General features: G+C 38.2%; 59 protein-coding genes, 2 tRNA genes, 1 rRNA gene and 1 other annotated feature (1 of these 63 running past the window's edge). Of the genes, 4 read left to right on the top strand and 58 right to left on the bottom strand.

What is annotated here, in order from left to right:
• The 34 genes from atpD to HCB45_RS06550 all read right to left on the bottom strand — a co-directional run.
• Window positions 1-915, bottom strand: the 5' portion of a protein-coding gene (atpD, locus tag HCB45_RS06715; protein ID WP_011703209.1) for a F0F1 ATP synthase subunit beta. Its footprint begins 507 nt before the window's first position; 915 of the gene's 1,422 nt are visible here — the first part of the coding sequence; its start codon is at window positions 913-915; its stop codon lies off the left edge, out of view.
• Window positions 916-975: 60 nt separating this feature from the next.
• Window positions 976-1,848 (bottom strand): F0F1 ATP synthase subunit gamma, encoded by an 873-nt coding sequence (locus HCB45_RS06710; protein WP_003729248.1) that lies wholly within the window; start codon window positions 1,846-1,848, stop codon window positions 976-978.
• Between the two features lie 37 nt (window positions 1,849-1,885).
• Window positions 1,886-3,400 carry a F0F1 ATP synthase subunit alpha gene (gene atpA / locus HCB45_RS06705; protein ID WP_003727892.1) on the bottom strand — a complete coding sequence of 505 codons (1,515 nt, stop codon included), beginning with the start codon at window positions 3,398-3,400 and terminating at the stop codon, window positions 1,886-1,888.
• 26 nt (window positions 3,401-3,426) lie between these two features.
• On the bottom strand, window positions 3,427-3,966 hold the full coding sequence (locus HCB45_RS06700) for a F0F1 ATP synthase subunit delta (protein ID WP_003772291.1): 540 nt from the start codon (window positions 3,964-3,966) through the stop codon (window positions 3,427-3,429).
• Window positions 3,963-4,475: a F0F1 ATP synthase subunit B gene (gene atpF, locus HCB45_RS06695; protein WP_003727890.1), complete on the bottom strand. Its 513-nt coding sequence runs from the start codon at window positions 4,473-4,475 to the stop codon at window positions 3,963-3,965. Before atpF ends, HCB45_RS06700 begins: the two co-directional genes overlap by 4 nt.
• 87 nt (window positions 4,476-4,562) lie before the next feature.
• Window positions 4,563-4,781 (bottom strand): F0F1 ATP synthase subunit C, encoded by a 219-nt coding sequence (gene atpE / locus HCB45_RS06690; protein WP_003723467.1) that lies wholly within the window; start codon window positions 4,779-4,781, stop codon window positions 4,563-4,565.
• Between the two features lie 71 nt (window positions 4,782-4,852).
• Window positions 4,853-5,569: a F0F1 ATP synthase subunit A gene (gene atpB, locus HCB45_RS06685; protein ID WP_003723468.1), complete on the bottom strand. Its 717-nt coding sequence runs from the start codon at window positions 5,567-5,569 to the stop codon at window positions 4,853-4,855.
• Window positions 5,570-5,575: 6 nt separating this feature from the next.
• A complete protein-coding gene (locus HCB45_RS06680) occupies window positions 5,576-5,974 on the bottom strand; it encodes an ATP synthase subunit I (protein WP_003729250.1) in 399 nt (132 codons plus the stop codon).
• A 193-nt stretch (window positions 5,975-6,167) separates the two neighbouring features.
• On the bottom strand, window positions 6,168-6,338 hold the full coding sequence (locus HCB45_RS06675) for a hypothetical protein (protein ID WP_185319922.1): 171 nt from the start codon (window positions 6,336-6,338) through the stop codon (window positions 6,168-6,170).
• 467 nt (window positions 6,339-6,805) lie between these two features.
• Entirely contained in the window at window positions 6,806-7,945 is a 1,140-nt protein-coding gene (wecB, locus tag HCB45_RS06670; protein ID WP_185319923.1) for a non-hydrolyzing UDP-N-acetylglucosamine 2-epimerase, read from the bottom strand.
• 117 nt (window positions 7,946-8,062) lie between these two features.
• Window positions 8,063-8,692 (bottom strand): uracil phosphoribosyltransferase, encoded by a 630-nt coding sequence (gene upp / locus HCB45_RS06665; RefSeq protein WP_185319924.1) that lies wholly within the window; start codon window positions 8,690-8,692, stop codon window positions 8,063-8,065.
• 137 nt (window positions 8,693-8,829) lie between these two features.
• Window positions 8,830-10,071: a serine hydroxymethyltransferase gene (gene glyA, locus HCB45_RS06660; protein WP_185619362.1), complete on the bottom strand. Its 1,242-nt coding sequence runs from the start codon at window positions 10,069-10,071 to the stop codon at window positions 8,830-8,832.
• Window positions 10,072-10,206: 135 nt separating this feature from the next.
• Window positions 10,207-10,614: a low molecular weight protein arginine phosphatase gene (locus HCB45_RS06655; RefSeq protein WP_185608113.1), complete on the bottom strand. Its 408-nt coding sequence runs from the start codon at window positions 10,612-10,614 to the stop codon at window positions 10,207-10,209.
• Window positions 10,611-11,648 carry an L-threonylcarbamoyladenylate synthase gene (locus tag HCB45_RS06650; RefSeq protein WP_185619360.1) on the bottom strand — a complete coding sequence of 346 codons (1,038 nt, stop codon included), beginning with the start codon at window positions 11,646-11,648 and terminating at the stop codon, window positions 10,611-10,613. The genes HCB45_RS06655 and HCB45_RS06650 overlap by 4 nt, the downstream gene beginning before the upstream one ends.
• A gap of 300 nt (window positions 11,649-11,948) precedes the next feature.
• A complete protein-coding gene (gene prmC / locus HCB45_RS06645) occupies window positions 11,949-12,800 on the bottom strand; it encodes a peptide chain release factor N(5)-glutamine methyltransferase (RefSeq protein ID WP_185619358.1) in 852 nt (283 codons plus the stop codon).
• On the bottom strand, window positions 12,787-13,863 hold the full coding sequence (gene prfA / locus HCB45_RS06640; RefSeq protein WP_185608110.1) for a peptide chain release factor 1: 1,077 nt from the start codon (window positions 13,861-13,863) through the stop codon (window positions 12,787-12,789). The genes prmC and prfA overlap by 14 nt, the downstream gene beginning before the upstream one ends.
• 22 nt (window positions 13,864-13,885) lie before the next feature.
• Window positions 13,886-14,461, bottom strand: a complete 576-nt coding sequence (locus HCB45_RS06635; RefSeq protein WP_185619357.1) for a thymidine kinase — start codon at window positions 14,459-14,461, stop codon at window positions 13,886-13,888.
• Window positions 14,462-14,571: 110 nt separating this feature from the next.
• Complete coding sequence (gene thrB, locus HCB45_RS06630) at window positions 14,572-15,438, bottom strand: homoserine kinase (protein ID WP_185619355.1); 867 nt, start codon at window positions 15,436-15,438, stop codon at window positions 14,572-14,574.
• The gene (gene thrC, locus HCB45_RS06625) at window positions 15,438-16,493 is read right to left on the bottom strand and encodes a threonine synthase (protein ID WP_185319932.1); all 1,056 of its coding nucleotides are present in this window, start codon (window positions 16,491-16,493) and stop codon (window positions 15,438-15,440) included. The genes thrB and thrC overlap by 1 nt, the downstream gene beginning before the upstream one ends.
• 2 nt (window positions 16,494-16,495) lie before the next feature.
• The gene (locus HCB45_RS06620) at window positions 16,496-17,782 is read right to left on the bottom strand and encodes a homoserine dehydrogenase (RefSeq protein ID WP_185319933.1); all 1,287 of its coding nucleotides are present in this window, start codon (window positions 17,780-17,782) and stop codon (window positions 16,496-16,498) included.
• Between the two features lie 222 nt (window positions 17,783-18,004).
• The gene (locus HCB45_RS06615; protein ID WP_003726356.1) at window positions 18,005-18,250 is read right to left on the bottom strand and encodes a type B 50S ribosomal protein L31; all 246 of its coding nucleotides are present in this window, start codon (window positions 18,248-18,250) and stop codon (window positions 18,005-18,007) included.
• 101 nt (window positions 18,251-18,351) lie between these two features.
• Entirely contained in the window at window positions 18,352-18,789 is a 438-nt protein-coding gene (gene gtcA / locus HCB45_RS06610; protein WP_003772268.1) for a cell wall teichoic acid glycosylation protein GtcA, read from the bottom strand.
• Window positions 18,790-18,821: 32 nt separating this feature from the next.
• A complete protein-coding gene (rho, locus tag HCB45_RS06605) occupies window positions 18,822-20,093 on the bottom strand; it encodes a transcription termination factor Rho (RefSeq protein WP_185319934.1) in 1,272 nt (423 codons plus the stop codon).
• A 110-nt stretch (window positions 20,094-20,203) separates the two neighbouring features.
• The gene (murA, locus tag HCB45_RS06600) at window positions 20,204-21,475 is read right to left on the bottom strand and encodes a UDP-N-acetylglucosamine 1-carboxyvinyltransferase (RefSeq protein ID WP_185319935.1); all 1,272 of its coding nucleotides are present in this window, start codon (window positions 21,473-21,475) and stop codon (window positions 20,204-20,206) included.
• Window positions 21,476-21,591: 116 nt separating this feature from the next.
• Window positions 21,592-22,665 carry a lysylphosphatidylglycerol synthase transmembrane domain-containing protein gene (locus tag HCB45_RS06595; protein WP_185319936.1) on the bottom strand — a complete coding sequence of 358 codons (1,074 nt, stop codon included), beginning with the start codon at window positions 22,663-22,665 and terminating at the stop codon, window positions 21,592-21,594.
• A 4-nt stretch (window positions 22,666-22,669) separates the two neighbouring features.
• Entirely contained in the window at window positions 22,670-23,695 is a 1,026-nt protein-coding gene (locus tag HCB45_RS06590) for a glycosyltransferase family 4 protein (RefSeq protein WP_185619353.1), read from the bottom strand.
• The gene (locus tag HCB45_RS06585; RefSeq protein ID WP_185319938.1) at window positions 23,688-24,971 is read right to left on the bottom strand and encodes a glycosyltransferase family 4 protein; all 1,284 of its coding nucleotides are present in this window, start codon (window positions 24,969-24,971) and stop codon (window positions 23,688-23,690) included. The genes HCB45_RS06590 and HCB45_RS06585 overlap by 8 nt, the downstream gene beginning before the upstream one ends.
• Before the next feature lie 321 nt (window positions 24,972-25,292).
• The gene (gene fba / locus HCB45_RS06580; RefSeq protein ID WP_003768394.1) at window positions 25,293-26,147 is read right to left on the bottom strand and encodes a class II fructose-1,6-bisphosphate aldolase; all 855 of its coding nucleotides are present in this window, start codon (window positions 26,145-26,147) and stop codon (window positions 25,293-25,295) included.
• A 168-nt stretch (window positions 26,148-26,315) separates the two neighbouring features.
• Window positions 26,316-27,236 (bottom strand): diacylglycerol kinase family lipid kinase, encoded by a 921-nt coding sequence (locus HCB45_RS06575; protein WP_185619351.1) that lies wholly within the window; start codon window positions 27,234-27,236, stop codon window positions 26,316-26,318.
• Between the two features lie 133 nt (window positions 27,237-27,369).
• On the bottom strand, window positions 27,370-28,968 hold the full coding sequence (gene pyrG / locus HCB45_RS06570; RefSeq protein ID WP_185319940.1) for a CTP synthase: 1,599 nt from the start codon (window positions 28,966-28,968) through the stop codon (window positions 27,370-27,372).
• 365 nt (window positions 28,969-29,333) lie between these two features.
• Window positions 29,334-29,867: a DNA-directed RNA polymerase subunit delta gene (gene rpoE / locus HCB45_RS06565; protein WP_185319941.1), complete on the bottom strand. Its 534-nt coding sequence runs from the start codon at window positions 29,865-29,867 to the stop codon at window positions 29,334-29,336.
• 365 nt (window positions 29,868-30,232) lie between these two features.
• Window positions 30,233-31,903: an arginine--tRNA ligase gene (argS, locus tag HCB45_RS06560; RefSeq protein ID WP_185319942.1), complete on the bottom strand. Its 1,671-nt coding sequence runs from the start codon at window positions 31,901-31,903 to the stop codon at window positions 30,233-30,235.
• Entirely contained in the window at window positions 31,900-32,349 is a 450-nt protein-coding gene (locus HCB45_RS06555; RefSeq protein ID WP_185619349.1) for a YwiB family protein, read from the bottom strand. The genes argS and HCB45_RS06555 overlap by 4 nt, the downstream gene beginning before the upstream one ends.
• A 77-nt stretch (window positions 32,350-32,426) precedes the next feature.
• Window positions 32,427-33,080, bottom strand: a complete 654-nt coding sequence (locus HCB45_RS06550) for a site-2 protease family protein (RefSeq protein ID WP_185319943.1) — start codon at window positions 33,078-33,080, stop codon at window positions 32,427-32,429.
• Window positions 33,081-33,153: 73 nt separating this feature from the next.
• Here HCB45_RS06550 and thmT point away from each other — a divergent pair, with 73 nt between their 5' ends.
• Window positions 33,154-33,339, top strand: a complete 186-nt coding sequence (gene thmT, locus HCB45_RS06545) for a 2-hydroxymuconate tautomerase (RefSeq protein ID WP_010991343.1) — start codon at window positions 33,154-33,156, stop codon at window positions 33,337-33,339.
• A gap of 37 nt (window positions 33,340-33,376) precedes the next feature.
• Here the strand turns inward: thmT and HCB45_RS06540 are convergent, their stop codons facing one another.
• The 12 genes from HCB45_RS06540 to HCB45_RS06485 all read right to left on the bottom strand — a co-directional run bounded on the left by HCB45_RS06540 (window position 33,377) and on the right by HCB45_RS06485 (window position 43,463).
• Window positions 33,377-34,699, bottom strand: coding sequence for an HD domain-containing protein (locus HCB45_RS06540; RefSeq protein ID WP_185619347.1), 1,323 nt, complete (start codon window positions 34,697-34,699; stop codon window positions 33,377-33,379).
• A gap of 23 nt (window positions 34,700-34,722) precedes the next feature.
• Window positions 34,723-35,559 (bottom strand): lipoyl-[GcvH]:protein N-lipoyltransferase, encoded by an 837-nt coding sequence (gene lipL, locus HCB45_RS06535; RefSeq protein WP_185608107.1) that lies wholly within the window; start codon window positions 35,557-35,559, stop codon window positions 34,723-34,725.
• Window positions 35,560-35,876: 317 nt separating this feature from the next.
• Window positions 35,877-36,080, bottom strand: coding sequence for a hypothetical protein (locus tag HCB45_RS06530; RefSeq protein WP_185319947.1), 204 nt, complete (start codon window positions 36,078-36,080; stop codon window positions 35,877-35,879).
• A 22-nt stretch (window positions 36,081-36,102) separates the two neighbouring features.
• Entirely contained in the window at window positions 36,103-36,426 is a 324-nt protein-coding gene (locus HCB45_RS06525; RefSeq protein WP_185619345.1) for a YxeA family protein, read from the bottom strand.
• Window positions 36,427-36,581: 155 nt separating this feature from the next.
• Complete coding sequence (locus tag HCB45_RS06520) at window positions 36,582-38,243, bottom strand: peptide ABC transporter substrate-binding protein (protein ID WP_185619343.1); 1,662 nt, start codon at window positions 38,241-38,243, stop codon at window positions 36,582-36,584.
• Between the two features lie 135 nt (window positions 38,244-38,378).
• Complete coding sequence (locus HCB45_RS06515; RefSeq protein WP_185319950.1) at window positions 38,379-38,993, bottom strand: DUF1648 domain-containing protein; 615 nt, start codon at window positions 38,991-38,993, stop codon at window positions 38,379-38,381.
• Window positions 38,994-39,016: 23 nt separating this feature from the next.
• Entirely contained in the window at window positions 39,017-39,649 is a 633-nt protein-coding gene (locus HCB45_RS06510; RefSeq protein ID WP_185619342.1) for a nicotinamidase, read from the bottom strand.
• Entirely contained in the window at window positions 39,650-40,174 is a 525-nt protein-coding gene (locus tag HCB45_RS06505) for a dihydrofolate reductase family protein (protein WP_185319952.1), read from the bottom strand.
• Between the two features lie 2 nt (window positions 40,175-40,176).
• Window positions 40,177-41,175 carry a zinc-binding alcohol dehydrogenase family protein gene (locus HCB45_RS06500; protein ID WP_185619340.1) on the bottom strand — a complete coding sequence of 333 codons (999 nt, stop codon included), beginning with the start codon at window positions 41,173-41,175 and terminating at the stop codon, window positions 40,177-40,179.
• A 96-nt stretch (window positions 41,176-41,271) separates the two neighbouring features.
• Window positions 41,272-41,544: a hypothetical protein gene (locus HCB45_RS06495; RefSeq protein ID WP_185319954.1), complete on the bottom strand. Its 273-nt coding sequence runs from the start codon at window positions 41,542-41,544 to the stop codon at window positions 41,272-41,274.
• Between the two features lie 48 nt (window positions 41,545-41,592).
• Complete coding sequence (locus HCB45_RS06490; RefSeq protein WP_185319955.1) at window positions 41,593-42,504, bottom strand: cation diffusion facilitator family transporter; 912 nt, start codon at window positions 42,502-42,504, stop codon at window positions 41,593-41,595.
• 131 nt (window positions 42,505-42,635) lie between these two features.
• Entirely contained in the window at window positions 42,636-43,463 is an 828-nt protein-coding gene (locus HCB45_RS06485) for a Cof-type HAD-IIB family hydrolase (RefSeq protein WP_185619338.1), read from the bottom strand.
• A 114-nt stretch (window positions 43,464-43,577) separates the two neighbouring features.
• Between HCB45_RS06485 and HCB45_RS06480 the strand changes: the two genes are divergently transcribed.
• Both HCB45_RS06480 and HCB45_RS06475 read left to right on the top strand, forming a co-directional pair.
• Window positions 43,578-44,453 (top strand): alpha/beta hydrolase, encoded by an 876-nt coding sequence (locus HCB45_RS06480; RefSeq protein WP_185319957.1) that lies wholly within the window; start codon window positions 43,578-43,580, stop codon window positions 44,451-44,453.
• Between the two features lie 11 nt (window positions 44,454-44,464).
• Complete coding sequence (locus HCB45_RS06475) at window positions 44,465-44,755, top strand: putative quinol monooxygenase (RefSeq protein ID WP_185619336.1); 291 nt, start codon at window positions 44,465-44,467, stop codon at window positions 44,753-44,755.
• A gap of 188 nt (window positions 44,756-44,943) precedes the next feature.
• On the opposite strand, the gene HCB45_RS06470 is transcribed toward HCB45_RS06475, so the two are convergent.
• The 7 genes from HCB45_RS06470 to fdhF all read right to left on the bottom strand — a co-directional run bounded on the left by HCB45_RS06470 (window position 44,944) and on the right by fdhF (window position 53,189).
• Window positions 44,944-45,612 carry an ABC transporter ATP-binding protein gene (locus HCB45_RS06470; RefSeq protein ID WP_185619334.1) on the bottom strand — a complete coding sequence of 223 codons (669 nt, stop codon included), beginning with the start codon at window positions 45,610-45,612 and terminating at the stop codon, window positions 44,944-44,946.
• Window positions 45,612-46,700, bottom strand: a complete 1,089-nt coding sequence (locus HCB45_RS06465) for an ABC transporter permease (protein WP_185619332.1) — start codon at window positions 46,698-46,700, stop codon at window positions 45,612-45,614. The genes HCB45_RS06470 and HCB45_RS06465 overlap by 1 nt, the downstream gene beginning before the upstream one ends.
• A 78-nt stretch (window positions 46,701-46,778) precedes the next feature.
• Window positions 46,779-48,158, bottom strand: coding sequence for a sensor histidine kinase (locus HCB45_RS06460; RefSeq protein ID WP_185319961.1), 1,380 nt, complete (start codon window positions 48,156-48,158; stop codon window positions 46,779-46,781).
• A complete protein-coding gene (locus HCB45_RS06455; protein ID WP_185319962.1) occupies window positions 48,155-48,832 on the bottom strand; it encodes a response regulator transcription factor in 678 nt (225 codons plus the stop codon). The genes HCB45_RS06460 and HCB45_RS06455 overlap by 4 nt, the downstream gene beginning before the upstream one ends.
• 46 nt (window positions 48,833-48,878) lie before the next feature.
• The gene (gene fdhD / locus HCB45_RS06450) at window positions 48,879-49,664 is read right to left on the bottom strand and encodes a formate dehydrogenase accessory sulfurtransferase FdhD (protein ID WP_185319963.1); all 786 of its coding nucleotides are present in this window, start codon (window positions 49,662-49,664) and stop codon (window positions 48,879-48,881) included.
• Window positions 49,665-49,725: 61 nt separating this feature from the next.
• Entirely contained in the window at window positions 49,726-50,202 is a 477-nt protein-coding gene (locus HCB45_RS06445) for a helical membrane plugin domain-containing protein (RefSeq protein WP_185319964.1), read from the bottom strand.
• Window positions 50,202-53,189 (bottom strand): formate dehydrogenase subunit alpha, encoded by a 2,988-nt coding sequence (gene fdhF / locus HCB45_RS06440; RefSeq protein ID WP_185619330.1) that lies wholly within the window; start codon window positions 53,187-53,189, stop codon window positions 50,202-50,204. Before fdhF ends, HCB45_RS06445 begins: the two co-directional genes overlap by 1 nt.
• Before the next feature lie 180 nt (window positions 53,190-53,369).
• Window positions 53,370-53,619, top strand: a binding site (T-box leader).
• A gap of 67 nt (window positions 53,620-53,686) precedes the next feature.
• On the opposite strand from fdhF, the gene HCB45_RS06435 reads away from it, so the two are divergent.
• Complete coding sequence (locus HCB45_RS06435; protein WP_185319966.1) at window positions 53,687-54,529, top strand: SAM hydrolase/SAM-dependent halogenase family protein; 843 nt, start codon at window positions 53,687-53,689, stop codon at window positions 54,527-54,529.
• 48 nt (window positions 54,530-54,577) lie between these two features.
• Here the strand turns inward: HCB45_RS06435 and mdrT are convergent, their stop codons facing one another.
• The 5 genes from mdrT to rrf all read right to left on the bottom strand — a co-directional run bounded on the left by mdrT (window position 54,578) and on the right by rrf (window position 57,536).
• Complete coding sequence (mdrT, locus tag HCB45_RS06430) at window positions 54,578-56,059, bottom strand: cholic acid efflux MFS transporter MdrT (RefSeq protein ID WP_185319967.1); 1,482 nt, start codon at window positions 56,057-56,059, stop codon at window positions 54,578-54,580.
• A gap of 99 nt (window positions 56,060-56,158) precedes the next feature.
• Entirely contained in the window at window positions 56,159-57,046 is an 888-nt protein-coding gene (brtA, locus tag HCB45_RS06425) for a bile-regulated transcriptional regulator BrtA (RefSeq protein ID WP_185319968.1), read from the bottom strand.
• A gap of 191 nt (window positions 57,047-57,237) precedes the next feature.
• A tRNA-Thr gene (locus tag HCB45_RS06420) sits at window positions 57,238-57,310 on the bottom strand.
• A gap of 24 nt (window positions 57,311-57,334) precedes the next feature.
• Window positions 57,335-57,410 (bottom strand) — tRNA-Asn (locus HCB45_RS06415).
• A 10-nt stretch (window positions 57,411-57,420) separates the two neighbouring features.
• Window positions 57,421-57,536, bottom strand: a 5S ribosomal RNA gene (gene rrf, locus HCB45_RS06410).
• Window positions 57,537-57,671: the final 135 nt, after the last annotated feature.

Genomic DNA, 57,671 nt, shown 5'->3' with positions numbered 1-57,671 from the left:
CGCTTGGATAGAAGTAACAGATCCAACGTTAGTAGATGTAATACGTTCTTGTAATTGACCCATTTCAGTAGCTAGAGTTGGTTGGTAACCTACCGCAGATGGCATACGACCTAGTAAAGCCGAAACCTCTGAACCAGCTTGTGTGAAACGGAAAATGTTATCAATGAATAAAAGTACGTCTTGATGTTCTTCATCACGGAAATATTCAGCAATTGTTAGACCAGTTAAGGCAACACGCATACGTGCACCTGGTGGCTCGTTCATTTGACCGAATACCATCGCTGTTTTTTCAATAACGCCTGAATCTTTCATTTCAAAGTAAAGATCGTTCCCTTCACGAGTACGTTCTCCAACGCCCGCGAACACAGAAATACCACCATGTTCTTGTGCGATATTATGGATAAGCTCTTGAATTAGAACAGTTTTACCAACACCTGCACCACCGAACAATCCGATTTTACCACCTTTTAAGTATGGCGCTAACAAGTCAACTACTTTAATTCCTGTTTCGAGAATTTCTGTTGTTGTTGCTAATTGATCAAAAGTTGGAGCTTCACGGTGAATTTTATTACGTTTAATATCGCTTGGAAGTGGTTCGTCCAAATCGATGGTGTTTCCTAATACATTAAATACACGACCAAGAGTTACTGTACCAACTGGAACTGTAATTGGGCTCCCAGTATCAATAACTTCCATACCTCTTTGAACACCATCTGTTGATGCCATTGCGATTGTACGAACAACGTCATCACCTAATTGGATGGCTACTTCTAAAGTAAGTTGGCTAGTTGGTGCTTCTTCTGCATCAGATTTATATTCAATAACTAGGGCATTGTAGATTTCAGGTAAGTTTCCACCTTCAAATTTAACGTCTACAACTGGACCCATAACTTGGATTACTTGTCCTTTAGACATGCAATTATTCCTCCTCACTTACCTTCCCATTTATAGGGACGTTACAAGAAACGCCGACTTCTATTCGAGCGCGGCTGCTCCTCCGACGATTTCGGTAATTTCTTGCGTGATCGCAGCTTGGCGAGCACGGTTATATTGTAGTGATAAGTCACTGATTAAATCGGATGCATTGTCTGTCGCGCTTCTCATGGCAGTCATACGAGCAGCATGTTCAGCGGCTTTGGCATCCAGAAGTGCTCCGAAAATTAGGCTTTCCACATATTGCGGTAATAATACTTCCAGGATTTCTTGTTCGGAAGGCTCAAATTCATATGTAGTTAAATCTACATCTGTTTCGTTACCTTTTTCGTGAAATTCTGTCAGTGGCAATAGTTGCTCTTTTCTCAGTTCACTAGAAATAGAATTAATATGGTGATTATAATAAATGAAAACCTCGTCATAAACACCATCTTCAAACATTTGAACTGTGTTACTAGCAATATCTTTAATTTCCGCAAATATCGGGTGATCTGTAATGCCTTGTACTTCTAAAACCACGTTCATTTGGCGCGCTTTGAAAAAGTCACGAGCAGATCTACCTACAGTGATTATTGCATATTCATCACTTGACGTATGCTTTTTATTAATTTCTTGAAATACTTCTTTGATTACAGAACTATTGTAAGAACCTGCAAGTCCAGTATCAGAAGTAAGTACGATATAACCAGTACGGTGGACAGGTCTAGATACAAGCATTGGATGATCGCTACTGTTACCAGTGCTAGCAACATGTGTTACTACGTCTTTAATTTTAGAAACGTAAGGCTCATATGAACGAGCATTAGATTCTGCACGACCTAGTTTTGCTGCTGAAACCATTTGCATTGCTTTTGTAATTTGACTTGTTTTACGTGTAGAAGTTATTCGTTGTTTAATATCGATTAAAGATGCCAAAGATTTTCACCACCTTTGAATTTATTCCGAGTCTAAATTATTTTTCTTCAGAAGGAACAAATGTATTTTTAAATTCTTTTAATGCTGCTTCAAGTTTCGCTTCATCAGGAAGTTTTTTCGTTGTACGAATTTCTTCCAAAAGCTCTGGGTGATTATGATCAAACCATGTATTCATTTCGGACTCAAAACGCAGTACATCATGAACTGGTACATCATCCAGATATTTATGAACTAGTGCATAAAGAATCAATACTTGTTTTTCAACTTTCAAAGGTTTGTGCAAATCTTGTTTTAGAACTTCTACTGTACGTTTACCACGTTCTAGTTTCGCACGAGTAGCTGCATCTAAGTCTGAACCGAATTGTGAGAAGGATTCTAGCTCACGGTAAGCGGCAAGATCTAGACGAAGTGTTCCGGCAACAGTTTTCATTGCTTTAATTTGCGCTGATCCACCTACACGGGATACGGAAAGGCCGGCATTGATCGCTGGACGTACTCCGGAGAAGAATAAATCAGATTGCAAGAAGATTTGTCCGTCTGTAATCGAGATAACGTTTGTAGGAATATAAGCAGAGATATCTCCGGCTTGTGTTTCTACGAATGGAAGAGCCGTTATGGATCCGCCACCTAGGCTATCATTTAATTTTGCAGCACGTTCAAGTAAACGGGAGTGCAAGTAGAAAACATCCCCTGGATATGCTTCACGACCTGGAGGACGACGAAGTAATAGGGACAGCTCACGGTAAGCAGCTGCTTGTTTGGATAAATCATCATATACAACTAAAACGTGTTTACCGTTATACATAAATTCTTCGGCCATTGCAACACCAGCGTAAGGAGCCAAGTAAAGAAGTGGCGCCGGTTGTGATGCAGCAGCAGTTACGACGATTGTGTAATCTAATGCACCGTGATGACGTAATGTTTCTACGGCATTACGTACTGTAGATTCTTTTTGACCGATAGCGACATAAATACAAATCATGTCTTGGTCAGCTTGGTTTAGAATAGTATCAATTGCTACAGATGTTTTACCAGTTTGGCGGTCCCCAATGATTAACTCACGTTGACCACGACCAATAGGAACAAGTGCATCAATTGCTTTAATACCTGTTTGTAATGGTTCGTTTACCGATTGACGTTGCATAACACCAGGTGCTACTGCTTCAATCGGACGAGTTCCAGTTGTTTCAATTGGGCCTAAACCATCAACTGGTTGACCTAATGAGTTAACTACACGCCCAATAAGTGCTTCGCCAACAGGAACTTCCATGATTTTACCGGTACGGCGAACTTCATCGCCTTCACGGATTTCAGTGTAAGGGCCTAGAATAATGATACCAACATCATTTGTTTCTAAGTTTTGGGCCATACCCATTACACCATTTGAGAACTCTAACAATTCACCAGCCATTGCATTATCGAGTCCATGAGCACGCGCAATACCGTCACCAATGTAGGTAACCGTACCAACATCACTCACTTTTAGTTCAGATTGATAATTTTCAATCTGCTGTTTTATGATTGAGCTGATCTCTTCAGCCTTAATGCTCATTGATTTCACCCCTCGTTAAACGGAAACTAGGCTTTAATTTGCCGTTCCATGTCCTTTAATTTCGTTTTTAGACTGTCATCATATATACGGGTTCCAATAACCACTTTGACTCCACCAAGAAGGGATTTATCAATGTGATTTTGAATGTTTAATTTTGTTTTGTTCATTTTCGCAGCAAATACTCTCGAGAGCGCCGTAAGTTCTTGTTCGGAAAGTGGAACAACAGAATAAACATCTGCATCCGCAACTCCGCGCAAGTCGTTTACGCGTTTTTGGTAAACGTCCGCAATAACAGAAAGATAATCTTCTCTGCTACGGTCGATTAAAAGATAAATAAAATCTCTTAATGTCGGATTGATTTTTTCAAAAACAGCGCTGGCAAGATTTTTCTTTTGCTCGGTCGTGAAAGTAGGATTTTCAAGTAGTTTTACAAAATCTTTATTAGCATTTAATGCGGCTTTTAATTCAGTTAGTTCTTCTGAAAAAACGTCGACTAAATCTTTATCTTGAGCTACTTGAAAAAGCGCATTGGCATAGCGACCTGCAACTTCCAAATCTTTACTCATTTGTCATCCCCTAGCCTTTCGATATAATCTTGGATAAGGTTAGATTGCTCTTTTTCATCCAGATTTTTTTCGATGACTTTCGATGCAATAAGAACAGATAAGGAACCAACTTGTTCGCGAAGAGCAGAAATAGCATCTTCTTTTTCACGCGCAATATCGGATTTCGCTTCTTCTTTTATACGTTCTGATTCACGTCTAGCAGTTTTGACAATTTCTTCGCGTTCTTTTTCACCAAGCTGTTTTGCATTCTCAATCATTGTTTGAGATTCAACACGTGCTTGTTGTAAAACACTTTTTTGTTCAGCAAGTAATTGTTCTGCTTGAGCACGGCTTTCTTCCGCCGCATCAATTTCAGAACCAATATGCTCTTCACGCTCTTTCATAACTCCCATAAGAGGTTTCCAAGCATAAATTCGGATTAAAACTAGCAAAATCGCGAAAGCAAAAAGTGTGAAGAATGCATCACCAAACGTAAATGCGGAACCAATTACTAAATGTGGTTGTAACACGCCAGTTTCACTCCTTTCTATACATTCGCTTGAATTATTCGTTCAAAATGAAAGAGATGAGGTTTTATTCCCTCCATTTCCTTCAAATTATTTATTAAGAACCATGAACGCAATAACTACAGCGATGATAGGAAGGGCCTCAACAAGACCGATACCAATGAACATGATTGTTTGTAGCATAGAACGCGCTTCTGGTTGACGCGCAACACCCTCGACAGTTTTTGATACGATAAGACCGTTACCAATACCCGCACCTAATGCACCTAATCCAACAGCGATAGCAGCTGCAATAACACCTAAAGACATATAATTATCCTCCTAATTTTTCTAAATATTATTTTTTATTACTTTTTTAAATGACTTATTTGAAAGTTAGTTTAATGTTCGTCACTTACCTTATGCGACATGTAAACCATGGTCAGCATAGTGAAAATGTACGCTTGAATTGCCCCAATGAAAATTGAGAATCCTTGCCATAGTAACGCAGGAATTATTGCTAGCACACCTACAAATATGTTCATATGAGCAAGTTGTGTTGCAATGATGGTTAACAACACTTCACCGGCAAAAATATTACCGTAAAGACGTAAACCAAGCGTTAAAGTATTAGCAAATTCTTCTACTAATTTAAGTGGGAATAAAAATTTCATTGGACTAAAGTAAGTACCAACAAAATAGTGCTTGAAACCACGCATTTTAATACCATAGTAATGCGTTAAGCCAAGAACCATTATCGCAAGTGTTAATGTGACAATTGGATCCGCTGTAGGTGAACGCCACCATACTTCATCGTTAATCGCGATTTGAAATGGCAGTCCTAGCATATTAGCTACGAAAATAAACATTAGTAGCGTAATACCAAGCACATGGAATCTCCCACCGGTTTTCCAATCCATATTACTATTAATAATACCTCTGACAAAATCCATAACCCATTCAATGAAGTTCTGCTTTCCGGTAGGTCGTCGTTGCAGATTTCTGGTACAGATAATGGCTATTAGAAGAACGATGACACAAGTCACAGTAATCATCAAAATATTAGATAGATTAAAGTCGATCCCTAATAGGCTTATCGTTGGAAATTCCTCTTCCAATTAGGTTCACCCCTCTCTTTTTAAAAACTTTTTTCTGCGGTACATGGAATACACAAAAAAATCCAGAAAAATAATTGCATATGCAAGCCCAAGTCCGATTACCATGCTATAAACATGAAAATATTCCGGCAGTTGCGTCGCTATAATAGTAGCAAATAACACGCTCCCCATTCTAAATGGCATTCCCATACCATAAAAAGAACGATTTTCAGCCAAAGCTCTAGTCATTGATTGTGTACGCCTCATTAATAGCCAGTAGTTAAACCAGCCGACGATTAAACCCAACTTAAGTCCCAAGAAAATATGTATGTATGGGGTTAAAAACCATCCACAAAGACAAACAGCAATAAAAAGAACCATATACTTTTGATGACGATGATACATGCCAATTAGCGATTCTAACATACGGGGCGCAATCCTTTCTTTTTCAAAAGATTTTTCTTTCCAGATGACCATTTTGAAATCTCAGGGAGTAAGTTTGGTTTGTGAAAACAAGCACATTTTCCCCAATTCATCCCAATCCCAAACACACATGAAAGCCTTATCAGCGTGTCAGTTCTTAGCATACAACAGCCAAAAGAGAAAAGTCAATACACTTTCACAAATTGTGAGTACATCTATTACTAATAGTACCACAATCGGACCCATCCATAAAAGAATAGCCTATTATTTCTGAGATTTTTTTGATTTCAAAATCTAGTCGTTTCTTAGATTGCTCCGCCAGAATTATTTTTGTCCATTTAACAGCAACCAACACCTCCGTAATCATTGGAAAAACTAGTTGACCATTCGTGTGTTATTTCACAAAAAGGCCAAAACCACTTTCTTCCGCACAAATAAAAAAACTTCTACCACTATTGGTAAAAGAATTCGATACGATTATTCGCAAAATTCGCGACCGAAAGTTCTTTTCCCAAGAAAAAGAACGGAAAAAACAGCCGGACTCACTTATCATGAGTTGCATTTTGATATAGAGTGCCCGTATAAATTCCAATTCAGTCAACGCGAAACCTAGCGTCGGCGGGATTGTAGTGAATACTGAGCGCAGTCTTCTATCCCTATGCTAAAAACAAGCTATTTTTTGGGCTCTTATATTAATAACATTGACCATCTTATCACATGTAACATAAAAGAACTAGTGAAAATTAGGCGTGTAACATATCTGTAACAATAAGGCGCTTTCATTCCAAATAAAGAGGAAAACTAGACTTTTAACACCTAGTTTTCCACTGAGTTTTACACAATAAAATCTTCTGGCCTCTTCGTCCCATTAAATTGACTTTTAATTGCCGCCAAAATTCTATTAGCAGCAAAACCATCACCATATGGATTGGCCGCTTTCGCCATTTTATCATGATTTTCTTTATTATCAAGCAAATTTAGCGCTTCTTTAATTAGATCCGCTTTATTTGTTCCGATGAGTTTTAACGTTCCTGCTTCGATTCCTTCTGGACGCTCTGTTGTATCACGCAAAACTAAAACTGGTACACCCATGCCTGGAGCTTCTTCTTGTACACCGCCTGAATCGGTAAAAACAAGATAAGACTTGCGCAAGAAATTATGAAAATCAATTGCATCGAGTGGCTCGATTAAATGAATGCGTTCATGTCCACCTAAAATTTTCGTCGCTTTTTCTCTAACGGCTGGATTCAAATGCATCGGGTAAACGAGTTCAACGTCCTCGCGACTTTCCACAATTTCTCGAACTGCTTCGAACATCCCTTGCATCGGTTCGCCTAAATTTTCCCTGCGGTGAGCTGTCATAAGTATTAAACGATTGTCGCCAAGATTTTCTAAGATTGGGTGATGATAATCTTTTTGAACAGTTGTTTTAAGTGCATCAATAGCAGTATTTCCAGTCACAAAAATAGTAGCCGGGTTTTTCCCTTCAGCAAGCAGATTTTCTTTTGCTTGTTTGGTTGGGGAAAAGTGCATATCGGCCATAACACCCGTTAATTGACGATTCATTTCTTCTGGAAACGGTGAGTATTTGTTCCAAGTTCTAAGTCCAGCTTCGACATGTCCTAGCATTTTTTGTTGATAAAAAGTAGCCAGTCCCGCAGCAAAGCTCGTAGTTGTGTCACCGTGAACTAAAACGATATCAGGATTTTCTGTAGCAATAACGTCATTAATTCCATTCATTACACGAGAAGTTATATCGGCTAAAGTTTGGCCCTTTTTCATAATATCTAAATCAATATCTGGTTTTATATCAAAAATCGCTAAGACTTGATCTAACATTTCGCGGTGTTGAGCGGTAATAACTACCCTTGACTCAAACGTTTCTGATTCTTCTTTTAATGCCAAAACAAGCGGTGCCATTTTTATCGCCTCTGGTCTTGTCCCAAAGATACTCATTACTTTGATTTTAGCCAATTTTGAGCCTCCTTATAAAAAAACTCCTCAGAAATAGTTCGACAAAAAATTTCCCAGCCTGCGAAAAAGCAGCACTGTTTATCATTCCTTATCTCACTAAACCGAGGAGATTATTAATTATTTAGTTCCAAATAATCTATCGCCAGCATCTCCTAAGCCTGGACGGATATAACCATTTTCGTCTAGCTTTTCATCTAAGCCAGCCACATAGATTTCTACATCAGGGTGCGCATCTTGAAGTGCTTTAACGCCTTCAGGAGCTGCTACTAGACACATGAATTTCATATTACGAGCGCCGCGTTTTTTCAAGCAATCGATAGCCATAATTGCTGATCCACCAGTTGCAAGCATTGGGTCTACAACGATGAAGAGACGTTCTTCTACATCAGAAGGTAATTTTACAAAATATTCTACCGGCTCAAGTGTATCGTGGTCACGGTAAAGACCTACATGACCTACTTTAGCAGCAGGGATAAGTTTTAAAATGCCATCTTGCATACCAAGACCAGCTCTTAAAATTGGCACTACACCTAATTTTTTACCGGTAAGTGTTTTTGCAGTTGTTGTTTGTAGTGGTGTTTCAACTTGGATGTCTTCAAGTTCCATATCACGTGTAATTTCGTACGCCATTAATGTAGCGACTTCATCTACAAGTTCGCGGAATGCTTTTGTTCCCGTATTTTTATCTCGAATAATTGTTAATTTGTGTTGTACTAAAGGGTGATTAATTACGTGTACGTTTGCCATCGATTAGTTCGCTCCTTTGATATTGAAAATTTCCTTCTCTTATTGTATCAGAACAAGACACAAGTGCAAGGATTAATTTGCTATACATGAAAAAAACCGGATTTCTCTAAAATTAAGAAAAAACCGGTTCGCTTATTTTATAAACTTGGATAAAGCGGATATTCATTTGTTAAAGTAGCTACACGAGCTTTCACATCTGCGAGAACTTCTTCATTTTCTAAGTTATGCAGTACTTCTGCAATAAGTACGCCTACTTTTTCAATTGCCACTTCATCGAATCCACGAGTTGTCACTGCAGCAACTCCTACACGGATACCGCTTGTTACAAATGGGCTTTCTGTTTCAAATGGAATGGTATTTTTATTAACGGTAATACCAACCTCATCTAATACTTTTTCAGCAGCTTTTCCTGTTAAGCCAAGTGGTTTTAAATCAATTAATAGCAAATGATTATCCGAGCCACCTGTTAAAACCGCAACATCATTAGCTTGAAGTGTTTCTGCTAATTTTTTAGAGTTACGAATGATTTGTTCACAGTACGCAGTAAATTCAGGTTGTAATGCTTCCCCAAATGCCACTGCTTTCGCTGCGATTACGTGCATTAGTGGTCCACCTTGAATTCCTGGGAAAATAGATTTATTTAATTTTTGTTCCCATTCAGCTTTTGCTAAAATCATTCCGCCGCGAGGTCCACGAAGCGTTTTATGGGTAGTTGTTGTTGTAAAATCGGCATAAGGAACCGGATTTTGGTGTAACCCAGCAGCAACAAGTCCAGCAATATGTGCCATATCTACCATTAAGTATGCGCCAACTTCATCAGCAATTTCACGGAATTTAGCAAAATCAATTTTACGAGGATAAGCACTTGCACCTGCTACAATCATTTTTGGTTTATGTTTTAAAGCAGCTTCACGGACGATATCATAATCAATCTCTTTCGTATCTTCACGAACGCCGTATTCAACAAAATTGTATAAAACACCGCTAAAATTAACTGGACTACCATGTGTTAAATGACCACCATGTGAAAGGTTCATACCAAGCACAGTATCGCCTGGTTCAAGCACGGTATGATAAACCGCCATATTAGCTTGAGCGCCTGAGTGTGGTTGAACATTCGCATATTCAGCACCAAATAATTTTTTCGCACGGTCACGTGCTAAATCTTCCACGATATCCACGAATTCACATCCGCCATAGTAGCGTTTGCCTGGGTAACCTTCTGCATATTTATTCGTTAATACAGAACCCATTGCTTCCATTACTTGCTCACTAACAAAATTCTCAGATGCGATTAATTCGATATTCGCGCGTTGTCTACCAAGCTCTAACTTAATTGCATCAAAAACTTCTTTATCTTGCTTTTGTAAATAGACCATCTGTGGACCCCATCCTTTTCTGATAAATTTTTCAAGTGAACTGTTATGTATTATCTTTAATAATTACTTAAATCGGGTAGAAAAGCAAGCATTTTGGAATAAAAAAACGCAATTCCCGATAGTGAAGCGCTTCACTTATAGAAAACGTTCGGAAATTGCACTTTTTAGTTCGTAATAGGTAATTTCGTATTGCTCAATTGTTCCACCGTAAGGGTCTGGAATATCTATTTCATCTTCGGAAATTAGTTGAATTTTATCGCTTGCTTTCGGAAAAAGTGTTTTTAGTTCAGCTTGATGATTTTTAGTCATCACGTAGATTTGGTCTGCCCAATCCATATCTGCTTGTATGACTTTTTTAGCTTGGTGTGTTGCTGGTAAATTCATTTGCGCGAGAATCTGACGCGAATTTTCAGACATAGCATCCCCGTCCAAGGCGCGCGTCCCAGCCGAACGAACATCTAAATCCGGGCGCAAGTTCTGCAAGATTTTTTCAGCTAAAGGGCTTCGGCACGTATTTCCTGTACAAACAAATAATACCTTCATTCACGAATCCTCCTATTACCAGCAGCTTTTTCTAATCGGTTCATAATCGCTGCTCCAAGTTCCGTTTCTGGATATACTTCCGCAAAAATCACATCTACATCAGCATGGTCGAAAGCCCGTAAACCTTTGTAAAGACTGGTAGCTATTTCGTCCAATGCTTTTATACTTCCTGTTGTTTCGATGATTGCATTCGTATTTAGTTGATTTATCAGTTCTTTCGTTGCCAAAATACCAAGTTTTTTTTGAGCAGCTTCTGCTTTATTTATTTCATTTTGCCAAAACTGACTAGATCCTTCTACTAGATAAACTGGCGCTTTCGGTGCATAGTGCGTGTATTTCATGCCAGGTGCTTTTGGTTTTTCCATTTCTTTCGTGGTATTTGTTGATATATCTACAGGACCAATTATTTGTTCGATTTGTTCTTTTGTAACACCGCCTGGGCGCAGAATAATTGGACTGTCTAATGAACAATCAATAACGGTGGATTCTAGACCTACACCCGTTGCGCCGCCGTCAATAATTCCGGCAATTTTTCCATCTAAATCTTCTATTACATGACTCGCCGTCGTCGGACTTGGTTTTCCTGAACGATTCGCGCTTGGAGCCGCAACTGGAATATTCGCTGCATCTATCAACGCTAGACTAACAGGATGTTCCGGCATACGTACACCGACTGTGGATAAACCAGCAGAAACATTAGCTGCCAAACTATCTTTTTTCAATGGAAGAATAACCGTTAGCGGACCCGGCCAAAATTTTTCCATGAGTTGGATGGCTTTCGGAGGATAACTTGCAATAAATTGATCCATTTGTTCGCGACGTGCGATGTGGACAATTAGTGGGTTATCTGATGGACGGCCTTTCGCTCTGTATATTTTTTGAATGGCTGCTTGGTTGGTCGCGTCTGCGCCAAGACCGTACACTGTTTCAGTTGGAAAAGCCACGCATTCACCACTTTGGAGTAATTTGGCTGCTTCCTGAAAGATAGCTTGGTTTGATTGTTGCTTGTTTATGTTCCAATGAATGGTTTGCATGAATTCCGGTCCCCTTTACATAACTTCTATTATATTTTAACGGTTTCTGTCTTATTTTTACAGTATTGTTTTTTAAAATCTGGAAATCGCTCTTTTTTAACAAAAGTTATCCCCAAACTGTGGATAATAACTTTGTCAATGGGGATAACTTCTTGTGAAATGTGGATAATTCGTAAAGCTAAGTAAAAAAGCCATTCTTTTTATTAAAATTTGATTAAAAAATTTTTTTGCACAACATTTTATCCACAATTTTGTGGATAACTTTGAAATAAAAAAGACGCTCCTTTTACAGAAACGCCTTTATACCAATATATTTGAACATGTTACATAGCGATCTTTTGAATTGATATCTTTGTGGATAATAATATCGGATTGTGGATAACTTTTTTCAAATAATTGTTTTACCCGTTCACCTTGTGTATAACCTATCTCTACACCTACCCAAAAAGAGGAATTTAGGACATATTTTAAGTTATCCACAAATCGTTCATAAATAGCAAGTCCATCATTTTCAGCAAACAACGCTAATGAAGGTTCGTTTTTAAGTACATAATCCGACATTTCTGCTTTTTCTGTTTCAGAAATATATGGAGGATTGGCAACAATCATATCGAATCGTTCTTCGTTTTCTTTAAATGAATCAAGTAAATCTGTTTCTACAAAACGCACATCCGCATTTAATAACAATGCATTCTTTTTGGCCACGACAAGTGCTGGAGCGGAAATATCAGAAGCCGTCACCGAAATCTCAGGAAATGCTTTTTTGAGCGCAATCGCTATAATCCCGCTTCCGGTGCACACATCTAGCACGTTTTTAACTGGATGTTTTTTCAAAAAATCCTCCGCACAAGCGACTAACTCTTCTGTTTCAGGGCGCGGAATAAGGACATCTTCTGTCACTAAAAAATCATAGCCATAAAAAGGTGCTGTTTTTAAAATATACTGAACCGGCTCACCAGCTAAGTATCTTGCAAAGTCTTCCTCAAATTGCTTTTCATGATTCGGTTCAAGCTCACGACTTATTTCCATCCAAAGTTCAGAACGCGAAAGCCCCATTCTGGTTTCTAGTAAAATTTCTGCCGCATTTTGATCCAAACCTTTTTCAAGAAGGATGGCCTCGGCATTATTTAACAATTGACTAATTTGCGTCATTTAAATGCTCCAATTTACTTGTTTGATCTTCTAGGATGAGCGCGTCAATGATTTCATCAAGTTTGCCTTCCATGATTTGATCTAATTTTTGAATGGTTAAGCCGATACGGTGGTCGGTTACGCGATTTTGCGGATAGTTGTATGTCCGGATACGTTCGGAGCGGTCACCTGTTCCTACAGCTGATTTACGATTGGCATCATATTCTTCGCGAGCCTCACGCTCAAATTTATCATATACACGCGCGCGCAATACTTTCATCGCTTTGTCTTTATTTTTCAACTGAGAACGTTCATCTTGCATCGAAACGACAATCCCAGTTGGAATATGCGTTAAACGTACAGCTGACATCGTTGTATTGACACTTTGTCCGCCTGCACCAGTAGATGCAAATGTATCTGTACGGATATCTTTATCGTGCAGTTCAATCTCCACTTCTTCCGCTTCTGGCAAAATAGCTACCGTCGCGGTCGACGTATGAATTCGGCCGCCTGATTCTGTTTCTGGTACACGTTGAACCCGGTGCGCGCCATTTTCATATTTCATTCTAGAAAAGGCGTCATTTCCGTTCACCATCGCAATAATTTCTTTGTAGCCGCCAATACCAGTTGGGTTCGCATCCATTATTTCTACTTTCCAACCACGTGATTCCGCATATTTACTGTACATACGGAATAAGTCACCTGCAAATAAAGCAGCTTCGTCACCACCTGCTGCCCCGCGAATTTCTAAAATAACGTTTTTGTCATCATTAGGATCTTTTGGAACGAGTAATAGTTTTAAGCGTTCTTCCAGTTCTGTTTTTTCTTTTTGAAGTTCCGCGAATTCTTCTTTAGCCATTTCGCGCATTTCATCATCTAGTTTTTCTCCTAGAAGTTCCCTTGTTTCGTCAATTTGTTCATTCACGTTTTTGTATTCACGGTATGTTTCGACTGTCGCTGTAATTCCTGACTGTTCTTTAGAAAGATCGCGCAGTCGCTTTGGATCAGACACTACATCAGGATCGCTTAGTAGTTCATTTAGTTCATCGTAACGGTCTTCCACCGCTTGTAATCGATCGTACATTGAATTTCAACACCTCTTTAATTTATTTTATTGGAGGATTGGCATGACATTTGCGACACACCGGGTAATAGTGGTCATTTCCACCAATCATAATTTGTTCACCTGTATAAACTGGTTTTCCTTTATCATCCACGCGTAGAACCATCGTCGCCTTTTTGGCACAAAACCAGCAAATTGTTTTCATTTCTTCTAGTTTGTCTGCGTATAGCAGTAAGTACTTAGAGCCTTCGAATAACTCATTTCGAAAATCATTTTTTAAACCATAAGCAATGACCGGGATATTCAAATCATCCACAATCTTTGCTAACTGAAATACATGTTCTTTTTCTAGAAACTGTGATTCATCTAAAAGAACACAATTTGGTTTCGGGTTAATATTCGCTACGATTTCAAAAATATTTGTATCACTAAAAATAGGAGTTGCTTCTCGTTTCAGTCCAATTCGACTTGAAATGAAGCCAACTTGGTCTCTATCATCAATACCTGAAGTAAAAATCACCACTGTTTTATTTTGTTCTTCATAATTATGTGCGACTTTAAGAATTTCAATGGTTTTCCCACTATTCATGGAACCATAACGGAAAAATAATTGTGCCATTAAGACCGCTCCCTTTAACTTTATAAACTCTTTTCCTATTTTATCATAGAGCAGGACAAATTGGGACATATAGTTAAAAAAAGCTATGCCGCATATGGGCATAGCTTTTTTTAACGAAAAACTTCCGCGCCGCTTCCTTCGACATCAAGAAGAAGAACGTCCGCATCGATTTCCAGTGTTTGTAAAGATGTTTGCAGTGTGTTAGCGAGGTTTCGAGGAGCGAACACTAAGACAGTTGGACCCGCACCGCTCAAACAAGCAGCATAGGCTCCTTCACTTTTAGCAACATCGCGAATTTGTGTTAAATGTGGCACTAATTGACTGCGATATTTTTCATGCCATAAATCGCGTTCCATCATTTCTCCAGCCAGTGTCATATCATTGCGCAAAATCGCAGCAATCATAACATTGGCAATACTACTAGCTTGAACGGCTTCTTTGAATGGAAGCGTATCAGGCAAAACACCGCGACTTTCCGAAGTGAGAAGTTCTGCCTTTGGAATAAAAGCAATTAAAGCACAATCCGGAAAAAGGTGACGCACATAGAAATCTTCTCCATCTAATTTTGCTCCTACGACCCAGTTTCCTAGAACAGCAGGCGCAACATTATCTGGATGGCCTTCTATTTCAGCAGCTATACGAACTTTTTCCTCTTTTGAAAGGTTAAGTTCAGCAAGTGTATTGGCTAATTCAATCCCCGCAACAACCGCTGCAGAACTACTACCGAGTCCACGGGCTGGCGGTATATCGCAGGTCATCACTAAATGGTGCGGTATTAAATTAGGCGCTAGGTTTAAGGCAGTTTCGATAATCACATTCGTTTCATCGTGCGGAATTCCACCGCCAATATTATGTTCGATATACCAAGCATCAGCCTCCGCTCCAATATCAAGTGTTAAATACAACGTTAACGCTAAGCCACACGAATCAAAACCGGGACCGAGATTGGCCGTTGTTGCCGGGACACGGATACGCATTAAGCTTTCACTCCTGAACGTAAATGTATACGCATTGCTTCGATATCATCCACATGGGAAATCGGAATTTCATGCACACTCATCGCAGTATCCGGATCTTTTAATCCGTTTCCAGTAAAGACACAAACAACAGTTTCACCTTTTTTAATTGTTCCATTTGCTACATGTTGGATGACACCAGCTAATGATGCAGCAGAACCTGGCTCGATGAAAACACCATCTTGTGCTGCGATTTTTTTATAAGCATTAACGATTTCGTCATCTGTTACAGAATGAATATAACCACCAGATTCATCGCGAGCTGCTTCTGCAAGTCCCCAACTAGCTGGGTTTCCAATACGAATAGCTGTGGCAATCGTTTCCGGGTTATCAATTGGTTTTCCTTGAACTATCGCCGCAGCACCTTCTGCTTCAAAGCCATGCATCCGCGGAAGTCCAGAAGCCTTAGCCTCGTTCCACTCTTTAAAACCTTTCCAATATGCAGAAATATTTCCCGCATTACCGACAGGAATTGCAAGAACATCTGGCGCTGAACCTAATTGTTCACAAATTTCAAAGGCTGCTGTTTTTTGCCCTTCTATACGATATGGATTTACGGAGTTTACTAATGTCACTGCTTCAGTTTCAGCTAGTTCACGAACAGATTTTAACGCTTCATCAAAATTACCTTGAATCGAGATAATGTCTGCGCCGTACATAACTGCTTGCGCTAATTTTCCTAAAGCAACTTTTCCTTCTGGAATAACAATATAGGCTTTTAATCCCGCGCGTGTTGCGTATGCGGCTGCGGCTGCGGAAGTATTCCCTGTTGATGCACAAATAACTGCCTCGGCACCTTCTTCTTTCGCTTTAGCAACAGCCATAACCATCCCACGATCTTTAAAAGAACCTGTTGGATTTAAACCTTCATATTTTCCGTATAAAGTAACACCTAGTTCTTTGGACAAATTTGGTAAAGGAATAAGTGGTGTATTTCCTTCCGCAAGTGAAATCATTGGCGTTTTATCAGTTACTGGCAGATATTCTTTATATTTTTCTAGTAAACCTTTATACATATTTAACCCTCCACAACGGAATATTTTGCGAGCATTTGCATTTCTGGCTCATTTTTGACCCTAGATATTGCTTGTTCTAATTGCGCTTGGCTTGTTGAGTGTGTCACGATAACAACTGTCGCCGTAAAATCATCATACGGTTGTTGTAAAATTTTATCAAAACCAACACCAGCTTCTGCAAAAATCTGTGTCAGCTTAAGGAAGGTTCCTGTTTTATCGTCCATTGTTAGACGAAGATAGTATTTGGAGAAAACTTGTTCTTTCGGTGTATGTTTTGTTTCGTGTTTGTAACTGTTAAAAGCATTGCCGTTAGTACCGAGGCGGCTATTTTTGGCAACAGTAATTAGATCACTAACCACACTTGTCGCTGTTGGCAGTTCGCCAGCACCAGGTCCGTAAAACATTGTTTCTCCGACTGCTGCCCCAGTTACAAATACGGCATTATTCTCATAGTTAACGCCAGCAAGCGGATGTGCTTTTGGTAATAACACTGGTCCAACATTAACATTAACAGTGCCATTTGTTTCTTCGGCAGTACCTACTAGCTTAATTTTATAACCTAATTGATACGCTACTTCGATATCTTCAGGCGAAATCCCGCGAATACCATTTGTTTCTACATTATCTAAATTCACATTCATACCAAATGCGAGTCTTGTCATAATAACCATTTTTCTCGCTGCATCAATGCCGTCCACATCGTTTGTCGGATCGGACTCGGCAAAACCCAATGCTTGAGCTTCTGCTAAAACTTCTTCATATGACTTTTTCTCTGTCGTCATTTTTGTAAGCATAAAATTGGTCGTCCCGTTGACGATTCCCATTACTTTTTGAATTTTATCTGCTGCTAGGCTGTTGACGATTGTACGTAAAATCGGAATCCCACCTGCAACACTTGCTTCATAAAACAAATCACAATTATTCGCTTGTGCAACTGCCACTAATTCGTCGCCATGTAACGCAATCAAATCCTTATTCGCAGTTACTACATGCTTTCCAGCTTTCAAGGCCTGCAAAATGTATTCCCGCGCAGTTGTGATGCTGCCCATAACCTCGACAACAACAGCAATTTCTGGATCATCCAGTACATCAGACGGATTGGTGGTTAGTTCAAAACCTTTTGTTTCATAACGGCGATTTTTTTCTAAGTCACGAACTAGCACTTTTTTTACCGAAATACGGTAGCCAGTTACTTGACTAATTTTTTCTTGATGCTCTTCTAAAATATGAATAACACCGCTACCTACCGTTCCAAATCCTAACACGCCTACTTGTAACTTTGCTTCCACTTGAAAACCTCCTTATTATTGTTTAACAAAACAGAAAATTTAACTTTTTTAATACCTACTCATAAAAAAAGTAATTAGTGATATTATACGCAACTTCACAGGGAAAAGTAAACCCTTGAAAGGAAAGTTTTTATTTTTAGTAGTTTCAGGAAATAGTTCTATAAAAAAAACACACCCGGCAAAAGCCGAGTGTGCAAATTATTTCGTTCGTTACATACAGTCTTATTTGAGACCGTATTTTTTGTTGAAGCGGTCCACACGGCCGTCTGCAGTCGCATGTTTTTGTTTACCAGTATAGAACGGGTGCGAATCAGAAGAGATTTCGACACGAAGTAATGGATACTCGTTGCCATCTTCCCATTTAATTGTTTCGCTTGAGCTCTTAGTAGAACCTGACAAAAATTTGAAATCAGTACTAGTATCAACAAATACCACTGGACGGTACTCAGGATGAATTCCAGTTTTCATTTCTTTTCAACTCCTTCGCCCTGAATCATCTGAAACAGAGTAATTAAGTGCTTTTACACACAGTATAAATATTATAACAATGTTGAAGCAAACAAGCAAGATTATTTTTGCACTTTAAAGATTATCCATTTGCTAAACACGTAGTTCAGTACAAGCACAATAATATTGGTCCAAATTTTCGCCCATAATTCGTCTACAGATAAATAACTGATTAACAGAATCATGACTAAAATATCTATTATATAAGTTAAACAACGAAAACCAAAAAACGAACTCGCTTCACGAAGACGATCTTTCCAAGTTGGCGTATAACTTTCAAAAACAAATTTTTTATTAGAAAAGTAGGCAAAAAGTACAGATGCGATAAAAGCGATTGTGTTTGCAATACGATAATCCCAGTTCAAGATATACGTACATAACCAAAATGTCACGATATTAATAACTGTTGCAAAACCGCCCATAATTAAATACATCAAAATACTATGTATCTGGTCCGTATACCATGGAATTTTATTTAACAATTGTCTTATTTTACTCATAAAATAACTTCTTTCTCAGTAAGATATTTGGTTTATTTTTTAAACATTTCCTCTTGTAAAAGCTCATAAAAAGCTTCATTATTCTCTGTTTTCTTCAAATAGCGCACAAAGCGTTCTGAAATATCTAGTCCGTCGCTTTGTTTTGGCATAGCCTTACGAATTTTCCAAAGTTGTTCTAGGCGTTCTTTAGACAATAGCAGTTCTTCTTTTCTTGTACCAGAACGGCGCATGTCAATTGCTGGAAATACGCGGCGCTCAGCAAGCTGGCGATCAAGATGTAACTCCATGTTACCAGTACCTTTGAATTCCTCGTAAATAACATCGTCCATTCGTGAACCGGTATCAACTAGTGCTGTTGCAAGGATGGTCAAACTTCCGCCTTCTTCAATATTGCGTGCTGCGCCAAAGAAACGTTTAGGACGATGAAAAGCAGCTGGATCAATACCACCAGAAAGTGTACGACCACTTGGAGGAATAACCAAATTATAAGCTCTAGCTAAACGTGTGATACTATCCATCAAAATAACTACATCCCGTTTTTGTTCTACTAGACGCATAGCTCGCTCAAGAACTAGTTCAGCTACTTTAATATGATTTTCCGGTACTGCGTCAAAAGTGGAACTGACAACATCTGCTTTTACCGAACGTTCAATATCTGTTACTTCTTCTGGGCGTTCATCAATTAATAAGACAATTAATTCAGACTCTGGATGATTAGTCGTAATCGCATTTGCAATTTCTTTGAGTAACACTGTTTTACCTGCTTTTGGCGGCGCTACAATCAGCCCACGTTGCCCAAAACCGATTGGCGAAATTAAATCAATTGTGCGCGTCGAAATTGGCATTTTTCCAGTTTCCAAATGAATTTGACGATCTGGATAAAGTGGTGTTAGACCAGGAAAATGTACTCTTTCTTTGGCTACTTCCGGATTTTCCCCATTGACCGCTTCCACGTGTAGTAAGCCAAAGTAACGTTCATTTTCTTTCGGAGGACGCACTTTCCCTGATACTTTATCCCCTGTCCTTAACTCAAAACGTCTAATTTGAGAGGCCGAAATATAAATATCTTCCGAACTAGAAGAATAATTAATTGGACGTAAAAAACCAAAACCTTCATTTGGAATAATTTCTAAAACGCCTTCCATAAAAAAGAAACCTTCTTTTTCTGCATTTGATTTTAGCAAAGCAAAAATAAGTTCTCTTTTCGTTAGTTTGCTATAATAAGCGATTTTATGCTCTTTTGCCAAAGCGTAAATATCTTTTATTGTTAAACTTTCTAAGTATGCAATGGACAATTTTGCCATATGTGTACCACCTTTTTGAGTTAATAATTTTTTATAGGTTTTTAGGAATAAATGGGAAAAGAGGTGAAATCGAGGCAGGCTGAAACGAACTGATTCCGCTCAGCCTCTTTTTATAATTTAGTTTCTACTGCACTAATACGAGTAATATCGGCGCCAATTGCAGAAAGCTTTTCGATAATTTTACTATAACCACGTTCGATATGTTCAACACCGTGAATTTCTGTTTTTCCTTCTGCTAGAAGCCCTGCAATAACTAGAGCAGCTCCAGCTCGTAAATCAGTTGCTGTAACTTTAGAACCTTGAAGTTTTACAGGTCCACTTATAACAGCAGATCTACCTTCTAACTTGAATTTCCCGCCCATTCGCTCTATTTCAGCTATATGCTTAAATCGGCTCGGATAAATCGTGTCAGTAACAACACTACTACCTTCCGCACGGGTTAAAAGAGCTGTTAATGGTTGTTGTAAGTCGGTAGGAAACCCTGGATACGCATATGTTTTAATATCTACTTTTTTGATTTTTTCTACTTCGCCAACAAAAATTGCATCTTCTTCAATCTCCATCGGAACTCCCATTTCTGTCATTTTGGCGATGATTCCTTCTAAATGGGTGGGGATGACATTTTCAATTCGCACACCTTTTCCAGACGCTGCAGCAAGCACCATAAAAGTTCCCGCTTCAATTCGGTCAGGTATAATTGTATGGTGACAGCCATGAAGGTGATCGACACCAGTGATTCGAATAGTGTCTGTCCCAGCACCTTTAATAATTGCTCCCATATTTGAAAGAAGGGTTGCAACATCAATAATTTCTGGTTCTTTTGCTGCATTTTCGATAATTGTTTTACCTTTTGCACGAACGGCTGCTAGCATGATGTTAATTGTCGCTCCAACACTTACAACATCTAAATAAATCCGCGCACCTTTTAGTTCGTCAGCGCGCAAATAAATTGCACCTTGTTCGTTCGTTACTTTTGCGCCTAGTGCTTCAAACCCTTTAATGTGCTGATCAATTGGACGCGGACCTAAATAACAACCACCCGGAAGCCCAATAACTGCTTTTTTAAATCGCCCTAGCATAGCACCCATTAAGTAATAAGATGCGCGTAGTTTCTTCACATTTCCTGTTGGAAGTGGCATAGAAATCATATTTGCTGGATCAATAACTGCTGTTTTATTATCATAACGGACACTACCGCCAAGTTCTTCTAAAATATCATAAAGTGTATGAACATCCGAAATATCTGGTAAACCTTCTAAAACTACTTCAGACTCCGCTAAAATTGCAGCTGGAATCAAGGCAACTGCGCTATTTTTTGCACCATCTACTTGCAAAGTTCCGGCTAATTTTTTGCCACCTTGTATAATCAATTTATTCGTCACAAATGTACCCTTCTTTCCTGAAGCATGTAATACTTACTCATTATCCATTAAATTGTTTTACTTTGCAAGATTCTTTCATCAAAAAAAGCCGGGAACAATTCGTTCCAAGCTTTTCATTATTGCGAAACATTTTTTACTGGTGCTTTTGCTAGCGCTTCTATATGCGGTTTAATCTTTTTAGAGGCGGTGTCTTTAATTAGCAAGGCTCCCGCGCCAAAAATAATACAACTATAATAGGTGATAATTCGCCATAAAACTAGCGCCATCAATAATTTTGCCGGACCAAGTAACATACCAAACAACAATGTAAATGTATATTCCGCACCACCTGCGCCTCCAGGAGTTGGCATAACAGTAGCAAACATAATAATAAAAGCATGATAAGTAATCGCCATATAAAGTCCAATCCCATTCACGTCGATTGCCTCTAAAATAAAGAAAGGTATAGAGAAATAAATCCATAATTGTAGTGTCGTGTAAAAACAACAGCGCACAATTAATTTCCAATCTTTCCCAATCCTGCTGCTTTCTTCATGGAAAGTAATAATTTTTTCATCTAATGTGTTTTTTAAATTCGCAACTCTTTCTTTTTTCATAAATAATCTAGTCGGAAGTAAGAGTCCATGCACTAATTTTGTAGTAAATTTTTGACTTCTGCCGACTAAAATCAAAGCTGCAATAACTACAACATGAACACCAAAACCAAGTAAAACAAGAAATTTAAGTTGTGTTACCCCTGTCATCAAGTAATGGATACCAAAAATCAAAATAACTAAAAAATTAAGTACAACCATCGCTTGATAAATAATAAATTTCACGAGTAAAACCGAACTTCCTCGACCTGCATCCATTCCTTGTTTTGTTAGCATTACAAGCTGTGCTGGTTGCCCACCTGTTGCCATTGGAGTAATTGTATTAAAAAATTGACCAATCATTGTAATTCGAAAAGAAGAAAAAAAGCGCTGTTCTTTATTTGCAGGTTTGGAAGCGGTTTGTAAAACTACTGCTTCTAAAAACCAATAAATAAACATAGCCAGAAATGCTGCCAAAAGCCACCACGGATTAACTTTTAACATCGAAGCAAAGAAAGTGGAAATATCTACGCCTTGAAATTGCCAAATAATGAAGCCAATACTAATCGCCAGTACAATAGCTATATTAAAAAGATTCTTCTTTGCGCTTCCACTCATGTACTCACTCCTTCGTTAATAATCCTTGATAAAAGGCCAACCATATTTTCGCTAAACGATCTTCTGAATAATAGGTTGCACCCTCTTTAGCAGCTTGCAACATTTCATTATAATAATCACCATCATGTTCCAAGCGTTCTATTGCTCGTACAAAACCAGGATTATCAACTTCTTTCACATAATAGCCAGTTAAAATTTCTTCATATAATTCTAAATTACGAAGCAATATAGGAACATCCGCACTCATAGCTTCTAAAATCGCCATAGGAAATAACTCATTATAGGATGGCATAAAGAACAAATCCGCCATATTAATACAAGCATTCATTTCAGAACGATCCACAATACCAATAAATTTCACATTTGCTGGAGGGTTATCATAAATTTTCTTAAGTTCTTCATACCCCGAAGTAATCTTCCCAAAAGAAAATCCCCCCGCCCAAACAAATTGCACATCAGGCATTTGTTTAGCAACCTCGATAAAATCAAGTACACCTTTACGATGTTGCACTTGACCAATTCCAATTACCGTAAACTTGTCTTCTGGAATTCCATATTTCGCCCGAGCAACTTCCTTATCTGCTTTTGAAATAGGGAAAAAACTCTTTTTGGAAACGAAATTCGGGATATAATGAATTTTTTCTTTTGGAATATCATATGCCGTAAGTTTGGGGATAAATGATGGATTCACAACAACAATCTCATCCATTCGTTTATAAAAACCAATCAAATATTTATAGAAAACGACGCGAGCAATCCAAGGCAATTTGAGACTGCCTTCCATCGTTTCTGGTAAAAAATGCACATAACCAACTCGGACTCCTCGTTTTTTCTTAAAAAAGGTCGAAAGAAAAAAACGGAAATCAACGGTATGGTAATGCGTGATATCCGATTTCTTAAAACTATTAATCTTCATATCAATCTCATCTGCATATCTTTCTTCTAGTAAATTCACAAGTTCGCGGTATGCTGATGCTACGCCTTGCCCTTTTACTTTTTCTGCTGATGATAGCATTGTTAACTTAATCACGCCGCGATGACCTCTCTTTCCTTTGAACGTGCGTAGAGGAAGAAAGTGAAAATACTTGAGAAGCAATTTTACTTTTTATTAATGTTGGCTTTACTTTAATTGTGCCGTTTTGTCGCTTTACACGGTATATCTCGCGAACCTCATTATATGTAGACTCAATATTGATGCCAAACTGTTCCGCCGAAATTGATTCTACTTTTACTCTTCCATTTTTAGCTACTAAAGTCGCAACTTCTTTATCAGAAAATATTTTAATTAATAAGCTTGCTAGTTCGTCATCCTCATCGAATAAAAAGGCTGTTTCTTTATCCGTTAAAAAGTCTTCAATACTTTCATCCCGTTTAGCTACAACTGGCAATGAGGCTGCCATTGCTTCTGCATAAGTTAATCCTTGCGTTTCTGTTGTCGAAGCACTAACAAATAAATCACCTAATTGATAATATAAACTAATATTTTCCCAGTCAACTGCGCCTGTGAAAATAACATGATTTTCTAATTGTTTGCTTTCTACTAATTTTTCTAAGTCTTTGCGTACTGGTCCGTCACCAACAATCACTAGTTTAGCATTTGATTTTGTTTCAAGGACTTCTGGCATCGCATTAATAATCGCATCAATATTCTTTTCATGCGCAATTCTTCCAAGTGAAAGAATAACAGAATCTACTTCTTGAATTCCAAGAGATTTTTTCAAATCCAAAATTCTTTGTTTTTCAACTGGAGCAAATGACGAAATGTCTGTACCAGTCGGAACAGTATACATCAATTTATGAATACCTTGTTCTTCTAAATGATGCCTTACTTTTGCAGTCGGAGTAATTACGGCATCATAACTATCACAAAAAGACTTTGTCATTTTACCAACCATTGAAGGTGTTAAAATTTTACCTTTTGCAATATAATGCAAGTAATCAACATACATTGTGTGATAGGTATGGATAGATGGAATATTATATTTTTTAGCAATTCGCTTACCCAAAAGACCTAATGAAAACTCTGTATGTGTGTGGATAATGTCTAAATTCAAGCGACCTACTAGCTTAATAAACTTATTCATTCCTGCAATTGCTACGCGACGTTCTGGAAAAAAGACAAACGGTATACTAGGTAAACGAAACACACGTCCTTCTTCGCTTTCTCTATCAGCGTTAGGATCCGTCGTTGTAAAAATATATACAGTGTGCCCTTGTTTTCTTAGTTCGTTTTCCATAATCATTATCGATGTAGCTACACCGCTAATTTGCGGACTGTAGGTATCCGTAAAAATCCCTATATTCATTACTATCGCCTACTCTCTTCCTCGTTGGTTCATTCATCATTTAGTATATTATTATAACATAACTCAAGTCATACGTATTATATAATCAACTACATTATGACTCACTTATCTAGATAAAACATGCGCCTAAAGCATGATTTTTGATCGGGAAATTACAAAAATTGGAGCCTTTTGACCAAAAGCTATAGTTATCATACCATATTCATCATAATAACGATAATTAATTTCCTTCTATAGTACTTAAAATTTACATAAAAAATAACTGGCCAAATCAACAAGTGATTCTAACCAGTTATTTTTTATATCATCATAAAGTTCGTCTTACGCTTTACCGTTAGAACCAAACTCTTGAATTTTTTCTGTTACAGTCTTGATAATCGCGTCCACACCAGGGCCGATTACTTTACGTGGATCATAAACTTTGTCATCAGTAGCTAATTTTTCGCGAACAGCTGCTGTCCAAACGATTTGGCATTCAGTGTTAACGTTGATTTTGCTGTGACCTAGTTCAATTGCTTTTTTAATTTGGTGTTCAGGAATTCCAGAACCGCCGTGAAGTACAAGTGGAGCACCTGTAAGTTCGGAGATTTCTTTCATTTCGTCAAAACCAAGAACTGGTTCGCCGTGGTAAGGACCGTGAACAGAACCTAATGCTGCAGCAAGTGCATCAATGTTCGCTTCTTTAACAACACGTAAACATTCTTGTGGATCAGCATAGTTGATTCCACCAGTAACGCCGTCTTCATCTCCACCAACAGTTCCAATTTCAGCTTCTACAGATACGCCTTTAGCATGCGCATAATCAACAACTTGTTTAGTCATTGCAATATTTTCATCAATTGGGTGGTGAGAGCCGTCGATCATTACAGAAGAGAATCCTGCATCGATAGCCGCTTTACAAGAATCAAAGCTTGAACCATGATCAAGGTGAATCGCAACAGGTACAGTGATTTTCAGGTCTTCTACAAGTCCTTCAGTCATTTTTACAACTGTTTTGAATCCTCCCATGTATTTAGCAGCTCCTTCAGAAACTCCTAAAATAACTGGTGATTTTTCTGCTTCTGCAGCTTTCAAAATAGCTTGAGTCCATTCAAGGTTGTTGATGTTGAATTGACCAACAGCATATTTTCCAGCTAATGCTTTTTTCAGCATGTCTGTCATGTTAACGATAGGCATAATACAATTTCCTCCCTCAGGAATTTAGGAAAACCATTTTTGATTTCCCCTAAGATTTGAATTTCCGCCGTGAAAAATAGTGGCAGCTATTTTCCCCTAACAAACTTATGATAACAGATTTGTGATGAATTTACCATAAAAACTAGAAAATTTTCTAGTGAAAACGCTTTAGCCTCTAAGACGGGCTGAAATTCTTTTTTCGTCAGCAAATACTTCTAACGCGTCTGGAATTACCTCTAATGTATATGGTGCTTTCCCTCCATACACACCATCATAACTCACATTTAAATCAGCGTCACTTTTCACTTCGACTTTATCAGCACGCGCATGAATTACATCTGGACTACTTAGATGTTTACCTTTTTTTATTGAAGCAAAAAGTTGGAATAACTTTTTCGGCGATACCTTTTTTAAAATTAGAAGTTCGAATGCTCCACTATTTAATTGAGCTGGCGGGCATAACGTCTCCATTCCTCCAACAGAATTGGATTTATTGACAAAAAATAATAAAATATCCCCTTTAAAGATTTTATCATTATAAGAAATTTCTACATTTACTGGAGATAATTTTGGAAGAACAGTGAGTCCGCTGAAAAGATAAGCAAGTCTGCCCCACTTGGATTTCATGGATTCTTTTACTGCATAAGTTATTTCAGTGATTTTGCCTCCTGCTGCGTTATTAATAAAAAATTCAGTTTCATTAGCTTTTCCAATATCTACGTGAATGGTTTCTTGTTTGGCAATAATGCGAAGCGCTTCTAATGGATCTTTAGCCATATTCAGTGCTCTTGCATAATCATTCGTTGTTCCTACTGGTAAGATTCCTAGTTTTGGTCTTTTTTCAACTTGCATTAAACCATTAACAACTTCATTGACCGTTCCGTCGCCTCCCGCAGCAATCACCATATCATATCCTGATTCAGCTGCTTGTCGAGCGATTTTCATTGTACTTTTTGGCTCTGGTGTTGACGGAACTAGCATTACCTCTAAATCAGCTTCTGTTAAAATTCTTTCTGCATCTGGAAGTAATTTTCGAAACTTATTTTTCCCAGCTGCTGGATTATATATAATCATCGCTTTCTTCTGCAAATTGCCGCTCCCTCTTTCCTTTAGATGTTTTTAGTTTCCTATTTTAACTGGGTACTGTCAACTTGTTTGACTCAAAATAAAAAACGGCTTATTTCTGTCACATCCAGAAATAAGCCGTCTAATTAAAAATATATTATTTATTGTTAAGTGCTGCACCAACAAAATCTTTAAATAAGCTTTGTGGGCGGTTTGGACGAGAAATGAATTCTGGATGATATTGACACGCGACAAACCAAGGATGATTAGCTAACTCAACTACTTCAACTAAGCGTCCGTCCGGGCTTGTTGCAGAAACAATCATGCCAGCTTCTTCCATTTGTTCTCTATATTCGTTATTAAACTCATAACGATGACGGTGACGCTCTTCTACAAGGGTCGTACCATAAGCAGCTTCAGCTTTAGTGCCTTGCTTAATACGTGCTGGATAAAGTCCTAGACGAAGTGTTCCACCCATGTTTTCGATATTTTTTTGTTCTGGTAATAAATCAATGATGTTATGTTTTGTTTCTGGTTCGATTTCTGCTGAGTGTGCTCCTTCAAGACCAAGTACGTTACGAGCAAATTCGACTGTTGCTAGTTGCATACCTAAACAAATACCGAAATAAGGTACTTTATTTACGCGTGCATACTCGATAGCAGCAATTTTACCTTCAATGGCACGATCACCGAAACCACCAGGAACTAAGATACCATCAACGTCTTTCATGATTTCAGCAACATTTTCTTTTGTTACTTTTTCGGAATCAATCCAGTCGATTTCGATTTCTGCATCATGGTCATATCCTGCATGACGAAGTGCTTCTGCTACAGAAAGATACGCATCTTGCAAGGAAACATATTTACCAACTAGGCCGATACGAACTTTTTTGGATAGATTTTTCACGCGGTGTACTAAGTTTTTCCAATCAGTCATTTCCGCTTGTGGCGCTTCTAATTGCAAGTGTTCTAGGACAATATCATCCATTTTTTGTTTTTGTAAAGAAAGTGGTACATTATAAAGTGTTTCTTCATCACGAGATTCAATCACTTCTGAAGCTTTAATATCACAGAATAGCGCAATCTTGTCTTTCATTTCTTGTGAAACAGGTTGCTCTGTGCGAACAACGATAATGTTTGGTTGAATTCCTAGGCTGCGGAGTTCTTTAACACTATGTTGCGTTGGTTTAGTCTTCATTTCGCCAGCTGCTTTGATGTAAGGAATTAAAGTTGTGTGAATATAAAGTACGTTTTCCGCACCAACATCCCCTTTAATTTGACGAATTGCTTCTAAGAATGGTAAAGATTCGATATCCCCAACTGTTCCACCAATTTCAGTGATGATAATGTCTGAATTGGTCATACGTGCTGCACGGAAAACGCGATCTTTTAATTCGTTTGTAATGTGTGGAATAACTTGCACTGTTCCACCTAAGTAATCCCCGCGGCGTTCTTTTTTAATAACTTCTGAGTAAACTTTACCAGTTGTTACATTGCTGTATTTATTTAGGTTGATATCGATAAAACGTTCGTAATGGCCAAGGTCTAAGTCCGTTTCTGCGCCATCATCTGTCACATAAACTTCCCCGTGTTGGTATGGGCTCATTGTTCCAGGATCCACGTTGATGTATGGATCAAATTTTTGAATGGTAACACTAAGTCCACGATTTTTCAGCAAACGTCCGAGTGATGCTGCTGTGATTCCTTTTCCAATTGACGAAACTACGCCACCTGTAACGAAAATATACTTTGTCATGTTAAAAAAATCTACTCCTTCCTGAAATGAAAAACTTGCAGGGTCTGACGATTTTCCTGCTGGGGTGGGAAATTGCCAGATAAAACAATATTGTGATTATCTATCTCGCGTACTAATCACAATTTCAAGTATTTTGTAAACCAAAATAAAAAACACTCCGCCTACTTCATAAAAGTAAGGGAGCGCTGATTCTCATAAATATCCGTCCCTATAAAAGGGAGCCCAAATAAAATACTACTAATGATAGCGATAGAAGTCAAGTCTTTATTTTATGAAACCGCCATCAATCCATTAAGTAGGCTAAAAAAATCAGACAGATACTTTCCCGATAAAATGGGTGTATCTATCTGATTAAAATTCAGTTATTATTTATCTTCTGGGTCTTCTGTGTAATCCCCATCAGTGTAATCATCTTCTACGGTTGCTAAATCACCTTCGATACCGTCTGGCAAATGGTCATCATCATCTTCGTCTTCATCAAGTAAGACATCCGCAAGAGAGATTTCTTCTTCACCAAGCTCTTCCACGATTTCTTCATCATCGTAGTCCACGTCATCGTCCAGGATTTCTTCATCTTCATCGTCATCATCTGATTTACGTTTTTTCTTCGGAGTTGTTTGCGTTTGTACTTCTTCATCAATTGCATCCATTGGATACCATGCACGAAGTCCCCACGTATTGTTTCCAAGCGAAATGAAGTTACCATCAATATTCATATCTGTATAAAATTGAACAAGACGCTCCCTTATTTCTGCATCTTTCAAACCTAGGAACGCTTGAATCTCTTTCACTAATTCAGGGAAAAGAATCGTTTCTTTCCGCTGTTCCAAAATAAAATGTGCAACATCAATTAAAGATAATTCACTACGTTCTTCTTGCGTTAAGTTCTTTAAATCCAAAACTGGCACGCCCTTTCTATCGTAATTCCAATTTATTTAGCTGTTATTTTTTCGTTCAGCCCAACTTCACTATTTTACATGTTATTCCTGGCAAGTACAACCTAAATTTTCCTAATTACATCAATTCTTCTTGACTATTTTATATCCGATGTAAAAGAATAGGATGGCCATTAAAAGAATTGGGATTGATCCAAGTTGAAAGTCGTAGAGAATATAGATTGCGACGCACAGAAACACGAAAAGCAGCGCCAATATTATTAATCGCTTCATCATATGCTCTCCCCGTTTTTTCAGTTACCTATGTTTCTATTAACTTTAGTACATTTTGGTTATGACGTCAACGAGTAACCTATATTTATAGGATATCACATTTTTTCTGGTGCAGATACACCGAGAAGTGTCAAACCATTTCTAAGGGTAATTTGTGCTGTTTTAATCAGTGCTAATCTTGCTTTCGTAACTTCTAGGTTGTCCATATCAAGTACTTTATTACTATTGTAAAAACGGTGGAATGCAGTCGCTAAATCATTTAAATAACGAACGATGCGGTGTGGAGCTCTTTTCACTGCCGCTTCAGTAACAACATCTGCAAATTCACCTAACACTTTTAATAAATCATATTCTGCTTCAGTTTGTAAAAGACTCATGTTAGCCTCTTTTGTAGCTTCTAAGCCTTGCTCTTTACCAGAACGTAAAATACTTGAAATTCTGGCATGCGCATATTGCACATAATAAACTGGGTTATCATTAGATGTAGATTTTGCCAAGCTCATATCAAAGTTCATATGCGTATCAGAACTACGCATTGCAAAGAAATATCTTGTCGCATCTAGGCCAACTTCTTCAATTAAGTCGCGCATTGTAACAGATTTACCAGTACGTTTACTCATTTTCACTTGCACGCCGTCTTCGAATAAATGAACTAGTTGAATGATTTCTACTTCTAGTTGATTCGGTGAGTAACCAAGCGCTTCAATCGCAGCACGCATCCGAGGAATATAGCCATGATGATCCGCTCCCCATATATCAATTAATACATCAAAACCACGCTCTAATTTGTTTAGATGGTAAGCGATATCTGGTAAGAAATACGTATAACTACCGTCTGACTTAATCAATACGCGGTCTTTGTCATCTTCAAAATCCGTTGTTCTTAACCAAGTAGCTCCGTCTAGTTCATAAATATAACCATTTTCGCGCAAACGTTCTAATGCTGGCAATACTTTATTTTCTTCATATAAGGATGTTTCTGAAAACCACTCATCAAAAGAAACACGAAATTCCTCTAAATCCGTCCGTAGTTTCCCTGTTTCAAATGCAAGTGCATCCACGCGAAAAATAGAACGGCGCTCTTCTTCACTTACGTTCACATATTTATCGCCATATTTAGCAGCTAAATCTTTCCCAAGTAAGATAATATCTGAACCACGGTAACCATCTTCTGGAAATTCAGCTTCTAAGCCTAATGCTTCAAAGTAACGCGCTTCTGCTGAAAGGACTAAATTATTAATTTGATTTCCCGCATCATTAATATAATATTCTCTGGAAACATCAAATCCCGCTGTTTTCATAATGTTTGCAAGAGAATCCCCAATTGCAGCGCCACGAGCATGTCCAAGATGCAAGTCACCAGTTGGATTAGCCGACACGAACTCAATTTGGAATTTTTCACCTTTACCAAAGTCTGATTCTCCGTACTTTTTATCTTCCGTTAGAATAACTGGCACTAAATCGGTTAAATAAGCATTATCTAAATAAAAATTAATAAAACCAGGTCCAGCAATTTCTACTTCTTTAATTAGTTTATTATCTTTTTTAAGTTCAGGAACGATACTTTCGGCAATTTGACGAGGTGCTTTCTTAGCAACTCTAGCAAGCTGCATCGCAATATTAGTCGAATAATCTCCATGCTTCTTGTCTTTTGGTACTTCGAGTAAAATTTCTGGTACTTCTGTTTCTTCTAAACCAACCGCTTGAACAACTGCTTGTTTGATATGTTCAATTAGTTTGATTTGGTTCTCTTGCATGACATTCATTCTGCGTCCTCCTCTATTTTCATTAAAACAGTATATGAGCCGATGTATTCGCCGTGGCTAAGTAAATCATATTGAAATGCAACTTCACTAAGCACATCTGGCTTATTTTCATATAGTTCTTCCATTGATACTAATTCTGATTCTAATTGTAATTTACCCGCCCCTGAATCAACAGAAGCAGTACTCCTCCTATTATCTCGGAAAAAGTGCATTCTCATATTTACAGCACCACTTCTCATTAAAAGCAGCTCGTTGTCAGCAATTTTAAGAACCGTGCGAATCGTTCCAGCTAATTGTTTTTCCTCATAATGCAGATAACGATTGCCTTTATCGCGGTAGAAAACACCCGAAACAGACATATCGGATTTCTCTTCTGCATCCATCTGACGGATGACATTGGTGATATGAATAGTTACATTTTTTCGCTCCATTTGATTGGCTGTCATATCGCTTATTTACCCCTTTCCGGTCAGAAGAATAGACGCATTATATTATAGTGAAAAACAGCATGAAAAGCAACAAGTTAAAATGATGATAGTCCGAAAATCATCAATATTATATCAAAAACAAACGGAATAACTGTGTCGAAAATTGGTTGAATGGTAAAATTGGAAATTGGTGTTAAAGCTATAACTAAGAAAATAAGCATTGCATAGCGTTCCACTGGCTCGAGTTTAGCTCTAGCTGACATCGGTAAGAATTCTACTAATATTTGGTACCCATCTAATGGCGGAATTGGAATTAAATTAAATACAAATAAAACAAGGTTTAATTGCACAAAAATCATTAAAAATGTTTCTGTCACTGAACCATAGGTAAAAAATGCATAGTTTAGAAAAAGTGCGTACAAACCAACGCCCAAAATTGCTAATAGTAAGTTGCTTACCGGGCCGGCGAGGGTGACAAGAATACTGCCAAGACGTCTTTTCTTTAATTTAAAACGGTTGACCGGGGTCGGTTTAGCCCAACCAAACCCAGCAATTAAAATCATTAATAAGCCAAACAAATCAATATGTACAAGTGGATTTAAGGATAAACGACCTTGATTTTTTGCGGTATCATCACCAAATGCTAGCGCTACTAATGCATGCGCCCATTCGTGAATCGTAAAGGCAATTAAAAGTGTAATTACAACATAAGGTATCATTTCAAGGGGATAAGCGAGAAAACTAGGCATAAGCGCCTCCTTTATCTTTTATAGAGTAATTTTTATGTGCTATAATGAAAAAAACTTTTATCGAGGTGAGAAAATGCCATTTGTTACCATTCAATTCTTAGAAGGTCGCAGTGATGACCAAAAGAAAGCTTTAGTCAGCGAAGTAACTGACGTAGTTTCTAAAAACCTAAAGGCGCCAAAAGAAAATATTCACGTAATTTTAGAAGAAATGAAAAAAACTGATTACGGTGTTGGCGGCGTAAGAAAATCTGATATTTAAGCATTATTTGAAGCAAGGTTTAACCGCCTTGCTTCTTTTATTTTTCTTTTAATGAATGCGCATGAATTAATGAAATCATTCTTTCAGCTATCTCCTGCTCAACTCGTCCGCTCTCAATGAAGTCAAGTGGATAATATAGTTTGATATCTGTTCGACGTTCCCGCCCGATTGCTTCAACAACTGGTGATTCAGTCGACAGTTCACGCAGTTCGCCATTGCCCATAAGCAGTTTTATAGGTTCTTTTCCGCTACCAACGCCTGGAAGATAATAATCATACGGCAGGTCACTAGAAGAATCAACTACTAAATAGTACGAAGGATCGATATCAGCTTTTTCTAACAATCCTTTTAATTCAGTGTATAGTTCAGCATCTTCTTTCGGATTATAATTAAGATACCTGAGCAATCTTCTATTTAAAAAGCGGCTACATAAATCACTCAAAATCGGATCCGTTTCCTCTTGCCAAATCGAGAAATAATACATTAAAACAATATCATCAAGCACAATATAGTCTTTTAAACTCACTTCATTTACAAAAAACGGTAAAACTTGTATGGGAGAGACTTTAAAATCATAACCCGCGCAATACAACTTCTTCGCTCGTTCGAGGATTTTCCATAACAATACTTCCCCACTCCGGCTCACTGGATGAAAATACACTTGCTGATACATTTGGTAACGGCTCATAATATAATCTTCCACAGCATGCATTCCGGAGTACTTCACAATAACCCCATTACCATCAGGGCTAGGTCGAAGCACTCGTAATATCCGTTCTAAATCAAACTTCCCATAACTAACCCCTGTATAATACGCATCCCGTAATAAGTAGTCCATTCGGTCAGCGTCAATTTGGCTCGAAATCAACTTAACTAGCGTTTGATTAGGGTAGTTTTTCTTAATAATCGAGGCAACCTTTAGCGGAAAATTATCGCTAACTCGTGAAAGCACTTCGCTAACTTCTGTATTGCCAATAATAATTGCTTGCGTATACTCCTCATGATCCGTGCCAAAAACCTTCTCAAATGCATGGGAAAATGGGCCATGACCTAAATCGTGTAAAAGCGCGGCACATAAAGCCACCATTCGTTCTAGAGGATCTAATTGTGGTTCTTTTGCAAAAGTCACATCAATAATTTGGCGAACAATCTCATACACACCTAAAGAATGATTGAAACGACTATGTTCGGCTCCATGGAACGTAAGCGAAGTCGTGCCTAATTGGTGTATTCGTCGCAATCGCTGAAATTCTTTGGTTGCAATTAAATCCCAAATTAACTTATCAGAAACATGGACGTAACCATGAACTGGATCTTTGAACACTTTTTCTTCAATTAACTTTTCCGTTAAATAACTCACGCTACCCTCTCCTTTTATGTAATTTAAGAAAGCACTTTATCATTTCGGGCAATTAAACGTTCATAGTAGGCTGGAAATAAATCGAGTTCTTCTGAAGTCAGAGTGCCTGATTCAAGTTCACCTGCATAATGACGCAAACTATTAAATAATCGTACTAAACATCCATTAACAGTAATATTCTCTTTCATTAAATCAGCTAGCGTACCCATAACTTCTGGATCCACATCTGGAAAACTATATTTGGTTTGCTTGTCTTTCCCACTGATTGCATAAAAATTGCGAATTAGTTCTGAGCGAGCGTCTTGATTGCCATCAACAGCTAAATAAATTTGAACAGCGACACCTTTCGCCATTCTACGTTGTGAAATCCCAGCAAATTTCTGTCCTTGTATGCTAAGATCATAGCTTCCAGGACAATAAGAATTCACGATTTCCTTCGCTTCAATTACTTCATTACAATCTACAAACATATCCTTAATCAAGGTAAACATAGTTTCATAACCCCGTTCAATCGCAATTCCACGTTCAGCGTCTGGAAGTACCATGGAGAGATTAAGCACACCTGCATCAAGTACAACTGCTAAACCACCGGAGTTTCGAACTACTACTCTATAACCTTGTTCCTGTAAAAAAGCAATCCCCTTATCTATATCTGGTAACTTAGAATCTTGTATTCCAAGGGAAACTGTTTTTTCATGAACCCAACCTCGAACAGTGGACGGCACCATTCTCGCTCCAACTGAACGACATAACGTATCGTCAGTCGCAAATGATTGAATAGCATCAAAAGCTGGGTTGATTGTTGTATTATCAATGAAACGCCATGATTCTTGCTTTAATAATGTGTTTTCAATGTCCATCTCTATGTCCTCCGTGATTTTCTTTTTGCTATTATAGCATATATGTTGCCACTTTAGTTACAAACGGCTTAAAATAGCCATTTAATCGTTATTTTTAGATTTTTGATGCTTATTTTACTTTTTTACGTTTAATGTTGAAAACTAAGACTGTAATGATTGATATAACAATAGATTTGGTAATTATATCTTTTTTCATTTTCATCGCCTCATTTCCTTTACCTTATTATAACAAACTTACCATACAAAAAAACCTAACTTCTGTAAAAGAAATTAGGTTCTGTATATCTAAAAGCCTAGGGAGCTTATTTAGCAAAATTTTACCAATCGTAACGGTCTTTCTTGTCGCGTTGACTTGTATGTTTCGGAGAATTTCCCCACATGCGATAAAGTAAATATCCAATTCCACCTAGTACAAGGACTGGGAATAAGAAGTGAAGTGTGATTCCAACAATATCCAGTACGATATTAAGTGCAATAAATCCTAAAATAACTGTAAAAAATATTTTCCAAAAACTGTTCATGATTTTTTCCTCTTTTCTAATTTTATTTGCTACTTGCAAGTGGAACACTGTTTATTTCTTTGGCTTGAACGAGTAGTTCGTTGTCTTGAACGACGATTTTATACTGTTTGTTCTTTTTAAGTTGTGTAGTTGACATGAAGTTAACTTGGTGACTGTTTCCTTGATTATCTAGACACGATTCGCGGAAAGAATACCCTTTGAACTTCGACTTGGTAACTTCTTTTCCATCGTTTTTGATTGTAACGTAATATGTATTTGCTGCTGATCCAACTGGTGCTGAAAATTCAATTACAACCATTGTTAATACAAAAATTGCAGCCAGTAAACCGAAAAGTCCCTTTTTCATTGTTTTTACCGTCCTTTTTTGTTGATAGGTTAATTATAGAGGACATCTAAAAAAGGAACGAACGGCTCTAGGCTGAAAATTGGTACATCCTAAGTCTTATTTTCATTCGGGTATAAAAAAACGAGTCTAGTATAGTTAACTAGACTCATTTTAAATTAATTTTTTTCAATCCATTTATAGTTTTCTGACCCAATTGGATAAGTTGTATAGTTTTTCAGATTGCTTTTTTGCAAGTATGCTCGGCCGCCTTGATATAGCGGAATGAGTACGGCGTTATCTTTCAGCAAGATTTGTTCAGCTTCTAGTAAGGCTTGCCATCTTTTTTCCGGGTCTGCTGAGAGTTTACCTTTCGCGCCAAGGACTAGTTCATCGTATTTCGCGTCTGAGAAGCCTGTATGGTTCCCTGGGCTGTTTGTGAGGAATAAGTTGAGATATGTTAGTGGGTCTTGATAATCGCCTCCCCAACCCCCTAGTAGTAGTTCAAAGTCTTGTGTAACGTCCGCTTGGAAACTAGCTTGGTTCGTAACATTTTTTAGTTTGATAGTTAGTCCAGGAAGGTTTTCTTCCAATTGATTTTGGATAAATTCTGTTTGTTTGCGTTGTAGAGATGTATCACCACTTGTTAAAGTCAGTGTTAATTCTGATTCCCCAATTTCTTTTAAGCCTTGTTTCCAAGCGCTTATTGCTTCTTGTTGATCAAATTTGAGTAAATCCCCGTTTTGTTTACGGAAATCTTCTTTTGTTTCTGGGTCAAACATAATGTCAGCAGGAACATCTCCATTTAATGCTTTGGAACCATTAGCAAGAAGTGTGTTAACCATGCCCGTTTTATCAATAGACATTGCTAAAGCACGACGTAAATTCAAGTTGGCTAAATCCGTTTTCACGCCATCTTTACCTTGATTCATCTTCATATAGACAGAGCGTCCAGTTGCTTCTTTATGGAAATTTTTATCATCTTTATATTGTTTAACAAATTCGCCGTCAAGTTCCACTCGGTCCAATTTGTTTGTATTGTATAAATTTAAAGCGGCATTAGTATCTTTTACGACTGTTACATGGATTTTTTCAGTTGGGACGTTCTTTTTATCCCAGTAAGTCGGATTTTTAACATAATCCCATGTCATATTTGTGCCATTCCAATTTTCTAATTTGTACGGGCCGTTGGAAATCAACGTGTCGCTTTTTGTTCCGTAACGGTCACCTTGTTTTTCTACAAATGCTTGATTTTGTGGGAAGAACGTACCGGTCGTTAGGAGCTCTTTGAAAATCGGCAGTGGATTTTCTAGTTCGATTTGTAATGTTTTGTCGTCTAACGCTTTGATTCCAAGTTCATTTGGTGACATTTCACCTTTCAAAATTTGGGTGGCATTTTTGACGATTTCTTCCATTTGTGGTCCGTATGCAGCGGCAGTTTTTGGGTCTACCACTTTTTTCCAAGCGTATTCAAAATCTTGAGCCGTCACTGGGTCGCCGTTTGACCAATTGGCATCTTTGCGAATTTTAAAAACAAGCGTTTTCCCGCCATCTTTTTCTTCTGGTTCACTGGCAGCTAGTGCTAGCGCCGGTTTCCCATTTTTATCTAATCGATATAATCCTTCAAAAATTTGATTGATTACTCGAAAACTTACACTATTGTCTGCGAGTGTCGGACTTGCATTTGGAATTCCACTCGTTTCCATGATGTTAACAACTTTTGCTTTCTTTTCTGATGTTACTTTTTCACTTTCCCCTTTTTCGCCAGACTGACATGCTGTAAGTACTAGTAAACATAACAAGCTGAGTGCCACTACTATTTTTCTGGCTGTTTTATGCAATATTTCTCCTCCTCTTTTGTAAGCGCTTTTTGATTACGCAAAAAAAATGACGGACTTCCTGCCAAATTCGCGCAGAACTTCCGCCACCATTATAAACCGGAACTGTATCACTTGTAAATAAAAACTGTTATATTTTTATTTCTTGTTAAGGTAAACTCCTGAACCAACTACAATAATACACATCGCCATCAACATTGCTAACATTAAGTAACTGGGATCATTACGCATAAACAAAGCAAGGATAAAACAGATTGTACCAGCTATATTAAGTGTAACAGTTGTGATTTTTCTAAGTAGATTTCTTGACCATGCATCAATCTTTTTAAAACCAATCATCGTTAAAAATTTAAAGAGTTTTTTTGAGTATTGAATGTAAGCTGCAACAACAAACATGAATGCTCCTACTGTGACTAAAGAAAATCTACCAGTTGGGATATCGTAACCTAGTGCGTATACAATAATACTCATTTGAATAATCGTTAGGAGTACTAACAACAGTCTAAAACAATATTCAAATTCAAGCAAACTCTCTTGGTTCACTTTTTCTTTCCCATAATATTCTGTTCCTGTGAACATAATCATTAAAAAAGGAATCAGAATTAAACCGAGCCACTTTTGCATAAACATATCTGGGGAGAAGTCCGTGCCGAAATGTACCGCCACTTCAGAAGGTAATAGCGGATATAACACAGCAGAAATTCCTACTGTGAAAAGAATTATCATACTAGGAAATATACCAACTTTCCTCATTCCCCTCACCTCTTCCAATATAATCACTGGCAGTAGGCGACAAGTTCCTCCCTTGTTTCGATAAGCTGCACTTTCTCGGTATTTGCTAATTGCTCTTTTGTTTTATCAAAACCTTGTTCAGATAATGCACGTGTCGCTGGTAAATAAACTAATACAGAAAAGCCTGCCCTACTTAACTGTATAACCGTAGTTTTCACACAAAAATCAAAAGCTAAACCTCCAACAAGAACTAAATCCACCTGTTGTTCCCGTAAATATTCTAGTACACCTGTTGAAAGCTGTTCAACAATATCGTGATAACAAGCGCCGTACGGATGAATGTCTGGCTCCATGCCTTTCCAAATAAAGTAATCATAATCAGTAACAACTGGCAAACCATCTAATAATTCAAAACCTTTTGTACCTGGTTCACAGTGTCTAACCCAAGTTCGGTCCGCATTTGGATATTCGAGTTCAGTCAACATTTCGTCTTTGGAATCAACTACCCATACGGCATTTTGCGGATGCGCGTCTTTACTACCAATTCGAATAGAAGCAAGACTTGCCATAAAATTAAGTTCCGGCACAATTTCGTCACCGCCCGAAACTGGTAATTCATCGGGACAAAGCGGCGTGAATCCTTTTTGCGCATCAATATCAAAAGCTGCAATTTTCATTTAATTTTCCTCCAAGTTTTTATACGTTAGTTGCGCGAACTGGCCGAAACGCGTTACTTCTTCTAGTTCTAGCGCATGTTCCTGGTCCTCTTCAAAAAGCGGAATTCCTTTTCCTAGAATAATAGGTGCAATCGTTATGACAAACCGATCAATTGCTCTCTCTTTTAAAAATTGCTTTACTAATTTCGCACCACCTACAAGCCAAATTTTTTCACCGTCAATGTTATTTAACCAAGTGTCTACTGTGCCGGCAACAAAGTCAGCGTATTCATCTTTTGTCCCAGCTTTCGTGTTGGAAAAAACATAGACATCTTTTTTGCTGTATGGGAATGTATCAGTGAGCGAGAAAATTTGTTGATACGTAGTCCGTCCCATTACAACCGTATCCACGTTATCAAAGAAGGCCTCATAACCCGCATCACCTTCGCTATCAACAGATTCTAGCCATTCTACGCTGCCAGTTTCATCCGCAATGTAGCCGTCCAAACTCACTGCAATATATAGCGCAACTTGTTTTTCACTCATAATCACTCAAATCCTTTCACTACTAATTTTCCAATCATTTTTCCGGATGAGATAATTTTGTGAGCTTCTTCTACCGTTTTTGCATTTAGAGGAGATAACATTTTATTTAATGTTGATGTTAAGTCTCCTTTATCTAGCATGTTCGCTGCTTCTGTAAGGATTTCATGCTGTTTGATTTTATCTTCTGTATTGTATTTCGAACGAGTAAACATAAATTCATAGCTGAAAGTAGCACTCTTGTCTTTTAAAAGAGACATCTTCACTGGTTTTGCAAGTTCCACGATTGAACAAATTTTGCCTTGTGGTCGAATTGCTTCTTGCATATCATCCCAGTGAGCATTTGTATTATGCAAACACAAAATAAAGTCGACACCTTGTTCAAAACCAAGTTCTTTCAATTGTTTTGTTAAATTTTCTCGGTGATTAATGATGTGATTTGCACCGTGTTTCTTCGTCCATTCTATTGTTTCTTCACGTGATGCTGTAGCGATGACATTAAGTCCAATGTTTGCAGCTAGTTGAGTCGCAATCGAACCCACTCCACCAGCTCCATTAATGATTAAAATGGATTTTCCTTTATCGGCCTCAACAATTCCCAAACGGTCAAAAAGAGCTTCCCATGCAGTAATAGTTGTCAGTGGCATTGCAGCGGCTTCTTCTAAACTTAAATGTTTGGGTTTCAAACCGACTAGTCGTTCATCAATTAACGTGAATTCGGCATATGCACCAGGTCTTGTAACATCGCCAGCAAAATATACTTCTTGTCCCGTTTTAAATAAAGTCACTTCTGAACCAATCTCCACTACTTCACCAACTGCATCCCAACCTAAAATCCTAACTTCATCTCCTGTTAGTTTGGTTGCTTCGCGTTGTTTAGTGTCTACTGGATTGATGGAAATCGCTTTAATTTTTACTAATAAATCATGATTTTCTGGCACTGGTTGTTTGATTTCCATATCCACGAAATCAGTTGATGCCTTTGTTAATCCTACCACTTTCATTTGACAACACCTCTCGTTTCCTTTTCCCGAATTTCTTAAAATAATGCACATTTAGATAAAAAAGCCTTCTCATTTTCACTGAGAAGGCTTTAAAAGTTATTTTTCGTCGAGTATTTCGCTATCTTTGAATTTCATTTTTGCATTACACGCTGGGCATTTTATTTTTAATTTGCCGCCGTGTGAATGAGTATGGTTGCTATCTTCAGTTTTAGCAAGAAGCATTTTGCCAGCTTTTTTTAGTAGCGGAATAGCGATAATAACACCGATGATTGTGAACATTGCTAGAACCCCGATAAATACTAATGTTACGGCAACTACAGCGATAAAAGTTTTTTTCAAAAAATGACCTAAATCAACTTGTTCTTCCATCTAAACCAACTCCTCTAATTGATACGTTAACTATATCATGAAGCGGCATTAATTGCAGTGATGATGGTGAGCGTGATTTCCTTCAAGTTGAATTGTACTATGTTCTAAAGAGAAATTTTCTTGTAAATACTGCTCAATATCTGCCAAAATTTTGTCCCGGTCAGCGTTTTCGCTTACGGTTAAATGAGCTGTAAGAGCATTAAAATCAGAAGTAATCGCCCATACATGTAAATCATGCACTTCAGTCACGCCATCTTGTTCTTGGAAGAAAGTTTTGATTGCTTCTGTATCTACGTTAGCTGGTTTTCCTTCCATCAAAATATGAATCGCATCCTTTAATACGCGCCAGCCACTAATTAAAATTAGCGCTGCCACAATAACACTGGCGATTGGATCGGCGATATTCCAGCCGAAGAAAATAATGAGCAGAGCCGCAGTAATAGCACCAACAGATCCAAGCAAATCACCTAACACATGCAAGAAAGCACTGCGCATGTTCAAATTTCCACTTGTATCACCTCTCATTAAAATCCAAGCTACTAAAATATTAACAAGTAACCCAATAACAGAAATAGTCATCATCCCTGCTCCAATTACTTGTGGTGGATCAAAGAAACGACCAATTGCTTCATAGAAAATAAAAACTGAAATCCCAATGAGCGTTAACCCATTTAAAAATGCTGCTAAAATTTCAAAGCGTTTATAGCCATACGTTTTATCAGAACTTGCAGCTTTTTCGCCGAACTTAAATGCAGCCAAACTTAAACCTAATGCCACAGCGTCAGAAAGCATATGTCCAGCATCAGAAAGCAGTGCTAAACTATTGGTCATAATTCCACCAATAACTTCAACTATCATAAAAGTAGCGATTAGGATAAAACTAATAAATAATGATTTTTTATTGGCATTATGCGTATGGTTGTGGTTGTGACCATGTGCATGATCGTGATTATGTGCCATATGATTACTTCCCCTCTGTAAAGACCTATTTTCTTTATATGCACATGTTAGCATATATACATTTTTAGTGCAAGCTTTCTTTAAAGAAAAAAACTTCTACTCGTGATTTAAGTAGAAGTTTCACACATATTTTATAAAATCTCTTCTTGTATAAATAGGCCTAATCCGCCAATATTGTGATGTTTTGCAATTTTATCAGCTTTTTCTAAAGCAAGTGGAATACCGTTTTCCATAGCTACGCCAATTTCTGCAAGTTCAATCATCCCAACATCATTTTCATTATCACCAAAAGCAATAGTTGAATTTAAATTAATGCAACCATTATCTGCTAGGTATGTAAGGCCTTTTGCTTTATCAATACCTTCATTCATAATATCAATTAAATTAGACGCAGAAGCTAGGACAGATAGCGGTAAACCTTGCAGAGCTGCTTTGATTTCTGCTCGTTTTTCTAAGTCAGACTCAATTACGAGCACTTTTAGTGGGAATTCACCTTCACGGAGCACGCTGAAAGGATCTGTTGTTAAAGTAATTGGAACTTGCTCATTTTCTGGTAAAGTTTTATTTAGCTCATTAAAAAAAGCGATTTTGCCAGTATTTGTTGGTCCAATAATTCGTTCTGTTGTATAAATATGGTAGTTAACGCCTAATGGTTCAAGCGTTTCTAGTACTGTATGTACCAAGTCTAACTCAATATTACTTTTATATAAAATTTCTCCAGTAGTAAAGTCACGTACTAAGCCACCATTACAAGAAATAACTGGTGTTTTAATATTGAGTTCATGGATAAATGGCAAAATAGCTAAGTCTAGTCGACCTGTTGCTAGGAAAAGGTTTTTTCCGTCTGCTTGCCAGTTTATTAAAACTTCTTTATTTAGGGGATGAATTTGATCTCCTTTTTTTACAAGTAATGTTCCGTCCATGTCTGTAATAACTGTATCAATCGCTACATTTGTCACTAGTTTTCGCACCTTTCTATAATTCCGTTAGTATGTATTTCGATTATAGACGAGTTTCACATGATTGTCACGTCGATTTTTGGTATAATAATTTGGAATGGAGGAAGATACTTAGTGAAGAAATATTTTATTACAATCATGATTTTACTTTTTGGTACGCTAATTCTTGCTGCATGCCAAAATAGTGAAGAGCCTAATAATTACGAACCTCCTAAAGTAGATTTGAAAGATCAAATACCAATTATTTTAATTCACGGGAGCGGTGGTAATGCGAGTTCTCTTGATAAAATGGCAGACCAACTAATGAACGAATATAAAAGTTCTAATGAAACATTGACTATGACTGTTAATTCAGAAGGAAAAATCAAGTTCGAAGGTAAGCTTACAAAAGATGCCAAACGTCCCATTATAAAATTCGGCTTCGATCAAAATCAAGCAACCCCCGACGATTGGTCCAAATGGTTAAAAATCGCGATGGAAGATTTAAAATCACGATATGGCTTTACACAAATGGACGGCGTAGGGCATTCCAATGGAGGTTTGGCACTAACTTATTACGCAGAAGATTACTCGAAAGATAAAACTGTACCCACTTTGCGTAAGTTAGTAGCAATTGGTTCCCCATTTAATGATTTAGACCCAGACGATAATGGAATGGATTTATCCTTTAAAAAGTTGCCAAATAGTACTCCTCAAATGGATTATTTTATTAAAAATCAAACAGAGGTCAGTCCTGATTTAGAAGTGCTTGCAATTGCAGGTGAATTAAGCGAAGATAACCCAACAGACGGGATTGTCCCAACGATTAGTTCGCTCGCAACCAGACTCTTTATGCCAGGAAATGCCAAAGCTTATATAGAAGATATTCAAGTTGGAGAAGACGCGGTTCACCAAACATTACACGAAACATCTAAGAGCATCGAAAAAACATATTGGTTTTTAGAAAAATTCTCTACAGACGAAACAGTAATTGAGCTAGATTACAAATAGGAGGGCCACAAATGTTGCACATTCAAGCAAAAATCCAAGTAAAACCAGATTTAGTAGATGCTTTTTTGACAGAAGTGAATTTAGTCATCCAAGGTTCGCTTTTGGAAGCTGGAAACCACGGCTACGAATTAGTTCGCTCCGTAAAGCAGGAAAACACTTTTTACCTTTTAGAAAAGTGGGCTGATGAAGCCGCAATTCAGTTTCATAATGAGACTGCGCATTATAAACTTTTCAAGAAAAATATTCCTGCTTTTTTAGCAGCACCAATTGAAGTAAATTTACTCCGCCAATTAGAACGGTAAAGCTTCATTGTGAATCAAGCGCATTTCAAGTTTAAGGCAAAGTATTATCTGATTGTGTTCCTTTAGGGGAATGCTCCGGATAATACTTTTTTTATAGTTTTCTCTTAAATTTTAGCCAATTAAAATACGCCTCTAAAGTTAGATTCTTCGGTCTAACTTTAGAGGCGCCGGACAGAGCCAAAACTTTTTTAATTCTTCAAATATCCATCTTCAATCCGAATTACACGGTCAACTAAGTCTAACACCCGCTCATCGTGCGTTACCATGATTGCTGCTTTGTTTTTTCGCTTTACTTCATCTGCAATCATTTGGACTACTTTATGGCCACGATTTGCATCTAAGCTTGCGGTTGGTTCGTCTGCTAAAATAATATCGGGATCGTTCATTAGCGCTCTAGCAATAGCAACGCGTTGCTTTTCACCGCCGGATAAGCTTTCTGGATAATTATTTTCGTGCGCGGTTAAGCCTAATTCTTGAAGAAGTTTATCTGCTTTTTCTTTTGCAGCTCGACCTTTTTCACCGGATAGTTCTGCAATTACGAGTAATTGATCCCGCACACTTAAATACGGAATTAAGTTTGCTCCTTGGAAGATAAAACCAACTTTCTCGAGCCGCACTTTTGTTAATTCTTTGCTTGTAAGGTCATTTAATGTTCTTCCGCCAATAGCAATTTCGCCTTCTGTCGGTGATAATAAAGCTCCTGCAATGGATAAAAATGTACTTTTCCCCGCACCAGATGGGCCGACGATTGCAACGAATTCTCCTTGCGCTACTTCTAAAGAAACATTTTTTAATACTTCGATGACTTGCTCGCCATCTTGATAATTTTTAGAAATATTTTTCATCATTAAAGTCATTAGTTTGCCCTCCCAATTGCTTCTAACGCGTCTACTTTGGCTACACGGTAGAGTGATAACATTGATCCGATGACTGCTACAACTAGGAATAATGCGGAACAACCGATTGCAAGTATTGGACTAAGTGTAAACGGCATGCTAGCTGGTAAAATTGCCGCGAGTCCAAATGTTAGCCCATTTCCAATCAATAAGCTGACGACTGATAAGAAAACAACTTGGGTAACGATGCTTCGCGCTAAATACGCTGTTCTTGCGCCGACTGCTTTTAATATACCAAATTGATTGATTTTTTGAATCGTAATGACATAAAAGAAAGCAGCTAGAACAAATGCAGCAATGACGAATAAAAAGGCAATCATCATCAGTAGCGAACCTTGTTCTTCTGAATAACCCGGAATGCCTTGAAGCACTTCTTTACTAGAGGAAAGTTCCATCGAACCAATTGATAGATTTTTAGCAGTATTTTCAGAGACATCCAGTGCTACAGCATTATATTCTCCTTCTGCGGCTTGATTTGTTTGGTGAACTAATTTCCAAGCGTCCCAACCAACGAAAATAACCGGGGAATGGCTAAATGTATTGTTTTTCGTAAAGGCAGTAATAGTGAACGTTTCTCCTGTTGCACTGTCTTTGATTTTACTACCTAGTTTATAGCCGGATTCTTTCAAAGAAATATCTGCTATAACTTCTTTAGTTTGTTGCGGCTCTTTACCTTCTGAAATGGCTGGTTTCATAAAGCCTGTTTTATCTATTCCGAAAAAAGTAATGTCTGTTTTTTTGTCTTTGTTTGGTGGTGTGATTGTACCCATTTGTACACCTAAGTTGGTGCTTTCAGATTTTTTAAGTTGCTTTGCTACACTTTCTGTTTCAGCTGCAGTTAAATTGGACCTCGTTAAGCGATTGTCTGAGTCTTTTTGTAGTACATAATAAGTTGCTTTATTTGATGAAATGACTGCTCCGTTATCATTTGCGAGCCCATTCGCTAGTCCTGTAACGAACAAAACGAGCCAGGCGATTAACACCATAATTAATCCAATTAAAATATAGCGTAGTTTTGCGTGTTTTAATTCTCTTAATGCCAAAAACATTCCGTTCAACTCCTTCTAAGATCTTACACTTAGTTTAAAGAAGTTTTGTAAACGGAATGTGAATCGGATTTTACAAATTTAGTTTTTTGGTAGTTTGACTTTGAATGTTGTTCCTTTTTCAGTATTACTTTCAACAGTGATTTCACCGTGATGTAACATAATTATTTTTTTGCAAATGGATAAGCCTAAGCCGCTTGAACCTTCTTCTCGGGTACGGCTTTGACTTGCTTTATAAAAACGTTCGAAAATCTTCGCCATATCTTCTTTACTGATGCAGGCGCCACTATTCCAGACTTCAACAAAAACATTGGTCGTTTCTTCATAAAGGCGCACCTGAATATCCCCGCCTTGTGGTGTATATTTAATTGCATTGTTGAATAAATTAGACCACACTTGATAAAGCAATTCGTCATCACCAGAATAGTTTATATCAGCCAACTCTAAATTTATTGTTAGCTCTTTCTCTCGCCAACTCCATTCGGTCATTTGGATTAGTTGGCGCCACTGTTCTGCTAATTGCACTGGTTCTTTTTTCCGTAACTCAGATTCTTGGTCAAGTGAAGCAAGTGTAAGTAACTGTTTCGTTAAAGAAGAAAGGCGTGTCGTCTCCTCTGATAAAACAGTTAAATATTCTTTTTGTTCTTTTTCGGTTAGTGTTCCTGAACCTAAAAGTCTAGCAAAACCTTGCATCGATGTAAGTGGTGATTGCAGTTCATGAGAAACATTTGCGACAAATTCTTGGCGGGCGGCTTCAGATTTTTCGAGTTCGCTCGCCATTTTGGCAAACGAGTCCGCCAGCTGACCAATCTCGTCTTTACGCCGGACTTCGAGCGCCACATCATAATTTCCTCTCCGGATTTTTTTCGTAGCAGTAGTAAGCTTCACAACTGGTTTTACTATGTATCTGCCACTAATAAGCACAAATAAAGTACTAATAATAGACGTGAAAATAAGTATCATCGCGAAAAAGATCCTAAGTTCACCGAATTGTTGTTCCGGATCTTGACGTATAAATAGCGCCAGTTGTTTCCCGTCCACCTTGACTGGAACTCCAATTGTATTTCTAACATCATTATCAAAAAATCCAGTAATAAAAATGCCCGTATCAAACGTATCAATTCCGTGATACGTCTCACCCGCTAACACTTGTTGAACTGTTTTGTTAGGTAAATCTTTTTTTCGAAACGCACCACCAAAATAAACCGATTGATCTTTGCCATCCGTCAGATACAGTTCATAGCCAAGTTCACCTACATTTTCCAAATACTCTTTTAGAGAAATCGACGCATTCGATTGATAAAATTGTTGGACTTCCTGCGCTATCTTAGCTGTTTTTTCATCATTAAAAGGCTTTAATTTTATCTGGTAATAAATGTTCGCAAAGAAAAAACCGAGCAGGCTACTGGAAAGAATGACAACTAGCATCGTCACAACTATTCGACTATATAATGACTTCATGTTGTTTCCTCCAATTTATAGCCAACACCGCGAACCGTGACAATCCGAATACCGTCCTTTTCCTCATCAAAATGGTCGCGCAAACGTTTAATATGTACATCTACTGTCCGGTCACTACCGTCATAATCTCGTTGCCAAATCCGCTCAATTAATTCTTCTCGAGTAAAAATCCGTCCGGGGTAGCTCGCTAATTGATATAACAGTTCAAATTCTTTTACCGGAATCATTCGTTCTTGATTGCCAATTTTTATGCCGTAACTTTTTTGGTCGATGGTGATATTTCCGATAGTAATTTTCGCTTCACTAGCCTGATTGGAACGTCTGAGTAAAGCCCTTATCCGAAAGATTAACTCTTCTGGTTCAAAGGGTTTAGTGACATAATCATCCGTACCAACTTCAAAACCACGCGATTTATCCGCAAGTGCATCTTTGGCTGTCAACATAATAACGGGAATATCAGGATAGCTTATGCGCATCTTTTTGCACAGTTCAAAGCCATCCATGTTTGGCATCATCACATCAATTACCGCCAAATGAACTTGCTCCGTTTCGACTATTTTCTCTCCTTCTACGCCATCAATTGCTTCTAAAACATGAAAACCTTCTGCACGGAGATAGTGTCCTACAAGTTTAAGGATGTGCCGGTCATCGTCTACTACTAATATTTGTTTCATTTTTTCTATTCACCTTACCGTCCTATTTTACTGCATCATATCAAACTTATGTGATTCGTTCAAATCCAGAATAGACGTTTAACCTATCTCCTCGGATAAAACCAACTGTTGTAATGTGCAATTCTTCCGCCATGTTAATCGCCAGTTCGGTAGGTGCAGAGCGAGATAAAATAATTCCGCATCCTAATTTAGCTGTCTTAACGAGGATTTCTGAGGAGATTCGCCCACTAAAAATAATCGCTTTATCATCTGTAGCTGTCCCATCTTTTAAAGCACGACCATATATTTTATCAAGCGCATTATGACGTCCAATGTCCATCCGACTATAAATAATTTCCGCCGAACTGCATAGCGCCGCATTATGAACCCCGCCGGTTTGATGAAATGTTGCGGAATTTTGCTCAAATTTTTCCATTAAGCGGAAAATCATGTCTGTTGTGAGTTTCAGACTTGAATTTTGCTTCACGTTGACGAGCGAGGCGTCTGATTGGAAGTAGAAGTTTTCCCGCGACTTGCCGCAACATGAGGTGATGTAGCGTTTGCCGCGGTACTTGGCATTGAATTTGTTAACAAAGTTGGCGTTAACTTTGGCATGACCAGTCGCTTCAATAATATCCACGGAATCAATGTCTCCCGGACCGCGAACAATGCCTTCCGATGTTAGAAAGCCCACGACTAAATCTTCCAAATACTCTGGCGTGCAGACGATGGTCACGAGTTCTTGGTCGTTAACGTAGATAGTTAGCGGATACTCGGTCGCAACACTTGATTCGATTTCTTGAAAAGTGCCAGCTTCAAAACGGCGAATTTTTTGACGCGATACAATATCCATCAAAAACCACTCCTTTCTAAGCCGAAACAGCGATACTAGGAAGTCTCGCTGTTTCAGATAATTATTTTAATGTCTTCCCTACTTCTTTCAAAAAGGTCATGCCGTAACGGAGCGCCCGGTTAATATCCGGATCTTTCAGTACCTTCATAATCGCTAACATACCCATGATTTCATCGTTTTTTGCACTTTCTTCTGCTTTTTTCGCTGCATCCTTCAAATTTGAAATCATTTCCTCGGTCTGCTCTGGTTTTGTATCGGTTAGCAGTTTACTTGAAATCATCATATTATTTATCGCATTTGTCATTGGTTCTTTACGCCATTCATTTAAAAATGTTTTCGTAATATCTCCCCGTGCCTTTATCGCGCTATTTAGAGCGTCAAGCGCACCCGACTCTTGTAGTAATTTCACCGTTTCTACTATTTCGATAAAACCAGAATCTTGTTCTGCAATGTCAGCTTTCATTTGCGCTAAACGTTCTTTCTCTAATTCTTCAGGTGTCTTCTTTGTATCACGAATTGTGGAAATTGGTTCTGCCATCAATGATTCCTCCCTTTCCCCTCGCATCCGCAGTTGCCACCACAGGCGCAGTTCACTTTAGAAATCGGTTGATAATCTTCTCTTGACCACTTGCGCTCCACCTCAGCCCCGTTTTGCGGGAATCTTTTACGGTTACGCGGATTATGATCTGGAAGTGGATTTTTCCCAATTTTTTCAAGTACAGTTAGATTTACCTTGGTTTGTTTATATGCAGGCGTTTTCGTTCGAACGTCCCCCGCACTTGAAGTCAGCAAATTGACTGCCGTTTCGCTACTTACTGAATGCATCGGCACATAGACTTCATTGCCTTTCATTCGCTCAGTAACAACCGCACGAAGCTTGATACGCCCATACGGCGAACTTAAACGAACAAGCGAACCACTTTCAATATCGCGTTCTTTAGCTAATTCATGAGAAACCTCCACGAATACTTCTGGTAATTTATAATCCAATCCTTTTGATTTATCCGTCAAATTACCCTCATGGAATTGTTCCAATAAACGACCATTATTAAGCGTTAAATTAAATTCTTCCGGGAAAGTAATCGGGGCAATATATGGTAATGTCGAGAACTGTGCTTTACCATCAGGGAAATTGAATCGTTCTTCATAAAGTAGTGGCATATCCTTCCCGTCCACACTAACTGGCCACACAAGACTATTAAATCCTTGCATTCGATCATAACGAACACCTGCAAAAAAAGGCGCTAAGCTAGCAATTTCATCCATAATTTCGCTCGGATGATTATAATTCCAGTCTGTTCTACCACATGCTCTTGCTACTTCTTGAATAATCCACCAGTCCGGCTTCGAATCTCCAAGCGGCTCTAACACTTCATAAAGCCGTTGTACGCGACGCTCTGTATTCGTAAACGTCCCTTCTTTTTCAAGTGATGGAGCAGCTGGGAAAACAACATCAGCAAATTGAGCTGTTTTTGATAAAAACACATCTTGAACAACAAAGAAATCAAGGCTTGAAAGGATTTCTTGCACATGATTCGAGTTAGAGTCCACCCAAGCCATTTCCTCACCAATCACATACATAGAATGAAGTGTTCCAGCTTCAATCGCATCAAGCATTTCATTATTTTTTAGACCAGGCTCTGGCGAAATAGATACCCCATAAGCTTCTTCAAAACGAGCGCGTACTTCATCGTTTCCAAGTGGCTGAATTCCTGGTAAAACATTTGGTAATGACCCCATATCACAAGCGCCTTGCACATTATTATGTCCTCTAAGCGGATAAGCTCCTGCACCGTGTCTTCCGAAGTTTCCAGTTACAAGAAGCAAGTTAGCAATAGCCGACGATGTATGTGATCCCGCAATATTTTGCGTAACTCCCATTCCCCAACAAACCGCTGTCCCGTCCGCTTCATGAATCATTTCCGCCACTAATTTGAGGGTCTCCACCGGTAGTCCCGTTTCTTTTTCGGCGTATTCCAGTGTAAATGGTTCTAAAAATGTTAAGTAATCTGCCACATTACTAATACGGTTATTCATAAAGACTTCATCATGCCATCCCTGATCAATCATATATTTCGCAACCGCTGTCAACCAAACAAAGTCAGTCCCTTGTTTTGGATGAATAAATAAATCTGAGCGCTCCGCCATTTCGTGTTTTCGCAAATCGGAAACAATCAGCTTTTGGCCACGTGTCTTCTGAGCTCGTTTGATTCTGCTAGCAAGCACCGGATGACCATCTGCTGGAGATGCGCCAACAATAATCACAAGTCCCGCACTTTCAATATCTTCTACAGTCCCTGAATCCGCGCCAATCCCAACTGTACGAGTAAGTCCATCCGAAGCAGGCGCCTGACAATAACGCGAGCAATTATCAATATTATTCGTTTCAAAGACTTGACGCGCTAGTTTTTGCATCAAATAGTTTTCTTCGTTGGTCGTTTTAGAGGAGCTAATAAATCCAAGTGAATCATTTCCATATTTGGCTTGGATTTCGCGTAGTTTGGTTGCAACTAGGTGAATAGCATCCTCCCAACTCGCCGGCACAAATTCATTTCCTTCGCGAATGAGTGGTGTCGTAATCCGTTTTTCACTATTAACAAAATCCCAACCAAATTTCCCTTTCACACACGTAGCAAATTTGTTTACAGGACCTTCCCCAGTTGGCTCGACTTTCAATATTTTACGGTCTTTCGTCCATACTTCAAACGCACAACCAACCCCGCAGAAAGTACAAACCGTTTTCGTTTTCTTCGTCCGCGTTTCCCGCATCGCTGCTTCCATTTCCGACACTGCAAAAACGGTTTGATAATTCGGCTCGACTTTTTTCACCATATCAATCATCGGTTCTAGCATGTCTTCATCAAGTCCCGTCATAAAGCCAGCTTGACCAAGCATTGATTTTTCCATTAAAGCGTTACATGGACATACTGTCGCACAAAGCCCACACGAAACACAAGACGATAAATTCGCTGGACGATCATCATCCCAAATAACCCTCGGCTGACTTCTTTCCCAATCAATCGAAAGCGTCTCATTCACTTGCACTTGTTGACAAGCCTCCACACAACGTCCACAAAGAATGCATTGATCCGGATCATACCGATAAAATGGATGCGAAAAATCATTTAAGTAACCCTTTTCCCGGTATGGGCGGTCTTGTTTTTCCACGCCAAGCAGTTCTGTTGTATTATGTACTTTGCAGTTGCCATTATTATTATCACAAACTGTACAATACAGTAAATGATTTTCCAAAATCCGGTCCATTGCTTCTAATTGCGCATCTTTAGCTAGTTCTGAATTTGTTTTAATTTCCATCCCATCTGTAAGATTCGTGCTGCACGCCCGCATAAGCTCCCCGTCAACCTCACACATACACGTGTCACAAGATTGAATTGGCCCAATTTGCTCACTATAACAAATATGCGGATGCTGTATTCCTTCTGCATTTAAATAGTCCAGTATTCGTGTTCCTTCGACCACATCCCGCGCCTCACCATTAATTCGCACTGATACTTTTGCGCCCATCACATTACCTCCTAAATAGAGAAAGCGTTTACAATTTTCGCTTATATTATAACAGTTCTTACTTGAAAATCACAGTAAAAAGACAGTTGATAATCGTTCTCAAATAGCACTACTATGCGATTCCCCTCACAAATCATGCTATATTCATTGACACTTATCCAACTTTTCTGTATTCTTTATAATAAAGCTATGACGAGAAAAGTACGACATCCGTTTTTTCAAAAAGAGAGTTCCCACTGCTGAAAAGGAACAAAAAACAATGTCCGAAAATGGCCTTTGAGCTTTGTCGCTGAAAATAAGTAAGCCACAACGGATTTGGCGCCCGTTATCAAACGCCGTAAGTATTTTACATAAATGCTTATTTGAGGTTTTCAGTGTAAGCTGAAAATAAATTAAGGTGGTCCCGCGTGAAATTTTTCTCGCCCTTATTCCAAGAGTTTTTTGGACGAGGGCGAGTTTTTATTTTGCCCTAAATTGCTCGAAATGGAGGATTTCAAATGACAAAACAGCTACTTGTTTTACAATCTGATTTTGGTATTAGTGATGGTGCAGTTAGTGCTATGTATGGTGTGATTAATAGTGTTAGTAGTGATTTACAAATATACGATTTAACGCATCAAATTCCTCAATTTAATATTTGGGAAGGCTCTTATCGTCTTTTACAAACTGTTCCTTACTGGCCTGAAGCTACGATTTTTGTATCTATTGTTGATCCTGGAGTTGGTTCAAAAAGGCGGAGTGTAGCCATTTTAACAGAAGACGGTCATTATATAATTACACCAGACAATGGAACTTTAACGCATATTGCCCACTACGGAACGATTAAAGAAGTTCGCCTTATTGATGAAGAGAAAAATCGCCTCCCACGGTCAGGCGCTTCTCATACATTCCATGGTCGCGATATTTTTGCCTATACTGCTGCGAGACTTGCTGCTGGCGTGATTAGTTTTGAAGATATTGGTCCTGAAGCCACACCTGAATCCATTGTTTCGTTAAGCCTAAGTGATTCTTATTTAGAAGAAGAACAGGCTTATGGAACAATTGATATAATCGACCGCCCATTTGGCAACCTTTGGACAAATATTCGCCGGACTGATTTTCTGCAATTAGGCGCAAAATACGGGGATTCCATTGAAGTTCTAATCAAACACCACGACCGCGTAGTTTATAAAAATTTCGTTACCTACAGCCGCTCATTCGCAGACTTACGGATTGGTGAAGCACTCATCTATGTCAATTCACTTGATAATCTTGGACTCGGTATTAATCAAGGGTCCTTCGTAGATGCATATTCGGTAGGCACAGGCACCAGCTGGAAAGTCTCTCTTAAAAAAGTATAAAAAACAGGGTCAATTATCCAAAATTGGATTCTTGACCCTGTTTCTATATTATTTCGTATATTCTTTGACAATTGGTTCTTGTTTTTTGTTTTTAAGGAACAAACTTAAAATCATCCCTAAAGCCGCGAAAATTGCTGCAACCATAAACGCAGCTCGCATTCCGTCCAAACTAGCATCTTGTGCTTTTTGAGCAAAACCAGCTGGATCAGTCGCCATAAGCGCTTTACCAGGCATATTATCTTTCGTCACATTTGTTAGTACAGTGATGAGTACCGCAGTCCCGATTGAACCAGCAATTTGACGAATTGTATTATTCACCGCCGAACCATGGTTAATCAAGTGGTTAGGAAGTGCATTCATTCCCGCTGTCGAAACTGGCATCATCGCCATCGAAATCCCGAAGAACCTCACTGCATAAAAAACAACAATATACCAAAGCGGCGTATCCATCGTTAAGAACATAAATGGAATTGTACCGATAGTTAAAATTGTAATACCAGTAATCGTTAACCATTTTGCTCCAATTTTATCGAAAATAATCCCGGTAATCGGACTCATTATTCCCATAATAATCGCACCTGGGAGTAATAATAGACCGGATTGAAGCGCAGTCTCACCACGAATTGTTTGAATATAAAGAGGCAACACAATCTCCGCGCCAATCATCGCCATCGTTACTATTGAGCCAAGAATAACCGATAATGAAAATACTGGATATTTAAATACATGAAGCTCAAGCATTGGATTTTCAATTACTAGTTGGCGCCAAACAAATAACGCAATAACGACAACACCAATGATTAATGTTGTAATAACAATCGCGTCCCCCCAACCATCATTACCAGCCGAACTAAATCCGTAAAGCAACGCCCCAAAACCAATTGAAGACATCACAATAGAAAGAAAATCAATTTTTGTATCGGTTAACTTCACTACTTTTTTCATTCCGAAGAAAGCTAAAATAATATCAATAACCGCAATCGGAATTAGAATAAGAAATAATACGCGCCAATCATAAGAATCCACAATCCAACCTGATAAAGTTGGCCCAATTGCTGGAGCAAACGCAATAACGAGTCCCATCAACCCCATGGCTGCCCCACGTTTTTCACGAGGGAAAATCAGCAAGAATATCGTTTGAAGTAGAGGCATCATAATACCAGCACCAGCCGCTTGAACAATACGACCAGTAAGTAATATAGGGAATGAACCCGCTACAGATGAAATAATTGTACCAATTGTAAATACAGTCATTGCCGTAATAAATAACGTTTTCGAACTAATTTTTTCAATTAAAAGTGCTGTAATCGGAATCATAATTCCATTGGTCAGCAAGAAAGCTGTTGTTAACCATTGCCCAGTTGCTGCTGTAATATGCAAATCATCCATAATCATTGGCAGCGCTGTCGCTAATAACGTCTGATTTAAAATTGCTACAAATGCCCCAATAATCATTGTTACTACTAATAAACTTCTACTATAAGATTTCCCATTAACATCAACGGGTCTTTCTACTGCTGTACTATTCAAAATTAATACCCCTTCCCATGTGGAAATTTCCAGATGAATAACAGTAGTATAATAAAAAAAGACCAACAAGTCAATAAAAATGACTAATCGGTCTAAAATTTATAAAAGTCCGTTCACACATGCTTCTAATTTATTCACTTCTTTGGTTAAACTTGCCGGCACATGTTGCTTAAGATACAACAATGTTCCTTGAACCATGAAATCTCTTGGTGCTTCGTTATTATTAATCTCACCAACAAGAGCATTCATCGATTCTTTATACTGCCATTTATCAGAATCAGCAATATCTTCCTTTTCTATCCCTACATTCAATTCCTCAAGTGCTTCTCTTAATTTAGCAAGACGCTTCTTACGGATTATTGTTTGATCTGGCACCAAGTTCTCTGTATCAGCTTCAGTAAAAATAATTTCTCCGCTCACCAATATATCTTTCACAAGCGCATCTAGCCTTCTTACAACATATGGAATAGCCCGTTCAATTAACCCCGAGTCCACATTCTTACTCCCACTCGCAAAAACATACATCGCCGCCATCCCACTTAGGAGCATCGTAATATCGTTAATATAAGGTTCCGTTTCCATACCATAAACCTCTAACAGCTGATTTTTAACCCATTCCATATTCTTAAGCCGCACATTCTGCAAGAACGAATTAAAATCATCATCAATCATCGTTTGCGAAAAAGTAATATTTAATATCTCTCCGTTTTCCGTATAAAAATGAATAATAATTTTCAAGCATTCCGTAAAGTTATCCTTCTTCGTTCCATCCAGTGCCATTGTATACTCCAAACGCTGATGCAAAACAGAATATTCCTGCTTAAAAATAACAATAGCGAGCTCCTCTTTCGAAGTAAAATAATTATAGAAAGTCCCCTTAGAAATACCAGCCGCATCCACCATATCTTGTACAGACGTTTTCAAATAACCTTGCTTTTGAAATACCTCTTTAGCTGACTTAATAATCCGCCGCTTCTTTTCTTTCAAAAAAACACCCCATCCGCCTCGTATTTATACCCCTAGTATAATATATTTATACACTCTATTCAAGATATGTAATAAAACCTTCATTAATTAGGTAGAAGAACGCATATCCCCCTCAACATAATAGTAATAAAACAAATAAAAAAAGCCTCGCATACTAGCGAAACATTCGATTTGTGAAGATATTATATTTAAGCCACTTGTCGGATTTGAACCGACGACCCCTTCCTTACCATGGAAGTGCTCTACCAACTGAGCTAAAGCGGCAGCAAAAGCCTTTCAAATAAAAAATGGCTCCACAGGCAGGACTCGAACCTGCGACCGATCGGTTAACAGCCGATTGCTCTACCAACTGAGCTACTGTGGAATAATAGATTGCCCGGCAGCGACCTACTCTCGCAGGGGGAAGCCCCCAACTACCATTGGCGCAGAGAAGCTTAACTACCGTGTTCGGGATGGGAACGGGTGTGACCTTCTCGCCATAACTACCAGACAATATTGAGTTGTTGAAAGATTGCTCTCTCAAAACTAGAGAAGAAAGTTTTCAGTTAGGTAACTTCGTTTCATTTTTTGGTTAAGTCCTCGATCGATTAGTATTTGTCCGCTCCATGTATCGCTACACTTCCAC

Origin of the sequence: Listeria farberi, assembly GCF_014229245.1 — a bacterium.
Taxonomy (GTDB): domain Bacteria; phylum Bacillota; class Bacilli; order Lactobacillales; family Listeriaceae; genus Listeria; species Listeria farberi.
This window is presented reverse-complemented; position numbering and strand designations above follow the sequence as displayed.

Excerpts from the sequence above, each read along its gene's own strand:
- atpA (WP_003727892.1), bottom strand. The coding sequence starts at position 3,400 with ATGAGCATTAAGGCTGAAGAGATCAGCTCAATCATAAAACAGCAGATT.
- HCB45_RS06700 (WP_003772291.1), bottom strand. The coding sequence starts at position 3,966 with ATGAGTAAAGATTTGGAAGTTGCAGGTCGCTATGCCAATGCGCTTTTT.
- atpE (WP_003723467.1), bottom strand. The coding sequence starts at position 4,781 with ATGTCTTTAGGTGTTATTGCAGCTGCTATCGCTGTTGGATTAGGTGCA.
- HCB45_RS06680 (WP_003729250.1), bottom strand. The coding sequence starts at position 5,974 with ATGTTAGAATCGCTAATTGGCATGTATCATCGTCATCAAAAGTATATG.
- HCB45_RS06675 (WP_185319922.1), bottom strand. The coding sequence starts at position 6,338 with ATGATTACGGAGGTGTTGGTTGCTGTTAAATGGACAAAAATAATTCTG.
- upp (WP_185319924.1), bottom strand. The coding sequence starts at position 8,692 with ATGGCAAACGTACACGTAATTAATCACCCTTTAGTACAACACAAATTA.
- glyA (WP_185619362.1), bottom strand. The coding sequence starts at position 10,071 with ATGGTCTATTTACAAAAGCAAGATAAAGAAGTTTTTGATGCAATTAAG.
- HCB45_RS06655 (WP_185608113.1), bottom strand. The coding sequence starts at position 10,614 with ATGAAGGTATTATTTGTTTGTACAGGAAATACGTGCCGAAGCCCTTTA.
- HCB45_RS06650 (WP_185619360.1), bottom strand. The coding sequence starts at position 11,648 with ATGCAAACCATTCATTGGAACATAAACAAGCAACAATCAAACCAAGCT.
- prmC (WP_185619358.1), bottom strand. The coding sequence starts at position 12,800 with ATGACGCAAATTAGTCAATTGTTAAATAATGCCGAGGCCATCCTTCTT.
- prfA (WP_185608110.1), bottom strand. The coding sequence starts at position 13,863 with ATGTACGATCGATTACAAGCGGTGGAAGACCGTTACGATGAACTAAAT.
- HCB45_RS06635 (WP_185619357.1), bottom strand. The coding sequence starts at position 14,461 with ATGGCACAATTATTTTTCCGTTATGGTTCCATGAATAGTGGGAAAACC.
- thrB (WP_185619355.1), bottom strand. The coding sequence starts at position 15,438 with ATGCGTATCCGTGTCCCGGCAACAACGGCCAATCTCGGTCCCGGTTTT.
- thrC (WP_185319932.1), bottom strand. The coding sequence starts at position 16,493 with ATGTATAAAGGTTTACTAGAAAAATATAAAGAATATCTGCCAGTAACT.
- HCB45_RS06615 (WP_003726356.1), bottom strand. The coding sequence starts at position 18,250 with ATGAAAACTGGAATTCATCCTGAGTACCGTCCAGTGGTATTTGTTGAT.
- gtcA (WP_003772268.1), bottom strand. The coding sequence starts at position 18,789 with ATGAGTAAAATAAGACAATTGTTAAATAAAATTCCATGGTATACGGAC.
- rho (WP_185319934.1), bottom strand. The coding sequence starts at position 20,093 with ATGGCAAAATTGTCCATTGCATACTTAGAAAGTTTAACAATAAAAGAT.
- HCB45_RS06595 (WP_185319936.1), bottom strand. The coding sequence starts at position 22,665 with ATGAGTGGAAGCGCAAAGAAGAATCTTTTTAATATAGCTATTGTACTG.
- HCB45_RS06585 (WP_185319938.1), bottom strand. The coding sequence starts at position 24,971 with ATGAATATAGGGATTTTTACGGATACCTACAGTCCGCAAATTAGCGGT.
- fba (WP_003768394.1), bottom strand. The coding sequence starts at position 26,147 with ATGCCTATCGTTAACATGACAGACATGCTGAAAAAAGCATTAGCTGGA.
- pyrG (WP_185319940.1), bottom strand. The coding sequence starts at position 28,968 with ATGACAAAGTATATTTTCGTTACAGGTGGCGTAGTTTCGTCAATTGGA.
- argS (WP_185319942.1), bottom strand. The coding sequence starts at position 31,903 with ATGAATGTCATGCAAGAGAACCAAATCAAACTAATTGAACATATCAAA.
- HCB45_RS06555 (WP_185619349.1), bottom strand. The coding sequence starts at position 32,349 with ATGACAGCCAATCAAATGGAGCGAAAAAATGTAACTATTCATATCACC.
- HCB45_RS06550 (WP_185319943.1), bottom strand. The coding sequence starts at position 33,080 with ATGCCTAGTTTTCTCGCTTATCCCCTTGAAATGATACCTTATGTTGTA.
- thmT (WP_010991343.1), top strand. The coding sequence starts at position 33,154 with ATGCCATTTGTTACCATTCAATTCTTAGAAGGTCGCAGTGATGACCAA.
- lipL (WP_185608107.1), bottom strand. The coding sequence starts at position 35,559 with ATGGACATTGAAAACACATTATTAAAGCAAGAATCATGGCGTTTCATT.
- HCB45_RS06530 (WP_185319947.1), bottom strand. The coding sequence starts at position 36,080 with ATGAACAGTTTTTGGAAAATATTTTTTACAGTTATTTTAGGATTTATT.
- HCB45_RS06525 (WP_185619345.1), bottom strand. The coding sequence starts at position 36,426 with ATGAAAAAGGGACTTTTCGGTTTACTGGCTGCAATTTTTGTATTAACA.
- HCB45_RS06515 (WP_185319950.1), bottom strand. The coding sequence starts at position 38,993 with ATGAGGAAAGTTGGTATATTTCCTAGTATGATAATTCTTTTCACAGTA.
- HCB45_RS06510 (WP_185619342.1), bottom strand. The coding sequence starts at position 39,649 with ATGAAAATTGCAGCTTTTGATATTGATGCGCAAAAAGGATTCACGCCG.
- HCB45_RS06505 (WP_185319952.1), bottom strand. The coding sequence starts at position 40,174 with ATGAGTGAAAAACAAGTTGCGCTATATATTGCAGTGAGTTTGGACGGC.
- HCB45_RS06500 (WP_185619340.1), bottom strand. The coding sequence starts at position 41,175 with ATGAAAGTGGTAGGATTAACAAAGGCATCAACTGATTTCGTGGATATG.
- HCB45_RS06495 (WP_185319954.1), bottom strand. The coding sequence starts at position 41,544 with ATGGAAGAACAAGTTGATTTAGGTCATTTTTTGAAAAAAACTTTTATC.
- HCB45_RS06490 (WP_185319955.1), bottom strand. The coding sequence starts at position 42,504 with ATGGCACATAATCACGATCATGCACATGGTCACAACCACAACCATACG.
- HCB45_RS06475 (WP_185619336.1), top strand. The coding sequence starts at position 44,465 with ATGTTGCACATTCAAGCAAAAATCCAAGTAAAACCAGATTTAGTAGAT.
- HCB45_RS06470 (WP_185619334.1), bottom strand. The coding sequence starts at position 45,612 with ATGACTTTAATGATGAAAAATATTTCTAAAAATTATCAAGATGGCGAG.
- HCB45_RS06465 (WP_185619332.1), bottom strand. The coding sequence starts at position 46,700 with ATGTTTTTGGCATTAAGAGAATTAAAACACGCAAAACTACGCTATATT.
- HCB45_RS06460 (WP_185319961.1), bottom strand. The coding sequence starts at position 48,158 with ATGAAGTCATTATATAGTCGAATAGTTGTGACGATGCTAGTTGTCATT.
- HCB45_RS06455 (WP_185319962.1), bottom strand. The coding sequence starts at position 48,832 with ATGAAACAAATATTAGTAGTAGACGATGACCGGCACATCCTTAAACTT.
- fdhD (WP_185319963.1), bottom strand. The coding sequence starts at position 49,664 with ATGGATATTGTATCGCGTCAAAAAATTCGCCGTTTTGAAGCTGGCACT.
- HCB45_RS06445 (WP_185319964.1), bottom strand. The coding sequence starts at position 50,202 with ATGGCAGAACCAATTTCCACAATTCGTGATACAAAGAAGACACCTGAA.
- fdhF (WP_185619330.1), bottom strand. The coding sequence starts at position 53,189 with ATGGGCGCAAAAGTATCAGTGCGAATTAATGGTGAGGCGCGGGATGTG.
- HCB45_RS06435 (WP_185319966.1), top strand. The coding sequence starts at position 53,687 with ATGACAAAACAGCTACTTGTTTTACAATCTGATTTTGGTATTAGTGAT.